Source organism: Frigoribacterium sp. VKM Ac-1396 (assembly GCF_015350895.1).
In the GTDB taxonomy this organism is placed as follows: Bacteria; Actinomycetota; Actinomycetes; order Actinomycetales; family Microbacteriaceae; genus Frigoribacterium.
In genome coordinates this window covers 1,186,719-1,240,952 of the sequence record NZ_JADKSD010000001.1, presented here as the reverse complement: position 1 = coordinate 1,240,952, position 54,234 = coordinate 1,186,719, and the positions used below count along the sequence as shown (strand labels likewise).

At 72.8% G+C, this 54,234-nt stretch carries 58 protein-coding genes, 1 pseudogene and 1 riboswitch (2 of these 60 running past the window's edge); of the genes and pseudogenes, 32 read left to right on the top strand and 27 right to left on the bottom strand.

Annotated features, from left to right (window positions below; translation table 11 throughout):
• The 10 genes from ITJ55_RS05755 to ITJ55_RS05710 all read right to left on the bottom strand — a co-directional run.
• Positions 1-1,082, bottom strand: partial view of a M18 family aminopeptidase gene (locus ITJ55_RS05755; RefSeq protein WP_194594446.1) — the 5' portion only. It extends 205 nt beyond the left edge of the window; the window shows 1,082 of its 1,287 coding nt (coding positions 1-1,082); it begins with the start codon at positions 1,080-1,082; its stop codon lies off the left edge, out of view.
• Positions 1,083-1,188: 106 nt separating this feature from the next.
• Positions 1,189-1,563, bottom strand: coding sequence for a hypothetical protein (locus ITJ55_RS05750; RefSeq protein ID WP_194594445.1), 375 nt, complete (start codon positions 1,561-1,563; stop codon positions 1,189-1,191).
• Positions 1,564-1,690: 127 nt separating this feature from the next.
• A complete protein-coding gene (locus ITJ55_RS16460) occupies positions 1,691-2,626 on the bottom strand; it encodes a DNA-3-methyladenine glycosylase (protein WP_370544032.1) in 936 nt (311 codons plus the stop codon).
• Complete coding sequence (locus ITJ55_RS05740) at positions 2,623-3,282, bottom strand: DNA-3-methyladenine glycosylase I (protein ID WP_194594763.1); 660 nt, start codon at positions 3,280-3,282, stop codon at positions 2,623-2,625. The genes ITJ55_RS16460 and ITJ55_RS05740 overlap by 4 nt, the downstream gene beginning before the upstream one ends.
• A 71-nt stretch (positions 3,283-3,353) precedes the next feature.
• Positions 3,354-3,983: a methylated-DNA--[protein]-cysteine S-methyltransferase gene (locus ITJ55_RS05735; protein ID WP_194594444.1), complete on the bottom strand. Its 630-nt coding sequence runs from the start codon at positions 3,981-3,983 to the stop codon at positions 3,354-3,356.
• Positions 3,980-4,591, bottom strand: coding sequence for a sigma-70 family RNA polymerase sigma factor (locus ITJ55_RS05730; protein WP_194594443.1), 612 nt, complete (start codon positions 4,589-4,591; stop codon positions 3,980-3,982). Before ITJ55_RS05730 ends, ITJ55_RS05735 begins: the two co-directional genes overlap by 4 nt.
• A 1-nt stretch (position 4,592) precedes the next feature.
• Positions 4,593-5,141, bottom strand: a complete 549-nt coding sequence (locus tag ITJ55_RS05725) for a methylated-DNA--[protein]-cysteine S-methyltransferase (protein WP_194594442.1) — start codon at positions 5,139-5,141, stop codon at positions 4,593-4,595.
• A 191-nt stretch (positions 5,142-5,332) separates the two neighbouring features.
• Entirely contained in the window at positions 5,333-5,611 is a 279-nt protein-coding gene (locus tag ITJ55_RS05720) for an acylphosphatase (RefSeq protein ID WP_194594441.1), read from the bottom strand.
• A gap of 130 nt (positions 5,612-5,741) precedes the next feature.
• Positions 5,742-6,728, bottom strand: a complete 987-nt coding sequence (locus ITJ55_RS05715) for an aldo/keto reductase (protein ID WP_194594440.1) — start codon at positions 6,726-6,728, stop codon at positions 5,742-5,744.
• Between the two features lie 149 nt (positions 6,729-6,877).
• Positions 6,878-8,887 (bottom strand): hypothetical protein, encoded by a 2,010-nt coding sequence (locus tag ITJ55_RS05710; RefSeq protein ID WP_194594439.1) that lies wholly within the window; start codon positions 8,885-8,887, stop codon positions 6,878-6,880.
• Positions 8,888-9,295: 408 nt separating this feature from the next.
• On the opposite strand from ITJ55_RS05710, the gene ITJ55_RS05705 reads away from it, so the two are divergent.
• Genes ITJ55_RS05705 through ITJ55_RS05695 form a run of 3 tightly spaced genes read left to right on the top strand, consistent with a single transcriptional unit; the run spans position 9,296 to position 12,437 of the window.
• Complete coding sequence (locus tag ITJ55_RS05705) at positions 9,296-10,471, top strand: winged helix DNA-binding domain-containing protein (protein ID WP_194594438.1); 1,176 nt, start codon at positions 9,296-9,298, stop codon at positions 10,469-10,471.
• Positions 10,468-11,826: an MFS transporter gene (locus ITJ55_RS05700; RefSeq protein ID WP_194594437.1), complete on the top strand. Its 1,359-nt coding sequence runs from the start codon at positions 10,468-10,470 to the stop codon at positions 11,824-11,826. Before ITJ55_RS05705 ends, ITJ55_RS05700 begins: the two co-directional genes overlap by 4 nt.
• A gap of 35 nt (positions 11,827-11,861) precedes the next feature.
• Entirely contained in the window at positions 11,862-12,437 is a 576-nt protein-coding gene (locus tag ITJ55_RS05695; protein ID WP_194594436.1) for a thermonuclease family protein, read from the top strand.
• Here ITJ55_RS05695 and ITJ55_RS05690 read toward each other — a convergent pair.
• Complete coding sequence (locus ITJ55_RS05690) at positions 12,362-14,557, bottom strand: MMPL family transporter (RefSeq protein WP_194594435.1); 2,196 nt, start codon at positions 14,555-14,557, stop codon at positions 12,362-12,364. The genes ITJ55_RS05695 and ITJ55_RS05690 overlap by 76 nt on opposite strands.
• 88 nt (positions 14,558-14,645) lie before the next feature.
• Between ITJ55_RS05690 and ITJ55_RS05685 the strand changes: the two genes are divergently transcribed.
• The 6 genes and pseudogenes from ITJ55_RS05685 to ribH all read left to right on the top strand — a co-directional run bounded on the left by ITJ55_RS05685 (position 14,646) and on the right by ribH (position 19,975).
• On the top strand, positions 14,646-15,161 hold the full coding sequence (locus tag ITJ55_RS05685) for a MarR family winged helix-turn-helix transcriptional regulator (protein WP_194594434.1): 516 nt from the start codon (positions 14,646-14,648) through the stop codon (positions 15,159-15,161).
• Positions 15,162-15,248: 87 nt separating this feature from the next.
• On the top strand, positions 15,249-16,673 hold the full coding sequence (locus ITJ55_RS05680) for an L-serine ammonia-lyase (RefSeq protein ID WP_194594433.1): 1,425 nt from the start codon (positions 15,249-15,251) through the stop codon (positions 16,671-16,673).
• 77 nt (positions 16,674-16,750) lie between these two features.
• Entirely contained in the window at positions 16,751-17,443 is a 693-nt protein-coding gene (locus ITJ55_RS05675) for a pentapeptide repeat-containing protein (RefSeq protein ID WP_194594432.1), read from the top strand.
• 244 nt (positions 17,444-17,687) lie between these two features.
• Positions 17,688-17,824: riboswitch (FMN riboswitch) on the top strand.
• A 182-nt stretch (positions 17,825-18,006) separates the two neighbouring features.
• Positions 18,007-18,732: a riboflavin synthase gene (locus ITJ55_RS05670; protein ID WP_194594431.1), complete on the top strand. Its 726-nt coding sequence runs from the start codon at positions 18,007-18,009 to the stop codon at positions 18,730-18,732.
• Positions 18,733-18,782: 50 nt separating this feature from the next.
• Positions 18,783-19,388, top strand: a pseudogene (ribB, locus tag ITJ55_RS05665) (3,4-dihydroxy-2-butanone-4-phosphate synthase); the annotation flags it as partial.
• 86 nt (positions 19,389-19,474) lie between these two features.
• Positions 19,475-19,975 carry a 6,7-dimethyl-8-ribityllumazine synthase gene (ribH, locus tag ITJ55_RS05660; protein ID WP_194594430.1) on the top strand — a complete coding sequence of 167 codons (501 nt, stop codon included), beginning with the start codon at positions 19,475-19,477 and terminating at the stop codon, positions 19,973-19,975.
• 112 nt (positions 19,976-20,087) lie between these two features.
• On the opposite strand, the gene ITJ55_RS05655 is transcribed toward ribH, so the two are convergent.
• From ITJ55_RS05655 to ald, 3 genes are all read right to left on the bottom strand, one after another.
• The gene (locus tag ITJ55_RS05655; RefSeq protein WP_194594429.1) at positions 20,088-20,885 is read right to left on the bottom strand and encodes a dienelactone hydrolase family protein; all 798 of its coding nucleotides are present in this window, start codon (positions 20,883-20,885) and stop codon (positions 20,088-20,090) included.
• 43 nt (positions 20,886-20,928) lie between these two features.
• Positions 20,929-21,492, bottom strand: a complete 564-nt coding sequence (locus ITJ55_RS05650; protein ID WP_194594428.1) for a TetR family transcriptional regulator — start codon at positions 21,490-21,492, stop codon at positions 20,929-20,931.
• Between the two features lie 108 nt (positions 21,493-21,600).
• A complete protein-coding gene (gene ald / locus ITJ55_RS05645) occupies positions 21,601-22,710 on the bottom strand; it encodes an alanine dehydrogenase (RefSeq protein WP_194594427.1) in 1,110 nt (369 codons plus the stop codon).
• 167 nt (positions 22,711-22,877) lie between these two features.
• On the opposite strand from ald, the gene ITJ55_RS05640 reads away from it, so the two are divergent.
• Positions 22,878-23,348, top strand: a complete 471-nt coding sequence (locus tag ITJ55_RS05640; RefSeq protein WP_194594426.1) for an Lrp/AsnC family transcriptional regulator — start codon at positions 22,878-22,880, stop codon at positions 23,346-23,348.
• 31 nt (positions 23,349-23,379) lie between these two features.
• Here ITJ55_RS05640 and ITJ55_RS05635 read toward each other — a convergent pair whose 3' ends face one another.
• Positions 23,380-23,823: a GNAT family N-acetyltransferase gene (locus ITJ55_RS05635; RefSeq protein WP_194594425.1), complete on the bottom strand. Its 444-nt coding sequence runs from the start codon at positions 23,821-23,823 to the stop codon at positions 23,380-23,382.
• 67 nt (positions 23,824-23,890) lie between these two features.
• Positions 23,891-24,676, bottom strand: a complete 786-nt coding sequence (locus ITJ55_RS05630; protein WP_194594424.1) for an NAD(P)-dependent oxidoreductase — start codon at positions 24,674-24,676, stop codon at positions 23,891-23,893.
• 276 nt (positions 24,677-24,952) lie between these two features.
• On the opposite strand from ITJ55_RS05630, the gene ITJ55_RS05625 reads away from it, so the two are divergent.
• Positions 24,953-25,402 (top strand): DoxX family protein, encoded by a 450-nt coding sequence (locus tag ITJ55_RS05625; protein ID WP_194594423.1) that lies wholly within the window; start codon positions 24,953-24,955, stop codon positions 25,400-25,402.
• A 131-nt stretch (positions 25,403-25,533) separates the two neighbouring features.
• Positions 25,534-26,466 carry a carbohydrate kinase family protein gene (locus ITJ55_RS05620; protein ID WP_194594422.1) on the top strand — a complete coding sequence of 311 codons (933 nt, stop codon included), beginning with the start codon at positions 25,534-25,536 and terminating at the stop codon, positions 26,464-26,466.
• Positions 26,467-26,580: 114 nt separating this feature from the next.
• On the opposite strand, the gene ITJ55_RS05615 is transcribed toward ITJ55_RS05620, so the two are convergent.
• The 5 genes from ITJ55_RS05615 to upp all read right to left on the bottom strand — a co-directional run bounded on the left by ITJ55_RS05615 (position 26,581) and on the right by upp (position 32,234).
• A complete protein-coding gene (locus ITJ55_RS05615; RefSeq protein WP_194594421.1) occupies positions 26,581-28,011 on the bottom strand; it encodes a serine hydrolase domain-containing protein in 1,431 nt (476 codons plus the stop codon).
• A 146-nt stretch (positions 28,012-28,157) separates the two neighbouring features.
• Positions 28,158-29,531: a deoxyribodipyrimidine photo-lyase gene (locus tag ITJ55_RS05610; protein ID WP_194594420.1), complete on the bottom strand. Its 1,374-nt coding sequence runs from the start codon at positions 29,529-29,531 to the stop codon at positions 28,158-28,160.
• A complete protein-coding gene (locus ITJ55_RS05605) occupies positions 29,528-29,965 on the bottom strand; it encodes a MarR family winged helix-turn-helix transcriptional regulator (protein WP_228497569.1) in 438 nt (145 codons plus the stop codon). Before ITJ55_RS05605 ends, ITJ55_RS05610 begins: the two co-directional genes overlap by 4 nt.
• A gap of 359 nt (positions 29,966-30,324) precedes the next feature.
• Complete coding sequence (locus ITJ55_RS05600) at positions 30,325-31,101, bottom strand: winged helix-turn-helix domain-containing protein (RefSeq protein WP_194594419.1); 777 nt, start codon at positions 31,099-31,101, stop codon at positions 30,325-30,327.
• Between the two features lie 500 nt (positions 31,102-31,601).
• Positions 31,602-32,234 (bottom strand): uracil phosphoribosyltransferase, encoded by a 633-nt coding sequence (gene upp, locus ITJ55_RS05595; protein ID WP_056257890.1) that lies wholly within the window; start codon positions 32,232-32,234, stop codon positions 31,602-31,604.
• A gap of 93 nt (positions 32,235-32,327) precedes the next feature.
• On the opposite strand from upp, the gene ITJ55_RS05590 reads away from it, so the two are divergent.
• Entirely contained in the window at positions 32,328-32,759 is a 432-nt protein-coding gene (locus ITJ55_RS05590; RefSeq protein WP_194594761.1) for a nucleoside deaminase, read from the top strand.
• A 53-nt stretch (positions 32,760-32,812) separates the two neighbouring features.
• Here the strand turns inward: ITJ55_RS05590 and ITJ55_RS05585 are convergent, their stop codons facing one another.
• A complete protein-coding gene (locus ITJ55_RS05585; RefSeq protein ID WP_194594418.1) occupies positions 32,813-33,775 on the bottom strand; it encodes a cation diffusion facilitator family transporter in 963 nt (320 codons plus the stop codon).
• Positions 33,776-33,821: 46 nt separating this feature from the next.
• Here ITJ55_RS05585 and proC point away from each other — a divergent pair, with 46 nt between their 5' ends.
• Entirely contained in the window at positions 33,822-34,673 is an 852-nt protein-coding gene (proC, locus tag ITJ55_RS05580; protein WP_194594417.1) for a pyrroline-5-carboxylate reductase, read from the top strand.
• 40 nt (positions 34,674-34,713) lie between these two features.
• Here proC and ITJ55_RS05575 read toward each other — a convergent pair whose 3' ends face one another.
• Together ITJ55_RS05575 and ITJ55_RS05570 are read right to left on the bottom strand one after the other, a co-directional pair.
• The gene (locus tag ITJ55_RS05575) at positions 34,714-35,385 is read right to left on the bottom strand and encodes a TrkA family potassium uptake protein (RefSeq protein WP_056257882.1); all 672 of its coding nucleotides are present in this window, start codon (positions 35,383-35,385) and stop codon (positions 34,714-34,716) included.
• A complete protein-coding gene (locus ITJ55_RS05570; protein ID WP_194594416.1) occupies positions 35,378-36,835 on the bottom strand; it encodes a TrkH family potassium uptake protein in 1,458 nt (485 codons plus the stop codon). Before ITJ55_RS05570 ends, ITJ55_RS05575 begins: the two co-directional genes overlap by 8 nt.
• A gap of 54 nt (positions 36,836-36,889) precedes the next feature.
• Here ITJ55_RS05570 and ITJ55_RS05565 point away from each other — a divergent pair, with 54 nt between their 5' ends.
• The 6 genes from ITJ55_RS05565 (at position 36,890) to ITJ55_RS05540 (ending at position 39,578) form a co-directional block, all read left to right on the top strand.
• Positions 36,890-37,426 carry a helix-turn-helix transcriptional regulator gene (locus tag ITJ55_RS05565; RefSeq protein ID WP_194594415.1) on the top strand — a complete coding sequence of 179 codons (537 nt, stop codon included), beginning with the start codon at positions 36,890-36,892 and terminating at the stop codon, positions 37,424-37,426.
• 114 nt (positions 37,427-37,540) lie between these two features.
• On the top strand, positions 37,541-37,735 hold the full coding sequence (locus ITJ55_RS05560; RefSeq protein WP_056257878.1) for a helix-turn-helix domain-containing protein: 195 nt from the start codon (positions 37,541-37,543) through the stop codon (positions 37,733-37,735).
• A gap of 106 nt (positions 37,736-37,841) precedes the next feature.
• The gene (locus tag ITJ55_RS05555; RefSeq protein ID WP_003792170.1) at positions 37,842-37,940 is read left to right on the top strand and encodes a 30S ribosomal protein bS22; all 99 of its coding nucleotides are present in this window, start codon (positions 37,842-37,844) and stop codon (positions 37,938-37,940) included.
• A gap of 90 nt (positions 37,941-38,030) precedes the next feature.
• Positions 38,031-38,297, top strand: a complete 267-nt coding sequence (locus ITJ55_RS05550; protein ID WP_194594414.1) for a glutaredoxin family protein — start codon at positions 38,031-38,033, stop codon at positions 38,295-38,297.
• Between the two features lie 88 nt (positions 38,298-38,385).
• The gene (locus tag ITJ55_RS05545) at positions 38,386-39,153 is read left to right on the top strand and encodes a hypothetical protein (protein ID WP_194594413.1); all 768 of its coding nucleotides are present in this window, start codon (positions 38,386-38,388) and stop codon (positions 39,151-39,153) included.
• 77 nt (positions 39,154-39,230) lie between these two features.
• Positions 39,231-39,578: a hypothetical protein gene (locus ITJ55_RS05540; protein WP_194594412.1), complete on the top strand. Its 348-nt coding sequence runs from the start codon at positions 39,231-39,233 to the stop codon at positions 39,576-39,578.
• Between the two features lie 65 nt (positions 39,579-39,643).
• Here ITJ55_RS05540 and aspS read toward each other — a convergent pair whose 3' ends face one another.
• On the bottom strand, positions 39,644-40,978 hold the full coding sequence (gene aspS, locus ITJ55_RS05535) for an aspartate--tRNA(Asn) ligase (RefSeq protein ID WP_194594411.1): 1,335 nt from the start codon (positions 40,976-40,978) through the stop codon (positions 39,644-39,646).
• Positions 40,979-41,097: 119 nt separating this feature from the next.
• Here aspS and ITJ55_RS05530 point away from each other — a divergent pair, with 119 nt between their 5' ends.
• The 5 genes from ITJ55_RS05530 to ccsB are packed head-to-tail and all read left to right on the top strand — an operon-like array spanning position 41,098 to position 45,968.
• On the top strand, positions 41,098-41,745 hold the full coding sequence (locus ITJ55_RS05530; protein WP_194594410.1) for a histidine phosphatase family protein: 648 nt from the start codon (positions 41,098-41,100) through the stop codon (positions 41,743-41,745).
• The gene (locus ITJ55_RS05525) at positions 41,742-42,368 is read left to right on the top strand and encodes a TlpA disulfide reductase family protein (protein WP_370544031.1); all 627 of its coding nucleotides are present in this window, start codon (positions 41,742-41,744) and stop codon (positions 42,366-42,368) included. Before ITJ55_RS05530 ends, ITJ55_RS05525 begins: the two co-directional genes overlap by 4 nt.
• On the top strand, positions 42,369-43,133 hold the full coding sequence (locus ITJ55_RS05520; protein WP_194594409.1) for a cytochrome c biogenesis protein CcdA: 765 nt from the start codon (positions 42,369-42,371) through the stop codon (positions 43,131-43,133).
• Entirely contained in the window at positions 43,117-44,955 is a 1,839-nt protein-coding gene (locus ITJ55_RS05515; RefSeq protein ID WP_194594408.1) for a cytochrome c biogenesis protein ResB, read from the top strand. The genes ITJ55_RS05520 and ITJ55_RS05515 overlap by 17 nt, the downstream gene beginning before the upstream one ends.
• Before the next feature lie 2 nt (positions 44,956-44,957).
• Positions 44,958-45,968, top strand: coding sequence for a c-type cytochrome biogenesis protein CcsB (ccsB, locus tag ITJ55_RS05510; RefSeq protein WP_369814033.1), 1,011 nt, complete (start codon positions 44,958-44,960; stop codon positions 45,966-45,968).
• 72 nt (positions 45,969-46,040) lie between these two features.
• Here the strand turns inward: ccsB and ITJ55_RS05505 are convergent, their stop codons facing one another.
• Positions 46,041-47,066 (bottom strand): o-succinylbenzoate synthase, encoded by a 1,026-nt coding sequence (locus tag ITJ55_RS05505; protein WP_194594407.1) that lies wholly within the window; start codon positions 47,064-47,066, stop codon positions 46,041-46,043.
• A 42-nt stretch (positions 47,067-47,108) separates the two neighbouring features.
• On the opposite strand from ITJ55_RS05505, the gene ITJ55_RS05500 reads away from it, so the two are divergent.
• The 4 genes from ITJ55_RS05500 to ITJ55_RS05485 all read left to right on the top strand — a co-directional run bounded on the left by ITJ55_RS05500 (position 47,109) and on the right by ITJ55_RS05485 (position 50,754).
• Positions 47,109-47,549, top strand: a complete 441-nt coding sequence (locus tag ITJ55_RS05500) for a hypothetical protein (RefSeq protein WP_194594406.1) — start codon at positions 47,109-47,111, stop codon at positions 47,547-47,549.
• 62 nt (positions 47,550-47,611) lie between these two features.
• Positions 47,612-48,520, top strand: a complete 909-nt coding sequence (locus tag ITJ55_RS05495; protein ID WP_194594405.1) for a 1,4-dihydroxy-2-naphthoyl-CoA synthase — start codon at positions 47,612-47,614, stop codon at positions 48,518-48,520.
• A 76-nt stretch (positions 48,521-48,596) separates the two neighbouring features.
• On the top strand, positions 48,597-49,769 hold the full coding sequence (locus ITJ55_RS05490; protein WP_194594404.1) for an AMP-binding protein: 1,173 nt from the start codon (positions 48,597-48,599) through the stop codon (positions 49,767-49,769).
• 28 nt (positions 49,770-49,797) lie between these two features.
• Entirely contained in the window at positions 49,798-50,754 is a 957-nt protein-coding gene (locus tag ITJ55_RS05485) for a 1,4-dihydroxy-2-naphthoate polyprenyltransferase (protein WP_370544030.1), read from the top strand.
• A 33-nt stretch (positions 50,755-50,787) separates the two neighbouring features.
• Here the strand turns inward: ITJ55_RS05485 and ITJ55_RS05480 are convergent, their stop codons facing one another.
• On the bottom strand, positions 50,788-51,081 hold the full coding sequence (locus ITJ55_RS05480) for a DUF4229 domain-containing protein (protein ID WP_194594403.1): 294 nt from the start codon (positions 51,079-51,081) through the stop codon (positions 50,788-50,790).
• Between the two features lie 177 nt (positions 51,082-51,258).
• Between ITJ55_RS05480 and ITJ55_RS05475 the strand changes: the two genes are divergently transcribed.
• The 3 genes in view from ITJ55_RS05475 to ITJ55_RS05465 are tightly spaced (at most 53 nt apart) and all read left to right on the top strand, a layout consistent with a single transcriptional unit that may run on beyond the window.
• Positions 51,259-51,618, top strand: coding sequence for a PLD nuclease N-terminal domain-containing protein (locus ITJ55_RS05475; protein WP_194594402.1), 360 nt, complete (start codon positions 51,259-51,261; stop codon positions 51,616-51,618).
• Positions 51,619-53,394: a 2-succinyl-5-enolpyruvyl-6-hydroxy-3-cyclohexene-1-carboxylic-acid synthase gene (gene menD / locus ITJ55_RS05470; protein ID WP_194594401.1), complete on the top strand. Its 1,776-nt coding sequence runs from the start codon at positions 51,619-51,621 to the stop codon at positions 53,392-53,394. It abuts the gene before it with no gap.
• A gap of 53 nt (positions 53,395-53,447) precedes the next feature.
• A protein-coding gene (locus tag ITJ55_RS05465) for a PPK2 family polyphosphate kinase (protein WP_194594400.1) crosses the window boundary here: on the top strand, positions 53,448-54,234 show its 5' portion. Its footprint extends 65 nt past the window's final position; only the first 787 of its 852 coding nucleotides appear in the window; it begins with the start codon at positions 53,448-53,450; the stop codon falls past the right edge of the window.

The window sequence follows — 54,234 nt, the reverse complement described above, 5'->3', positions numbered from 1 at the left end:
CCGGCCTGCTCGCACGCCCGGGACCACTCGGCCGCCCCGAGCCCGTCGGTGGCGTAACGCTGGTTCGCGTTGATCTTGAGCAGCGGCCCGCGGTTCACGACCGGCTGGTTGACCGGGTCGTGCCGGTCGGGGTAGTTCGGGTGCACGGCGTGCCCGGCGTCTGCGCTCAGGCACCACGAGCCGGCGAGGGCGCGGCGGTGGTCGGTGGTCGTCGCGCCGAGGCCGGCCGAGACCCTCGCCAGCACGTCCTCGAGCAGCGGCCCTGCGGCACCCGACGGCGTGGCCGAACCCACTTCTTCGTGGTCGAACGCCGCGAACACGGCGACGTGGTCGAGCTCGACGCCCGACGTCGCGGTCTCGACCAGTGCGACGAGACCCGCGTGGGTCGACGACAGGTTGTCCATGCGGCCGGCGGCGAACAGCTCGCCCGAGAGCCCCAGGACCGCAGGAGGTGCGGTGTCGGCCACGACCACGTCGTACCCGGTCACGTCGGCTCCCGTCAGCCCGGCCAGGCCGGCGAGGTGGTCGAGGACGTCGGCCTCGTCGAGCGGCCCCGCCCCGACCACGGGGTTCAGGTGTCGCTGGGGGTCGAGCTTCAGGCCCTCGGCGTTGACCCCGCGGTCGAGGTGGACGGCCAGCTGCGGGAAGCGCAGCAGCGGCCCCGTCCGCACCAGGTGCGTCTCGCCGCTGCGGGTGACCAGCCGACCGGCGAACTCGAGGTCGCGGTCGAGCCACGAGTTGAACAGCGGCCCGCCGTAGACCTCGACGCCGGCCTGCAGCCACCCGCGGGTGCCGGTGGTCGGCTTGGGCTTCAGCTTGAAGCCGGGGGAGTCGGTGTGCGCCCCGACCACGCGGAACGGCGTCGTGGCCGTCGCGGTGGCCGGTTCGATCCAGGCGATGACCGCACCGTCGCGCACGACGTAACGTCGACCCGGGCCGGTGGGCCACTCCGCGGTCTCGTCGAGGGCGGTGAATCCGGCGTCGTCGAGCCGGCGGGCGGCCTCGGCTGCGGCGTGGAAGGACGAGGGCGAGGCCTGGATGAACCGGGCGAAGTCGTCGAGGTGGGGGCGCGTGTCAGTCATCCCCACCAGCATGCACCACCCCGTCGCCGCCCAGACCCCACGAAGCCGCCGAGACCCCGGCGCGCGCACAGGGGTCTCGGCGATTTCCAGGGGTCTCACACCGGGGTCAGCGGCCGCCGCTGCCGCCGCGGTTCGCGCCGATGTCGCCACGGTGGGCGTTCGCCTCGGGGTCGGCCGAGTGCGGGTCCTCGTCGTCGAGCGCGAGCGCGGCGTCCTGCTCGCCCGAGACGCCCCCGGGGCTGACAGCGACGTAGCCGTCCTCGCCCGAGTGGCTGCCGCCGAGCGGCTGCGTGACGTCGCCGTCGGGCGTCGCGTCGTCCGCGCCGGCGGGCTCGCCCTGGGTGTCGGTCGGGCCCGACGGGTGGGCGGCCCGGTGCGTCTCGATCGCGGCGGCCTCGACGGCCGCCTGGTCGAGCGCGTCGCCGTGGCCGAGTTCGTCGGCCGGATCGTGCGGGTCGGGATTCGTGCGGGCCTCGCTCATCGTGAGTCCTCTCGTGGTGGGCCTCCGAGGTTAGGCGCAGCGCGCCTCCTCGTCCGGTCGGGGGCGACGGCTCGGGCGGCACCCGTCGAGCAGGCAGCCCGAGTCACGACGGGCGGTGCGGCGCACGTCACGGCGCGGTCGGCAGCACCGCGGCCCAGAGGTGGAACAGGGCGTAGGCGCGCCACGGCGACCAGGCCGCGCCGGCGACCTCGGCCTGCTTCGTCGTGAGGCCGCCCATCACGCGGCGCAGCACGAGGTCGCCCGCGGGCCAGGCGTCGCGGTCGCCGAGGGCGCGGACGGCGAGGTACTCCACGGTCCACGGGCCGATGCCCGGCACGGCGAGCAGGCGTCGGCGCGCGTCGGCGTGGTCGACGTCGGGCGCGATCACGAGGCCTCCGGCGACGACCTCGGCCAGGGCGTGGATCGTGCGCGCCCGGCTGTTCGTCACCCCGACGGCCGCCCGCAGCTCGTCGACGTCGGCGGCCGCCAGCCGGTCGGCCCGGGGGAACCTCGTGAGGCCCGTCCCCGCGATCGGCTCGCCGTAGGCCGCGACGAGCCGGCCGGTGAAGGTGCGGGCCGCGGCGAGCGAGACCTGCTGCCCCAGCACGGTCATGACGGACGTCTCGAACCCGTCGGGGTTGCCCGTCACGCGGATGCCCGGCCGCGCCGCGACGAGCGGACCGAGTACCGGGTCGTCGGCGAAGCCCCGCTCGACGTCGTCGAGGTCGGCGTCGAGGTCGAGCCAGTCGCGGACGACCCGTGACGCCTCGTCGGCCGTCGCCTCCGTCGGCAGCACGCCGTCGGGCCCGGTCACCGTCACGTCGACCCTGGTCGACGCGAACGACAGGTCGAGCCGGTAGGAGGCGCGCGCGGTCCCCGAGCCCAGCTCGACCAGTCGCGCGTGCGTCGCCGCACCGATGTCGGTGGCTTCGGTCCCCGGCACGCTGTGCGCGGCCAGCAACCCCACGGCGTGCGCGTGGTCCCAGGCGCCGACGGGTTCGACCGTGAACCGCGAGGCCGGCGTGCCGCGCGGCGGCACCGCCTCGGGCGAGTCCGTCGTCACGACCCGGCCGCCCGGCCGCCGCCGGCCACCCGGCCACCGCCGTCCGCAGCACCGCCGCCCGCCACGGGTCGACCGTCGTCACCCCACACCCCGGACGACCCGCGACGGTGGCTGTCGACGAGGTGCGTGTCGACGACCCCGGCGGCCTCCATCAGCGCGTGCATGGTGGTCGGCCCCACGAAGGTGAACCCCTTCGCCTTGAGGGCCTTCGACAGGGCGATCGACTCGAGCGAGGTCGTCGGCACCTCGGCCATCGTGCGCGGCCGGGGGGTCTCGGCCGGCCGGAACGACCAGACGAGGTCGACGAGACCGCCGTCCGCCCGCAGGTCGAGCGTCGCCCGGGCGTTGCGGATCGTCGCGTCGACCTTGAGCCGGTTGCGCACGATGCCCGCGTCGGCCATCAGCCGGGCCCGGTCGTCGTCGTCGAAACGCGAGACGACCTCGGGGTCGAAGTCGGCGAACGCGGCCCGGAAGGCAGGGCGCTTGCGCAGGATCGTCGCCCACGACAGCCCCGACTGGAACGCCTCGAGGCTCAACCGCTCGAACAGGCCCCGCTCGTCGCGGACCGGCAGGCCCCACTCGGTGTCGTAGTAGTCGCGCAGCAGCGGGTCGGTCGACGCCCAGACCGGGCGGGCCAACCCGTCGTCGCCGACCACGACGCCCGCGCCCGCGAGGCCGGTGCCGGTGCCCGGCTTGGTGCCGGCGTCACCCCCCGACGCGACGTCGCTCACGCGCGTGCCTCGAGCTCGATCAGGATCTGCTTCGCCGCCATGCCCCCACGGTAGTTGCCCGCCGTCCCGTCGCTCCGCACCACCCGGTGGCAGGGCACGACGACCGGCAGCGGGTTGGTCGCGCACGCCGTGCCCACCGCCCGCACCGCCCTCGGGCTGCCCGACGCGAGGGCGACGGCCGCGTAGCTCGCCGTCGAGCCGTAGCCGATGTCGGGCAGGTGCTCGAGCACGGTCCGCTGGAACCCCTTCGACAGCCGCCGGTCGAGCGGCAGGTCGAACGATCGGCGCTCGCCGCGGAAGTACTCGTCGAGCTCTCGTGCCGCGGCGTCGAGCCGGGACGGTGCCTCGACGAGGCGCGGGCTGACGGTCGCGGCGAGACGGTCGAGCACCGACTCGTGGCCCTCGAGCTCGAAGGCCACCCGCAGCACCCCGACGTCGGTCGCGCAGACGAGCAGTCGCCCCACCGGCGAGTCGAGGGTCCGGTAGGCGACGTCCACCGCCCCGGCGTCGAGCGCGGCCGCCGCGAAGCGGGCGTGCAGGGCGGCGAGGTGGCCGTCGGCCGGGTCGAGGCCGACCAGCAGGTCGCGCGTCGCGTCGGCGTCGGCGTCGGCGGGGGTGGCGGTCATCGGACGCCCTTCGGCTCGGAGGTCGGGGTCGGGGTCGGGGTGGAGGTGCGGGTCGCGCCACGGCCCCGACCTGCGGCCGGCGACGCCGCGGCCGGCGGTGCCGCGGCCGATGGACGGACGGCCGGTGGGCGGACGGTCGGGCCGCGCAGCAGGCGTCGCAGGGCGGCGATCCCGTCCGCGGAGGCCCGACGCGCCGCGTCCGCGCTGATGCCGGTCACCTCGGCGACCTCGCGGTGCGAGAGCCCGACGAGGTGGTGGTAGACCACGGCGCGTCGCTGCCCCGGCGGCAGGCCGCGGAGCGCCGCGTCGAGTTCGTCGGTGCGTGCGATCGCCTCGTCGTGAGGAGGCGCGGGCGGCGGTTCGGGCACCGTCTCGACCGGTCTCGGGTGCCGCTCCCGCGCCCGCAACACGTCGATCGCCTTGCGGTGCGCGACGGTCACCAGCCACGCCTCGACGTTCGTCGACGGGGGCAACGACGCGTAGGCGACGAGAGCCGCGACGAAGGTCTCGCTCCAGGCGTCGTCGGCGTCGTGCTCGTCGAGGACCGCCCGGCAGACGCGCCACACGGTGCGACCGTGCCGGGCCACCACGCGCTCGAAGGGTTCCACGTCAGAACAGCCGGCCGGTCTCGGGGCCCGACGGCTGGGCGGCCTCGAGCCCGAGCAAGAACCGCTTGCGGTCGAGGCCACCCGCGTAGCCGACGAGGGCCCCGCCCGACCCGACCACGCGGTGACAGGGCACGACGATGCTCAGCGGGTTCAGCCCGTTGGCGGCGCCGACCGCTCGGGCCAGCCCCACGCCGCCCAGCAAGGTGGCGAGCTGCCCGTAGCTGCGGGTCTCGCCGTAGGGGATGTCCCGCAGCAGCGCCCACACGCGGTGCGGGAAGTCGTTGCCACGAGGGGCCAGCGGCAGGTCGAAGGTGCGGCGTGCGCCGACGAAGTACTCGCCCAGCTGGCGGCGGACCTCGGCGAAGTCGCTCAGCCCGACGCCGTCGTACGAGACCGGCCCGAAACCCGACGGGTCGGGCAGGTGGCGGTGCTCGTCGAAGTAGACGCCGACGAGCCCCGTCTCGCCGCCCACGACGGTCAGCGAGCCGACGGTGTCGACGGTGGTGTGGACGCTCACGGTGCCCTCCTGGCTCTCGGCGATGGTACTCATCCCGTAGACGTCACCGGGCAGGCGGATGTGAGGTGACCGACCGAACCGGTCCGGATGATCCGACCCGGCCTCCGAACGGTTACCCTTGAACGCCCGGTCCGGGCACTCCACACTGTCGGGTGTGTGCGAGCGTCCGGGCCGGGTCTCGTCCGTCCCCGGTGTCGACGACCGCCGCGCGCGGCGTCACGGCCTCAGCGACGCGTCTCGAACGCGCTCTCGCCCACCGGCTCGATCTCGCTCACGTCGACGCGGTGGACCCGTGCCCCGCGGGGCCCCTCGCGCAGCCACTCGAGCAGCAGCGCCACGCGGTCGGGTCGCCCCTCGACCTCGACCTCGACGGTCCCGTCGGGCCGGTTGCGGACGAACCCGCCGACCTCGAGCCGGTCGGCCTCGCCCTCGGTCGAGAAACGGAAACCCACGCCCTGCACCGAGCCGTGCACGAGGGCCTGGCGTCTGATCACGTCGTCCATCGCTCGACCGTACCCGCGCCTCCTCGGCCTGGCCCCCCACCCGTTCCGAGATCGCCCCGAACCGCCGAGTGGACGGGACACCACGACCTGCCGCGGTGTCCCGTCCACTCGACGGTGTGGTGCCGGCGGCCTACTTGTCGACCGTCGACATGTCGGCGTAGCGGGCGCCCTGCGGTGCCGCCACGTCGTCGAGCTGGTGCATCTGCTCGGCGTCGAGCACGACGTCGTCGGCGGCGACGTTCTCGTCGAGGTAGGCACGCCGCTTGGTACCGGGGATCGGGACGATGCCCTCGCCCTTCGCGAGCAGCCAGGCGAGCGCGACCTGCCCGGGCGTGGCGCCGACGGCCCGGGCGACCTCGTCGACCTGCTGCACGATGCGGACGTTGGCCTGCAGGTTGTCACCCGAGAACCTCGGCGCGAAGCGACGGAAGTCGTCCTCGGCGAGCTCGTCGACCGAGCGGATGGTGCCGGTGAGGAACCCCCGGCCGAGCGGCGAGTACGGCACGAAGCCGATGCCGAGCTCACGGACCGTGGGCAGGATCTCGGCCTCGGGTTCGCGGCTCCAGAGCGACCACTCGGTCTGCAGGGCGGTGATCGGGTGCGTGGCGTGCGCGCGGCGGATGGTCTCGGGAGCGGCCTCGGACAGCCCGAGGTACCGCACCTTGCCGGCGGTGACGAGTTCGCCCATCGCGCCGACGGTCTCCTCGATCGGCACCTGGGGGTCGACCCGGTGCTGGTAGTAGACGTCGATGTGGTCGATGCCGAGGCGCTTCAGCGAGCCGTCCACCGAGCGGCGCACGTACTCGGGTCGGCCGTCGACGGCACGCTCCGCGCGCGCCTCGGGGTCGGTGACGTTGCCGAACTTCGTGGCGACGACGGCCTGGTCGCGACGCCCCTTGAGGGCGCGGCCGAGCAACTGCTCGTTCGTGTGCGGGCCGTACATGTCGGCGGTGTCGAGCAGGGTGACGCCGACGTCGAGCGCGCGGTGGATGACGCGCACCGACTCGTCGTCGTCGGTGCTGTTGCCGGTGTAGAAGGCGGACATGCCCATGAGGCCGAGGCCGAGACGGCCGACGGCGAGTCCGCCGTCGACCTGGCCGAGTGTGGTGTTCTTCATGGCCCGAGCCAACTCCCTCGCACCGGTCGACGACCCAGGCCCGACGACCCGTGGCGCGAGGGCGCCCGGACCGCAGGAGGCGCGGTGCCCGTCGAACGGACACCGCGCCTCCTCTGCCTCGTGGGGTCAGGCCCCGGGGGCCGCCGCGGTCAGCGGCGCCCCGCCCGGCGACGGGTGACGGCCGAGCCGGTGACGAGCGCGAGGCCGAGGGCCAGGGCGGCCGCCGCGACGCCGAGCGGCAGGCCCGGCTCGCTGCCCGTGTAGGCGAGCGGTCGGCCCGAGCCGCCGGTGCCCGTGCCGCCCGTGCCCTGGCCGCCAGCTGCCGGCACGACGGGAGCCGGCGTGACGGTCGGGTCGGGGGTCGGCTCGGGGTCGGGTACCGGAGTCACCACGGGAGGCGCGGCGAGGGTGATGGTGGGGACGGTCCCGTCGGCGAACGGAGCCGTGAACGTGCCCACCACCTCGCCGTCGAGGACGACCCCGTAGCCGGTCCCGGGGACGAGGCCCTCGGCACGGTAGACGCCGGCCGCGTCGGTCACCGGGGTGGCGACGGGCTCCGGCTCGGTGGCATCGGCCTCGATCACCTGCAACTGCAGTCCCGCGGCGGACGTGCCGTCGGAGTTCACGACGGTGCCCTCGACCGACACGGTCGCAGGGGCCGCGATCTCGATCGGAGGGATGATGCCGCTCGTGGCGGGGGCGGTGATGGTGACGGCCGAGTCGACGTCCTCGTTCAGGACGACGTCGTACTCCTCACCGGGGACGAGACCGCCGGCGGTGAAGCCACCGGTCGCGTCGGTCTCGACGCTGGCGACGGGCGTGGTCTCGCCGACCGGCACGATGTCCACGATCGAGCCCTCGGTCGGGGCGGAACCGTCGGGCTCGACGATGTTCGTGGTGATCTCGACGGTCGCCGGCAGGACGATGTCGGCTCCCGTGGTGGTGGTGATGGGGCCTCGGGCGATGCCGGTCACCTCGTCGACCACGCTGTAGTCGACGGCCGGGTCGAGGCCCTCGAAGGTGACGGAGCCGTCGGCACCGGTCGTCCCGCTCGCGACGGGGTCGAGCTGGCCGGGGACGACGATGCTCACGGGGCGGTCGGCGACCGGCGTGCCGTCGGCCTCCTGGACCGTGACGGTCAAGGGAGCGGTCGCGGCCGGGGCCGGGGCGCCCGTGAAGGCGAAGTCCAGGCCCGGCGAGTCGTCGTCGGTGATCGTGAAGGGCACGGCGGGCAGGGCGGTCGCCCCGTCCGGCGGGGTCACGCTGACCTCGTACGGGGTGCCCGAGACGAGGCCGGCGACCGACCAGCTGCCGTCGGGCCCGACCGTGGTGGTCGTCCCGACGGTCTCTCCGGTGGCCGGGTCGACGACCGTCACGACGGCACCCGGGTAGGCCGCGTCGTCGTTGGTCACGACACCGCTCGCCGTGAACGTCTTGGTCACGAACCAGGTCTGGTACACCGGGAACCCGGCCCGCTGCTGGTACGTGAAGGTGAGCGTCGTCAGCGGCACGGTGGGGCTGAACCACGCGGCGGCGCCTTCGGTGTCGGCTGCAGCCGCGTTGCCGGTCAGCACGCCCGTCGTGGCGTTCCACGAGGGCACGTCGCGCAGGCCGGCCGCGTCGCACGACGGGCCGCCGGCGGTGCGGCAGTAGTTGTAGGTGCTCTGGAACCCGAGGGTGTCGGCCGGCACGGCCGCACCGTCGGCGCCGGTGGCCGACACGGTGACCTGGTCGGCGTCGACGTCGCCCAGCACGAACGACCAGTCGCTCGCGGGGGTGGCGCGGTCGAAGGTGTACGTCGTCACCGACGCGGCGGCAGCCGTGGGGGAGTCCTGCGTGGGGCGGAGGTTGAGGTACGGGCGTCCTCGGCTCGAGTCGTACTCGGCGCCGACGGGCGTGCCCGTGCCCTGCCAGGTGCTCGACCCGCTGGGGATCGTCGCCTGGCGCGAGGTCGAGGTGAACGTCGCCTGGGGGAAGTCCCCCGGCAGCGTCATCGTGCCGGTGTAGGCCCGAGCCGTCCCGTCGACGGTGAAGTCGGCCCAGCCGACCGTTCCCGGACCGGCGGCGGAGGCGCTCGTCGCGCCTCCGAGTGCCAGGGCACCGGCCATGACGACCGTCACCCCCGTCGCCGCCCACGCCCTGATGCGCCTGTCGACCATGTCGTCGTCCCTCTGGGCCCACCCCTGACGCGGGCCACGGCTCCGAGGTTATGTCAGCTGTGGGCTTCCTGTCACTCCCGGTCCGTCACACGACGAAGGGGCGCCGCCTCGCGACCGGTCGGACCGGCGTCGAGGGCGGCGCCCCTTCGGGGACGTCGTGCGTCAGCGCTTCTTGACGTTCGAGACGATGTCTTCCGAGTGGCTGCCCGTCGCTCCCTTGGCCTTCTTGTCGGCGCGCTTCTCCTTCAAGGAGCGCACAGCCACCTTCGCGGTGCCTTTTTTCGCTGATTTCTCTGCCATGGTGGTGCCTCCGTCGCGGACCGCGATGATCCGGTCCGCCCGAGGCTACGGTGCGGTGGGCCCGGTGTCTGTAGCGGCACCGATCTTCACGGCTCCTACACTGCGGGCATGTCCGGTCACGGCTCGTCCACCCCCGACGTGCCCCACGACGCGTCCGCCGACCCCGCCGCGTCGGCCGCCCTCGCGCGGGCCCGGGCGGCGGCGCAACGCCTCGGCGCCCCCGGGCACGCGACCGTCGCCGAGGCGGCCGCCGCGATGCTCGGCACGCAGGCGCAGGACTTCGCGGGCGGCCTGTTCGCCCTCGGCCTCCGGACCCCGGGCTCCCGTGAAGCGGACGTGCGTGCGGCCCTCGAGCGCCGCGAGGTGGTCCGCACCTGGCCCGCCCGGGGCACGCTGATGTTCGTGGCCGCCCACGACGTCCGCTGGGTGACCGCGTTGCTCGCGCCCCGCTCGCTGCAGGCCTCGCAGGGGCTCTGGCGACGCGTCTGCCTCGAGCCCGCCGACTTCGGGGCGGCACGGGAGGCGATGCTCGCCGCGCTCACCGGGCGGGCGCCGGCGTCACGACCCGACCTGCTCCGGGCGATCTCGGAGGCCGGCGTCGGCACGGCGGGCGAACGGGGCTCGCACCTGCTGCGGTGGCTCGCCGGCACGGGCGTGATCGTCTTCGGCGCCCCGCGCGGCACCGAGCAGACCTTCGCCCTGCTCGACGAGTGGGTGCCGGACGCCCGTCGCATCGACGACAGGGACGAGGCCCTCGCCGAGTACGCCCACCGGTACCTCGCGCATCGTGGGCCGGCCACCGCGCGCGACCTGGCCTGGTGGGGCGGCCTCACCCTCGCCGAGGCCCGACGGGCGGTCGACCTCGCGGCCGACGTCGAGCGGACCACCGTCGGCGGCGTCGAGCACCTGACCTGGGGCGACGCGGGGGCGGTGCCGTCCGCGCGCGACGAGCCGCGCCTCCTGCCCCCGTTCGACGAGCTGCTGCTCGGCTACGGCGACCGGTCCGCCTCGCTCCGGGCGTCCGACGTCGCCCGCCTGGTGCCCGCGTCGAACGGGCTGTTCCTGCCGGCGGTCGTCGTCGACGGCCGCGTCGTCGGCACCTGGCGTCGCACCCTGACGCGTCACACGGTCGCGGTCGAGCTCGACGCCTGGGTACCGTGGGGCGTCCGCACACGCCGACGCCTCGAGCGACGAGTGGCGGAGTACGCCGACTTCGTCGGCCGCGACCTCGCCCCCACCTCCCGCCCGACCCCGACGACACGCCGAGACGACAGGCCCCGATGACCCCCGCGCCCACCTCGACCCCGGTCGCCCCGACGCGCAGCGAGCGCCTCGACGAGCTGCCGTTCACCTCGAAGCACCGCCGTCTGCTCGCCGGCTCGGGCATCGGCTGGGCGCTCGACGCCCTCGACGTCGGGCTGCTCTCGTTCGTCATCGCCCAGCTGGCGACCGTGTGGAGCGACCAGGCCGGCCAGCTCGCCTGGGTCGCTTCGGCGGGCTTCGCGGGCATGGCGATCGGCGCGGCGCTCGGCGGTTCGCTGGCGGACCGGATGGGTCGCAAGACCGTCTTCGCCCTGACCCTGCTGCTCTACGGACTCGCCACCGGGCTGTCGGCGCTGTCGTGGTCAGTGGGCGTGCTGCTCGTGCTGCGGTTCGTGGTCGGCCTCGGGCTCGGGTCCGAGCTGCCGGTGGCGTCGACCCTGGTCAGCGAGTTCTCGCCGAGGCGCATCCGCGGGCGGGTCGTCGTGCTGCTCGAGGCGTTCTGGGCCGTCGGCTCGATCGCGGCCGCGCTCGTCGGCTACCTCGTGATCCCGACGAGCGACGACGGCTGGCGCTGGGCCCTGCTGATTGGTGCGGCACCGGCGCTCTACGCCGTCTTCGTGCGGCTCAAGATGCCCGAGTCCGTGCGGTTCCTCGAGTCCCGGGGGCGCCACGACGAGGCCGAGCGCACCGTCCGCGCCTTCGAGGAGGCCGCCGGCGTCGCCGCCCCGACCGCCCCGGCCGAGGAGGCGCGGGTCGTCGAGAAGCCGGCCCGCGCCTCCGTCGGTCGGTTGTTCGGTGCCGGCATGACGCGTCGCACGGTCGCGATCTGGGTCGTCTGGTTCATGACCAACTTCTCGTACTACGGCGCCTTCGTCTGGTTGCCGTCGCTGCTCGTGGCCGCCGGGTTCCCGCTCGTGCGGTCGTTCGAGTACGTCCTGATCATCACGCTGGCACAGCTGCCGGGCTACGCGGCCTCGGCCTGGCTGATCGAGCGGTGGGGCCGCCGGGGCACGCTCGCGACGTTCTTGCTCGGGTCGGCCGTCGCGGCCGTGGCTTTCGGCTTCGGTGCCGTCAGCGGCAGCGTCGCGCAGATCCTCGTCGCCGGCATGGCCCTGTCGTTCTTCAACCTCGGCGCGTGGGGCGCGCTCTACGCCGTGACGCCCGAGCTCTACCCGACGGCGTTGCGGGGCACGGGGGCGGGCTGGGCCGCGGGGGTGGGTCGCATCGCCTCGATCGCGGCCCCGCTGTCGGTGCCGCCGCTGATCACCCTCGGCGGCCCGCCCACCCTGTTCGTCGTGTTCGGCGCGGTCTTCGTCGTGGGGGCCGTCGCGGCGACCCTGCTGCCCGAGCTCCGCGGCACGCGGCTCGCCGAGTGAGCGCGCGTCGACCCGGGCGGCCGACCAGCCGCCGCATGACGCCGCGACGACTGGCCTGGCTCGTCGTGGTGCTGGTGGCGGGGGCCGTCCTGGTGGCGTTCCCGCGCCTCCTCGGTGGCGAGGCGGGCGGCGGCGCCGGTGACGCAGGCGCAGGAGGCGCGGGTGCGGCCCCCGTGCCCACGAGCGTCCCGGCCGGCAGCGTCGAGGCCGTGGTCGACCGCGTGGTCGACGGCGACACCGTGGTCGTCACGGTGGCGGGGCAGCGCGAGCGCATCCGCCTGATCGGCGTCGACACCCCCGAGACGGTGAAGCCCGACGCCCCGGTCGACTGCTTCGGCCCCGAGGCGAGTTCGTTCACGACGTCCGCCCTGCCCGAGGGGGCGACCGTCTGGCTCGAGGCCGACGCCTCGCAGGGGGACGCCGACCGCTACGACCGACTGCTGCGCTACGTCTGGTCGCCCGACGGCACGATGCTGAACGAGCGGCTCGTCGCCGGTGGGTACGGGCGCGAGGACACCTACGACGACGCCTACCGCTACCGCGACCGGTTCGTCGCGGCCGAGGCGTCGGCCGAGGCCTCGCGCACCGGGCTCTGGGGCGCCTGCGGCTGACGGGACGGCCGGCGACCCGGCCACCAGAACGCGTCCCCGGTGAGGAACACCAGAGCGGGCACGAGCACGGTCCGGACCACGAGGGTGTCGAGCAACACGCCGATGCAGACGATCACGCCGACCTGCGTCAGCGCCACGACCGGCAGCACGCCGAGCACGGCGAAGACGGCCGCGAGCAGCACCCCCGCGCTCGTGATGACGGCGCCCGTCGACGAGAGGGCCCGCACCATGCCCTCACGGGTGCCGTGGACGAGGCCCTCCTCGCGGGCCCGCGTGGTGAGGAAGATGTTGTAGTCCACCCCGAGCGCGACCAGGAACAAGAAGGCGTACAGCGTCACCGCCGTGTCGACCGCCGGGAACCCCAGCACGTTCTGGAACAGCCAGGTCGACGCCCCGAGGCTCGCGAAGAACGTCGCGAGCACCGAGGCGATCAGCAGCACGGGGGCCACCAGCGACCGCAGCAGCAGGGCCAGGATCGCGAAGACGATCGCGAGGATGATCGGCGCGATCAGGTCGACGTCGGCCTGCGCCGCGACCTTGGTGTCGTAGGCCGTGGCGTCGCTGCCGCCGACGAGTGCGTCGGCGAGTCGCCCACCGGCGTCGGCGTACCCGGTGCGCAGGCGCTCGATCGTCGCGAACGCGGCGTCGCTCTCGGGCTCGGCGGACAGCTGCAGGTCGACGCGGGTCAGCCCGCCGGCGGTCTCACCGGCCGTGGCCGTGTCGACGCCCTCGGTGCCGGACGCCAGGGCGGTCGCCTCGTCGGCGACGGCCGAGGGAGCGAGCACGGTCGTCCTGCTGGTCAGGCCCGCCGAGAACGACTCGTCGATCACCCGCTGCGCGACGACCGAGTCGGGGTCGCCGAGCAGCTGGTCGGTCTGCGAGAGGCCGACGGCGTACCCGCTCAGGCCGAGGCACAGCACCCCGACGCCCGCGACGGCCGACACGGCCACGATCGCCGGACGACGTCGGACGCCGCGCCCGAGGCGGTCCCAGAACCCGCGCCGCGGTGCCGCGTGGTGGGGCGCGCCTCCTGCGGTGGCGTGGGGCGTCCGGTCCGCGTCGGCCGCGTCGCCCGCGTCGGCCGCCTCGGACGAGGAGGCGCGGGGCACGAAAGGCCAGAACAGCCCGCGACCGCAGACCACGAGTGCCGCCGGCAGCGCGACCAGGGCGAAGACGATCGCGACGACGACGCCCACGGCGCAGGCCAGCCCGAGGGCGCGGTTGCCCGAGAGGGAGGCCAGCAGCAGGGTCAGGAGGCTGAGCGCTACCGTGCCGCCGCTGGCCGCGATGGCCGGGCCTGCGCTCGTCATGGCCGTGCGCATGGCTCGGTGGCGGTCGGGCTGACGCAGCAGTTCTTCGCGGTACCGGGCCACGAGCAGCAGGGCGTAGTTGGTGCCGGCGCCGAACACGAGCACCGAGAGGATGCCCGAGATCGAGGCGTCGAGCGAGATGCCGAGGGGCTCAGCCACCGCGGCGGCGACGCGACCGGCCAGGGCGTCGGCCGCGCCGACCACAACGAGCGGCACGATCCAGAGCACCGGGCTGCGGTAGGTGACGATCAACAGCACGGCCACGACGACGACGGTCACGAGCAACAGTCGGACGTCCGCCCCGGCGAACGAGTTCGCGACGTCGTCCTGGAACCCGACCGGGCCGGTGAGCAGGGCGTCGAGCCCCGAGGGCAGGTCGGCCGAGGCGGCGTCACGGAGGGCCGTGGCGGTGCCCGCGACGTCGTCGTCGGTCGTCGCGGCGTCGAGCGGGACGGCGACGAGCGCCGCCGTGCCGTCGTCGCTGACCTGAGGCGTGACGGCCCGGGGCGTGGTGGACAGCTCGGCCAGGGCGGCGGCCCGCCCGTCGACGGCGGAGAGGTCGGCGGCGTCGAGGCGCTCGCCGCCGTGGGTGAAGACCACGATGCCGACGGTCGTGTCGGCACTCGGGAACTGCCTGAGCAACTCGGTCACCTCGGCCGACTGGCTCGTGTCGGGGACGCCCGACGGCGGCGCGGCGTCGCCCTCGCTCGTCGGCAGGACGGCGAAGAGCAGGGTGACGGCCACGGCCGTGGCCGCGAGCACGGCCCAGGCGGTGCGGTGGCCGCTGACGATGCGGGCGAGGGTGCGCATGGTGATCCTTCAGTTGCTGAATGTCTTAGGAGCTAAGAGTATTGCAGATCACCGGGGCATCCACCAGAATCGTGGGGCAGGAGGTCCCATGCCCACCCCGACAGACCCGGCTCCCACGGCCGCGACCGCTCGTCCCGCCCGCTCTCCGCAGGCCGACGAGATCGTCACCCACATGCAGCGCCTGACCACCGAGTCGCAGAAGGTCGCCCAGGCCTTCGCCGCGCAGCACGGCCTCGGCCACATCGACCTCGAGGCGTTGCTGCACGTCATGCAGGCCGAACGCGACGGCGACCCCGTGACGGCCGGGGGGCTCGGCGAGTTGCTCGGCGTCACCTCGGGCGCGGCCACCGGCGTGATCGACCGGCTCGAGAAGGTCGGCCACGTTCAACGCGGCCGCGACGACGCCGACCGGCGTCGGGTGCTCGTGCGGTACTCGGACCGCGCCCGCGAGGTCGCGGGGGCCTTCTTCGGACCGCTCGGGGTGATGAGCGACCGCGTCATGTCCGGGTTCGACGAGGGCGAGCTCGAGACCGTCCGGCGGTTCCTCGAGGGGATGTCGGGCGCGATGGCCGAGCGGGCACGCGAGGTGGGGCGTCCCGACTGAGGCGACCCGCGCCTCCTCGGCGTCCCCGGCCCCTGACCGTCGGCGGCAGCGGGTACCGTGGTCGCGTACCCGGAAGGCAGGTGGCACGTGACCGACCACGTCTCGGCTCTCGATCTCTTCTCGATCGGCATCGGGCCGTCGAGCTCGCACACGGTCGGCCCCATGCGGGCCGCCCGCGAGTTCCTGCTCGGCGTCGAGGCCGGGGGTCACCTGGCCGACGTCACCCGCGTCGAGGCCGTGCTCTACGGCTCGCTCGCCGCCACGGGCCTCGGCCACGGCACCCCCTCGGCCGTGCTCGCCGGGCTCGCGGGCATGCAGCCCGAGACGTGCGACCCGCAGGTCGTCTCGGGCATGCAGCAGGCGGTCGAGCTGGGGGGCGGCCTGCGGCTGCTCGGTCGTCACCAGATCGCCTTCGCCCCGAACGACCTGCGCATGGCGCCGCTCACCCGCATGCCACGCCACCCCAACGCGATGAGCGTCGAGGCCTACGACGCCGCGGGCGACAGCCTGGCCCGCGAGGTCTACTTCTCGGTCGGCGGCGGCTTCGTCGTGCGCGACGGCGACGACGAGCAGGCCGTGCCCACCGCCGAGGCGCCCTTCGCCTTCACCGACGCCGACGACCTGCTGCGCCTCTGCGACGCCGAGGGCGTATCGATCGCCGAGCTCGCCTGGCGCAACGAGGTCGCGCTGCACGGCGAGGCCGCCGCCGCGGCGGGCCTCGACGACCGCTGGTCCGCGATGCGCGCCTGCGTCGACGCCGGGCTCGAGGCCACCGGCGTCCTGCCGGGCTGGATGAAGGTGCCCCGTCGCGCCCGGCAGTTCGCCACCATGCTGCGTCAGCAAGACGAGCGGGCGACCGCCTTCGCGCTCGGTGGCTCCGCGATCGACCGGGGCCGCGCCTCCTCGCTGCTGGCCTCCGACCTGCCCGCTCAGTGGCTGCAGGCCTACGCCATGGCCGTGAACGAAGAGAACGCCGGCGGCGGACGCGTCGTCACGGCGCCGACCAACGGCGCCGCGGGCATCATCCCGGCCGTGGCCTACTACGCGATGAGGTTCCACGGGGCGACCGACGACGAGCTCGCCCGCACCTACCTGCTGACCGCCTCGGCGATCGGGTCGCTCTACAAGCGCAACGCCTCGATTTCGGGGGCCGAGGCCGGCTGCCAGGGCGAGGTCGGGTCGGCCGCGTCGATGGCCGCGGGCGCCCTGACGGCCCTTCTCGGCGGCACGCCCCGCCAGGTCGAGAACGCCGCCGAGATCGCCATGGAGCACCACCTCGGCCTCACCTGCGACCCCGTCGGGGGCTTCGTGCAGGTGCCGTGCATCGAGCGCAACGCCATCGCGGCGGGCACGGCGGTCGCCGCGACCCGCATGGCCCTGCTGGGCGACGGCAGCCACGTCGTCAGCCTCGACACCGTCATCGAGACGATGCGCCAGACCGGACGCGACATGAAGGACAGCTACAAAGAGACCAGCCGCGCCGGCCTCGCGGTCAACGTCATCGAGTGCTGACGGCGGACGGCGGACGGCTGACGGCGGGCGGCCGAGGCGGCGCGGGTCGTGTCGCACCCCGCCGCTAGCCTCGACGCATGACCCCGCCGCGCCGCCCCTCGTCGTCCCGCCCCGCGACCCCGGGCGGCACCGACGCCCCGCGGCTCGACCCGGTCGATCCGCAGGGCCTCGTCGACCTCGGCACCGACCTGCTCGGGCCGCGCGACAGTCGAGAGCTCGAGCGGTACGTCGACGCCGACCTCACCGACCGCGACCTCGAGGGGGCCGAGTTCACCGAGTGCGTCTTCGAGTCGCCCCGGCTCGGGTCGGCCCGCCTGCGCGGCGCCCGGTTGGTCGAGTCGGTGCTGACCGACTCGTTCGCGCCCGAGCTCGCCGCGTCGCGCAGCACCTGGCGCGACGTGCGGGTCGAGCGGCCGCGGTGGGGATCGGCCGAGCTGTTCGACGCCGAACTGCGGTCGGTGCACCTGGTCGGCGGCAAGATCGACTTCCTCAACCTGCGCGGGGCCCGCCTGACCGACGTCGTGATCGAGGGGTGCACCATCGGCGAGCTCGACCTCGGCGGGGTGCAGGCCCTGCGGGTCGCGCTCGTCGACTGCCGCATCGGCACGCTCGACGTGACCCGCGCCTCCTTGTCGCACACCGACCTGCGCACGAGCGACTTCTCGCGCATCGACGGCTTCGAAGGCCTGCGGGGCGCGACGATCGACGAGCTGCAGCTCGCGACCTTCGCCCCGACGATGGCCGCACATCTGGGGCTCGTCGTCGGCTGAGCCGTGCCGTGCCGGCGGGTGGGAACCGCAGCACGGGGTGGGCCTTGCGCCACGACGTGGGCACCGCGCCACGACGTGGGCACCGCGCCACGACGTGGGCACCGCGCTACGACGTGGGCACAGCGCCACGTCATCTCCTGGCGGCGTGCCCATCTCGTGGCGTCGTCCACGTCGCGTCGCGCTACGCCGTCGCCGAACACGACGGCGGCGGCCCGGGCGGCGGTGCTATCGTCGCCGACAGAGCAACGCGCTCCGGGGTCAGTGAAAATCTGAGCCGGCGGTCACAGTCCGCGACCCGTGTCGTCACCGAGAGGTGAGGGCCCGGTTGAACCGGTGGAACTCCGGTACCGACGGTCATAGTCCGGATGAGAGGTGCGCGGGCCCGGTCGTCCGTCCGCGGACCCCGGGCCGATGCCGACCCTCGCGTCGCGCACCCCCGGAGAGCCCTCGGCAGAGCCAGGCAGACCGGAGGACGACATGACCACGCAGGCAGCGAGCACGCGCCGCACACGAGCCGTGGGGGCGCGACGCCCGCACGGCACGACGGCCACGGCGGTGCGCTGATGTTCACCGGACTCGTCGAAGAACTCGGACGCGTCGAGCGCGTCGACGACCAAGGCGACAGCGTCCGCCTGACCGTCCGTGGCCCGGCCGTCCTGGCCGACGCCGCGCATGGCGACTCGATCTCGGTCAGCGGCGTCTGCCTGACCGTCGTCGCGCAGCAGGGTGACACCTTCACGGCCGACGTGATGCGTCAGACCCTCGCCATGAGCACCGTCGGCTCGTTCGGGGCGGGCACCGCGGTCAACCTCGAGCGCGCCGCGCGCGTCGGCGACCGCCTCGGTGGCCACATCGTCCAGGGTCACGTCGACGGCACGGCCGCCGTCGTCGAGATCGAACAGGGCGACGCCTGGCGCCGCGTGCGCTTCGACCTGGCCGACGACCTCGCACCCCTGCTGGTCGACAAGGGGTCGGTCACCCTCGACGGCGTGAGCCTGACGGTCAGCGCGATCAGCGAACCCGGCGCCGTGCCGGGATGGTTCGAGGTCAGCCTGATCCCCGAGACCCTCGCCGTGACCACCCTCGGCGGCAAGGCCGTCGGCGACCGCGTCAACGTCGAGACCGACGTGCTCGCCCGGCACGTGCGACGCATGCTGCGGCTCGACGCCCTGGGCACGACCGGCACGTCGGACATCGGCGCGGCGGACGTCGGCACGTCGGACGTCGGCCCGGTGGACGCGGCGGGCACCGCCGGCGCGGTGGACGCCGTCGCGACGGGGCGCTCGTGACCGTGTCGACGCCGGCCGAGGAGGCGCGGGTCGACTCGCGCCCCGCGCCGATCGAGCTCGCCCTCGAGCACCTGCGACGGGGCCGACCGGTCGTGGTGGTCGACGACGAGTCCCGCGAGAACGAGGGCGACGTCGTGCTCTCGGCCGAGCTCGCCTCGCCCGAGTGGCTCGCCTGGACGGTGCGGGTGTCGTCGGGCTTCGTCTGCGCGCCGATGACCGACGAGATCGCCGACCGGCTCGACCTGCCCCCCATGGTCGCCCACAACGAGGACGCCCGCGGCACGGCTTACACGGTCAGCGTCGACGCGGCGGCCGGCGTGACGACGGGCATCAGCGCGTCCGACCGGGCGACGACCCTGCGGACCCTCGCGTCGGCGACCAGCGTCCGTGACGACCTGCACCGCCCGGGGCACGTCCTGCCGCTGCGGGCCCGAGCCGGCGGCGTGCGCGAGCGCGACGGACACACCGAGGCGTCCGTCGACCTGATGAAGGCCGCGGGCCTCCGACCGGTCGCGGTCATCAGCGAGATCGTGGGCGACGACGGCGAGATGATGCGCCTGCCGGCCCTGCTCGACTTCGGTGCCCGCGAGGGAGTGCCCGTCGTCACGATCGCGGACCTCGTCAGCTGGCTGGGCGACCGCGACCTCGACGCGCCGGCGACGGAACCCCACGACGACACGACCCACGACGACACCACCCACGGCACCCCCAGCACCCCCAGCACCCCCGAAGGAGACCCCGCATGAGCGGAGCAGGCGCACCCACCGAACTCGACGTCGACGGCACGGGAGTCCGCGTGACCATCGTCGCCGGCACCTGGCACGAGACCATCAGCGACGGCCTGCTGGCCGGTGCGTTGTCGACCGTCGAGCGCCTCGGGGCCACGGCCACCGTCGTCCGGGTGCCCGGCAGCTTCGAGCTGCCCGTCGTCGCCAAGGCCGCCCTCGAGGCCGGGGCCGACGCCGTGGTGGCGCTCGGCGTGATCATCCGAGGCGGGACGCCGCACTTCGAGTACGTCTCGGACGCGGCCACGTCGGGCCTGCTCAGGGTCACCCTCGACACCGGCAAGCCGGTCGGCTTCGGCGTGCTCACCCTCGACGACGAACAGCAGGGCCTCGACCGGGCCGGGCTTCCCGGCTCGAAGGAGGACAAGGGGGCCGAGGCCGCCCACGCGGCGATCGTCACGGCAGTCCGGTTGCGCGACCTCGCACGGGCGGGCACCGCCCGCATCGCCGGCTTCTGACCGCCTGCGGGGCCGGGGCGACGTGCGTCCCGGCACCGCGCCTCCTCGGCCGCGCCTCCTCGACCGGTCGACCCGCGCCTCCCGCCGGGCACACCGGGGCCGGCGCGAGCGGCTAGGCGAAGACCTCGTCGAGGAACGCCTCGAGCTGTTGCCACGAGCGGCGGTCGGCCCGGGCGTCGTACTGCGCGCCGTGGTCGGGTGCGTCGGTCCCGGGCACCGCGAAGGCGTGCATGACGCCGCTGTAGCTCAGCACCTGCCAGTCGGGTGCCTCGGCGGAACGCATCTCGTCCTCGAAGGCGACGACCGCCTCGTCGGGGACGACCGGGTCGGCCGCGCCCGTCATGACGAGCAGCGGGGCCGTGACGGCACCCTTCTCGGCGGGCATGCCGGTGCCCAGTCCGCCGTGGAACGACACGACGCCGGCGACGTCGGCACCCGCGCGTGCCAGCTCGAGCGCCCCCGAGCCGCCGAAGCAGTAGCCCATCACGACGATCCGCGAGGGGTCGACGCCGGGTTCGGCGCGCAGTCGCTCGAGGTTCGCGAGCAACCGCGAGCGGAACAGGGGCACGTCGCCGTAGTACTTGCCCGCCTCACCGGCGGCCTCCTGCGGCGAGGGGCGCACGCCCTGCCCGTAGACGTCGCCGGCGAGGGCGACGTAGCCGAGCCGTGCGAGCATCTGCGCGCGCACCTCGACGTGGTCGATGACGCCCATCCAGTCGTGCAGCACGAGCACGCCGGGCACGAGGTCGGACGAGGAGGCGCGGGCCGGCTTGGCCAGGAACCCCTCGAGATCGACGTCGGTCGCCGCGTAGACCTCGTCCGACGTCGTGACGCCGCCCGGGTCGGGCACGCTGTCGAGGACGCGCTGCAGGTCGGGGGAGAGCGGGGGTCTGGGTTCGGTCGTGGTCACACCGGGACGCTACTCCCGGCGGGACGGACGACGCCTGCCGGCCTCAGCCCGGGTCGACGATGCGGGCGACGGCCTGCCGCACGACGTCGCACCGACGCTGCTGCGGTCCGGTGTGCAGGTTCGTCGCCTCGGGGGTGACGAACCAGGCCAGGACCACGCCGAAGACCATCGTCAGCAGCTCGTCCGCGTCCCAGCCCGACGAGATGTCGCCCGCGTCCTGGGCGGCCCTCACCGAGTCGCGGCGCGCCTCGAGCTGGCCGTGGTCGAGCACGCCGGGGCTCGGCAGGGCGACGCCCTCGATCTGACCCCAGAGCAGCAGGCGGGCGTCGTCGGGGTTCGAGGCCAGGTGGTCGTAGAGGGCGCTGGCCCACCCCGGCAGGTCGTGGGCGTCGAACGGCACGACGGCGATCCAGCGCCCGATGCTCTCGCCGAGGGCCGCGTCGAAGAGGTCGCGCTTGGTCGAGAAGTGGGCGTAGAGACGCTCTTTGCTCGCCTCGGCGTCGCGGGCGATGGTGTCGACCCGGGCGCCGGCCAGGCCCCGGGCCGCGAACTCTGCACGGGCCGCTTCGAGCAGTCGTTCCCGCGGCGGGGTGGGTCGTCGTGCCATGCCCAGAGCATAGGGGCAGGTGCCCACCGGACCACCTGGTTCGGGTCGAGGACTTCGCTTACCGGACGGTGCGGTTCGCTCGTCGTCCGGTCAGGGGGCCCGGCCTGCTCAGAGAGCCCGCGCGTCGGCGACCTCGACGCCCGCCGCGGCTGCGACGCCGGCGTTCGTGACGCGACCCGCGACGGCGTTCACGCCTCGCTCGAGCGACGCGTCCGCGGCGATCGCGTCACGCCACCCGCGATCCGCCAGGGCGAGGGCGTACGGCATGGTCGCGTTCGTCAGGGCCCTGGTCGACGTCTGCGGCACCGCGCCGGGCATGTTCGCGACGCAGTAGTAGACGCTGTCGTGGACGGCGAAGGTCGGGTCGTCGTGCGTGGTCGGGTGCGAGCCCTCGAAGCAACCGCCCTGGTCGATGGCGATGTCGACGAGCACCGACCCGGGGCGCATCGACGCGACCATCTCGTCGGTGACGAGCTTGGGCGCCTGGGCCCCGGGGATCAGCACCGACCCGACGACGAGGTCGGCATCCGCGACCTGGGCACCGATCTCGTACGCCGTCGAGGCCCTCGTCTGGACGCGTCCGCCGAACTGGACCTCGAGGGCACGGAGGCGCGGCAGCGACACGTCGACGACCGTCACGTCGGCGCCGAGGCCGAGGGCGTTCGCGGCCGCGTGCTCACCGGCGACCCCGCCGCCGATCACGACGACCTTCGCCTTGGGCGTACCGGGCACGCCACCGAGCAGCACCCCCGTGCCGCCGACGGGCTTCATGAGGTGGTAGGCGCCGACCATGGTCGACAGGCGGCCCGCGACCTCGCTCATCGGCGAGAGCAGCGGCAGGCTGCGGTCGTCCCGTTGCACCGTCTCGTAGGCGATCGCCGTGGTGCCCGAGGCGAGCACCGCTTCGGTGCACTCGGGCGAGGCCGCGAGGTGGAGGTAGGTGAAGAGGGTCTGGTCGGCCCGCATCAGCGGGTACTCGGCCGCGATGGGCTCTTTGACCTTCATCAGCAGATCGGACTCGCCCCAGACCGTCGCGGCGTCGTCGACGAGGGTCGCACCGGCGACGGCGAAGGCCTCGTCCGAGAAGCCCGAGCCGAGGCCCGCCCCCGACTGCACGAGCACGTCGTGCCCCCGTCGCGAGAACTCGTGCACCCCGGCGGGCGTCACCGCGACGCGGTTCTCGTTGTTCTTGATCTCGGTGGGGATGCCGACGCGCATGGTTCGTCCTCTCGACGGTGGTCTCGACGACGGCGGCCGGTGCACGCCTCTGTTCGCCGAACTGACGTCAGTGTGCTGTTTCGCGTCGACGCGTGCCAAGCATTCGGCACGATATTCTGTGCGGACGGCATCGCGCCGCACGATCGACGGTGACGGCAGGAGAACAGATGGCTGCGACGAACGACGTTCGGCTCGACGAGGTCGACCGACAGCTGGTGCGCCTGCTGGTCGCCGACAGCCGCACCCCGAACGCCACGCTGGCGGCCCGGGTGGGCATCGCTCCGTCGACCTGTCTCGCGCGCCTCCGGTCCCTCGTCGAGCGCGGCGTCATCGCCGGTTTCGGTGCCGAGATCGACCTGTCGGCGCTCGGCCTCGACCTGCAGGCCCTGATCAGCGTGACGATCCTGGCGTCGGCCCGTCAGCGGATCGCCGCCTTCTCGGCCGAGATCCGGGCCCTGCCCCAGGTGGTGCAGCTGTTCTTCCTCGGGGGGTCGGAGGACTTCATCATCCACCTGGCCGTGCGCGACACGAACGACGTCCGGGAGTTCGTGCTCGACCACCTGTCGGCGCACCCCGCGGTCGCCTCGACCCGCACCAGCCTCGTCTTCGAGCACCACCACCCCGGGCCGACGGTCTGACCGGTCGCCGAACGGGCGGCCGGGCTCGACGTCAGCGCGTGGCGGCGAGCGTCATCGGCAGGTGCGGGATGCCGTCCTCGACGAACTCGTCGCCGTCGACCACGAAGCCGAAGCGGGCGTACCAGCCCGACAGGTGGGCCTGGGCGTCGAGGCGCACGAGCCGGCCCTCGCACGAGGCGACGGCCGCGCGCATCAGGTCGGCGGCGAGGCCGCGTCCGCGCGCGGCCGCGGCGGTCGCCACCCGACCGATGCGTCGGTCGTCACCGTCGTGCAGCACGCGCAGCGTCGCCGTGACCCGACCGTCGTCGTCGCGGGACCAGAGGAGGCGCGTGGTCGGTTCGAGGTCGCGCCCGTCGAGCTCGGGGTACGGGCAGTCCTGCTCGACCACGAAGACGTCGACCCGGAGGCGCAGGATCTCGTACAGGACGACGGGATCGACGGCGGCGACGGACGACGAGTGCAGGGTGGTGGTCACGGAGCCACGGTACCGGCCCCGCCGACGCGGCCTGCACCGGCGGCGCGCCCGCTCGGACGCGTGGTCGTCACGAGGCCTCACCGAGCGGCAGGGTCGTGAACACGCCGCCCACGGGAGCGTCGGGGGGCTGCACCTGGCCGGCGAACCGCTCGGCGAACGCCTCGGCGTCGTCTTCGGGGTGGTAGCCGACGGCCTCACCCGCGGCGAGCGAGACGACGCGACGGGTGTTGCGGCTGACGCCCCAGACGACGTGGTGCCCTGCCGGGGCGCTCGTCAGGGTCGCCAGCATCAGGCGGGCCGCGTCGGCCGGCGACAACCAGGTGCCGAGGCTGCGGACGTCGTGGGGCTCGACCTCGCAGGTCATGATGCGGGCCGACACGACGGTCGAGCCGAAGCGGTCGGCGTACAGGCTGCCGACGGCCTCGAGCAGCACCTTGCTGACGCCGTAGAACGAGTCCGGGCGGGGAGCCGGCACGTCGTGGTCGGCGGCACTCGTGCCGGGTTCGAACCCGACGGCGTGCACCGAGCTGGCCGCGAAGACGCGGGTCACGCCGGCACGACGGGCCGCCTCGTGCACGACGTACGCGCTCTCGACGTTGAGGTCGCGGATCTCGTGCCAGGTGCGCTCGCTGGCGTGGGAGGCGAGGTGGACGACGAGGTCGGCCCCCTCGAACGCCACCGTGAGCGACTCGAGGTCGGTCACGCCGACGTGCTCGAAGGTCTCGTGCTCTCGGAGGTCGTCGCGGGGTGCCACCACGTCGAGCAGCCTCAGGTGGTGGCCGGCCTCGAGCAAGAGGGGACGGACCCAGGTCGCGATGCGCCCCGAGCCCCCCGTGATCGCGATGGTCGCCATGTGTGCCGCCTCTCGTCGTCGGCCCGTCCGCCGGGCACCCCGTGCCCTCATCTTGCCGGTACCCGCCGACACCGACGCCCGGGGCACGTCGCGAGTCCACCGAAGGGCCCTCGGGGCTCGTCCCCACGTCCCCCGGATGCCCCACCCGAGCCTGGCAGGGCTCTGGCGATGCCCTGGCAGGGCACTCCACGGTCGGGGTCGGTGACGCGTCACCTCGTACCGTGACCCGAGGCCCGACGATGTGCCCCGACCCTGCTCCCGATCGAAAGGCACCCCGTGTCGTCAGCCTCCTCGTCCCTCGGAATCCTCTTGTTGCGCGTCGTCCTGGGGGTGGTGTTCGTCGTGCACGGGTGGCAGAAGCTCGCGGTCGACGGCCTCGCCGCGACGCAGGGCGCCTTCGGCGGCATGGGCATCCCGTTCGCCGAGGTCGCCGCCCCGGTCGCGGCCGTCACCGAGCTCGCCGCTGGGGTCGCCCTCGTCGTCGGCTTCGCCACCCGGGTCGCCGCGGCCCTCCTGGCGGTCACGGCGGTCGTCGCCCTGGTCGCCGTCCACCTGCCGAACGGGTTCCTCTCGACGACGGGCGGCATCGAGTACGTGCTCGTCCTCGCCGTGGCCTCGGTCGCGATCGTACTGACCGGCCCCGGCCGCCTCGCCCTCGACGCGGTGGTCGTGCGCGGTCGACGCGCTCGGCGTGAGACCCCGGCCTCCGAGCCCGTCCCCGCCTGACGGCGCGCCCCTGACGGCGGGCCCCTGACGGCGCCCGCCCGGGCGGGACGGGTGATCGTGACGTGCCCGCGAGGGTGATTTGCGCCTCCTCGTCCCGCCCGGGCGCGTGATCCGTGATCGGCTGGTCGGCGATGCCCCCCGCCCACGACCGTCTCCGCACGCCCGACGAACGACCCCGCCCCGGTTCTCCCGTCGTCGTGTTCGGCGACGTGCTCGACGACATCATCGTCATGCCGCGGACGGCCGACCCGGCGGGGACCGAGACCGCCGCGACGATTCGACACCGTGCGGGGGGCTCGGCCGCCAACACGGCCGCGTGGCTCGGTTCGTTGGGCGTCGACGTGTCGTTCGCCGGCCGGGTGGGCACGGCCGACCTCCAACGGCACGCGCAGTTGCTCGCCAACGCCGGGGTCTCGGCCCGGCTGGCCTACGACGCGCACGACCCGACCGGCACGGTCGTGATCACGGTCGACGGGGCGTCTCGCACCATGTTCACCGACCGGGGCGCCGGCGCCTCGTTCGGTCCCGACGACGTGCCCGACGATCTCGTGTCGAGGGCCGGCCTCGTGCACTTCACCGGGTACACGGTCGCCCAGTCGCGCAGCCCGGTCGCCCTCCGCCGGCTGCTGGGGCGGGCCCGCGAGGTCGGTGCGCTCGTCTCGGTCGCACCGGGCAGTGCCTCGGTGGTCCGCCGGTTCGGGCCACCGGCGTTCCTCGCCGCCGTCGAGGGGGCCGACCTGTTCTTCCCGTCCCGCGAGACCGCCCTCGAGCTCACGGGCTTCGAGCAGCCGTCCGAGTCGGCCGAGGCGCTGGCCCGTCGGTTCGGCGTGGTCGCCGTCGTCGCCGACGACGGGGGAGCGACCGTGGCGACGCAGGGGCTGCCGCCCGTCACGGTCGACGGCGTGGCCACGCGGTGGGTCGACTCGGTCGGTCTGGTCGACGCGTTCTCGGCGGGGTTCATCGCCGCATGGGCGACCTCGCGCAGCCTCGGCGTCGCCGGTCGCAGCGGGGCCCGGGCGGCGGCCAGGGCGGCGGGCGTCGCGGGCGGCAGGCCGCCCTCGTGACCTGGCCGATCCGGTCGAGTCGGTCGGTCCGTTCGAGCCGTCGGCCGGGGCGACCCGAACGACCCGCCCGACCCGCCCGACCCGCCCGATCCGGCGGTCCGCCTCGACGCCTCGCTAGCGCGAGCTCTCGCTCGTGACCGTCACGGTCTGCACGCGGGGCGGACGTTCGGGCGTGAGCCGGATCTCGAAGCGCACGGCGCCGCGGGCGCCGCGTCGACGCCAGACGAGGTGAGACGGCGCCGTCGACTCGTCGGCCGGCAGGGGATCGCCGTCGGCCGAGTCGTCCCAGCCGCCCACGGACTCGACGAGAGCGGCCCAGGAGGCGCGTCGACGGTCGAGCGGGAGGTCCAGCTCGACGTTCTCGCTGAACAGCCCGTCGGGGACGGCCCCGCCGCGGACGACGGCCTCGACCGCGTCGCGGGCGGCCGTCGTCTCGGGCCAGGGTCGCACGACGACCCGGGACTCGGCCCGGTCGGCCATGATGCCGTCGAGGGCGAGGCCGATCGGCTCCGAGACCTTCGAGTAGGTCGCGTTCTCGAAGCCGATCGCGCCCAGGCCGGTCGCGGCCTGCCACCGCATGTGGGCCGAGAAGCCGGGGTAGCCGCCGCTGTGCGACACCACCGGGCCGTGGTCGGGGTAGTGCTCGACGAACAGGCCGAACCCGTACCCGCCCGGGTGCCCGGCTCGGGCGGGCACGAACCGCTGCACCTGCTGCATCTCGCGTCGGGAGGCGCGCGACAGGATGCCGTCGAGGTCGCCGCGGCCCTCGGGGTCGAAGGCCGAGCCGAGCCAGCGGGCCCAGCGGGTCAGGTCGGTGACCGTGCTGAAGAGCCCGCCGATGGGCGAGAAGGCGCCGGGCCCCGAGAACGGCAGGGCGTCGCCCCCGTCGGAGGCGCGGCGATGGCCGGTCGCGACGCCGCCGGCCGCCGGCACGGTCGCCTCGAACCCCGTGGCCGACAGGCCGAGGGGCGCGAGGATCGTCGACTCGACGACCTCGCGGTACGGGCGGCCGGCGACGGCGGCGATCGCCCGGCCGACCAGGGCGAAACCGAGGTTCGAGTAGGCGAACGTCGTGCCGGGCACGCTGTCGAAGGCGAGCCCGGCCCGCAGCAGCGCGTCGAGTTCGTGGTCGGTGAGGGATTCCTGTCGGTCGCCCCACGGGTCGTCGGTCGGGAAGCCGGCCGACATGGTGAGCAGCATGCGCAGCGTCGGCACCGGGGAGTCGGCCGTGGGCAGCACCACCTCGGCGAACGCCGGCAAGAAGTCGGTGATCGGAGCGTCGAGCGAGACGAGCCCGGCGTCGCGCTGGGCGAGCAGGGCCGTGGCCGTGAAGCTCTTGGTGCACGAGGCGATCCGGTAGGCGGTGTCGACGCCGGGCGCCCTGCCCGGGGCGATCTCGCCGGACGACCCGTCGTGCGTCAGACCCGAGCGGTCGAAGGTCGCCCAGACCGCGCTCGGCCCGCGACGCTCGGGTCGGCGGGCCGCGAACACGGCGTCGATGCCCGTCGGGGACGCGGAGCCGGTGGGGTCGGGGGTCGTCGTCACGTATGTGATCCTCTCGGAGGGGCGGAACGGGCTGGTCGGAACGGGCTGGTCGGAACGGGCCGGGCGGAACGGGCCGGGCGGAACGGGCCGACCGCAGCGGCGCGGGCCGAAGCGGTGCGGGGTGGGTCAGACCGGGCGGCGGCCGGTCAGTCCGACCGCGTGCTGCGCCGCATCGCCTCGTAGGCGTCGAGGGCGGCACGTCGCGAGGCCTTGAGGTCGACCATGGGCTCGGGGTACGAGTCGTCGTCGACCTCGGGCACCCACCGGCGCACGTAGTCGCGGTGCTTGTCGAACTTGTCGGCCTGCAGCACGGGGTTGAACACCCGGAAGTACGGTGCGGCGTCGGCCCCCGAGCCCGCGGTCCACTGCCAGTTGGCGGGGTTGTTGGCCTCGTCGGCGTCGACCAGGGTGTCCCAGAACCACTGCTCGCCGACGCGCCAGTCGGCCAAGAGGTTCTTGACGAGGAAGCTCGCCGTGACCATGCGGACGCGGTTGTGCATGTAGCCCGTCGTCCAGAGCTCGCGCATGCCGGCGTCGACCAGGGGGATGCCCGTCGTGCCCTGCTGCCAGGCCTCGAGTTCGCCCTGCTCGAGCTCGTGCCACGGGAACTCGTCGAACTCGGGACGGTAGTTCTTCGTGGCCAGGTGCGGGTTCGCGAACAGGACCGTGTGGTTGAACTCGCGCCAGACCAATTCGCGCAAGAACCCCGAGGCCTGTTCGCGGGCGTCGGGTGCGAGGTCGCCGCGCATGCGGTGCCACACCTGGAAGGGGCTGACCTCGCCGAAGCGGAGGTGCGGCGACAGGTGACTCGTCGCCTCTTGGGCCGGCTCGTCGCGCAGGCCGTAGTCGGCCAGGTGCCCCGTGGCGAAGCGTTCGAGGGTGTCTAGGGCGGAGGCCTCGCCCGGGGTCCAGGCCTCGCGGAGCCCACCGGCCCAGTCGGGCGTCGTGGGCAACAGCTGCCACGAGTCGAGGTCGTCGCCGTCGGGCCCGGAACGGGGAGCGTGCAGTTCGTCGGGGGCGGCCAGGGGGTGCCGCGGCTCGGGCCGGTCGAGGCAGGCCCGCCAGAACGGCGTGAAGACCTTGAACGGCTGACCCTGGCCGGTCTGGATCGTCCAGGGCTCGAACATCAGGTTGGCCTGGAAGCTGCGCACGTCGAGGCCGCGCTCACGCAACGACGACTTGAGGTCGGCGTCGGCGTCGCGCGCGGCGAGCCCGTAGCGGCGGTTCCAGAAGACGGCACCGGCACCGATCTCGTCGACGAGGCGGGGCAGTTCGCGGGCCTGGGGGCCCCGGCGGAGGGTCAGTCGGCCGCCGATCTCGCGCAGCGACGCGTCGAGGGCCGACAGGCTGTGGTGCAGCCACCACCGCGACGCCGCGCCCAGCGGGCGGATGCCGTCGGTCTCGTCGTCGAGCAGGTAGAGCACGACGACGGGTTCGCCGCGTTCGACGGCGGCGGTCAGGGCGGGGTTGTCGGCCAGGCGGAGGTCGTCGCGCAGCCAGACGATCGACGGTGACGTCATGCGCTCGCCTCGATCGGGGTGCCGAGGCGCAGCTTCGTGCACAGGTCGGCCAGGGACGCCAGTTCGTCGTCGTCGAGGGCGCCGCCCACGCGCCGCCGGATGGCCGCGGCGTGGCTGACGGCCGTCCGGCGGTAGAGGTCGTACCCCTCGTCGGTCATGGCCACGATGATGCCGCGCCCGTCACCGGGGTCCGAGGCCTTCTCGACGATGCCCTTCGAGGCGAGCCGGTCGACGAGGCGACTGATGCTCGGCTGCGTGAGGAGCAGGTGGCGCGTCAGGTCGCGGATGCGCGCGCGCCGGTCGGGCTGGTTCGACAGGTTGAACAGCACGTCGTACTCGTTGAACGAGATCTCGTTCGTCGGGAAGCAGTCGGTCAGTTCGCGCATGACGCTGACCTGGGCCCGGAACAGCGCCTCCCAGGCACCCACTGCCATCGATGTCTCCGTCATGTCGCACCTCACGTTCGTCGAGGACGAGTCTACGAAAGCCCACCGACGTCGGGCCGACACCGGCGGGACCGAGCCGTGGCCGGGTCGTCCCCGGGGAGGACGACAGAGGGCCGGTCGCCCGATGGCGACCGGCCCTCTTCCCTTGCACCAAGAGTGTCCTGCAATCACATTCCGCCTCGGCCGCCACAGCAAACGACGTCGGCGAGACACAATCTATAACGGATCGGTAACGGTGGTCCAGCGTTGATTCCGAGCAGTTCCTGAGAACTCCGGCAGAGCGACCCGTGCCGACGTCGAGGTCGACGCCCTGCGGCGTCCGGGGGCCGACGTCGGGTGCAGGCGGATCAGAACACGTCGGGCGACGGGGTCGACGCGTGCCGGATCGAGACGTCCGCGTGACGGTCGAACCGGTAGCCGACGCCGCGCACGGTGCGGACGATGTCCTCGAAAGCGCCGAGCTTCGACCGCAGGCGGCGGACGTGCACGTCGATGGTGCGCTCGTTGGGCACCTCGTCGTCGCCGTCGGCCCACAGGCTCGAGATCAGCTCGGCCCGCTCGATGGTGCGGCCCTCGCGCAACACGAGGTACTGCAGCAGTTCGAACTCCTTGTAGGTGAGGGGTGCGACGTCTCCGTCGAGCAGCAGGCGCTTGCGAGAGATGTCGACGACCACGCCGCCGCGGGCGCCGGGCTCGTCGTCCTCGGTGACCTGGCGGCGCTTCGCGAGCGCCGCAGGGTCTTGCAGGGCGAGCCGGACGACCTCGACGTCGCGTCCGCCGGCACCCTCGGGCGCCAGGGCGACGGCGGCGTGGGTCTCGGCCGCCGGGGCGATGCGGGCGACGAGCTCCTTGATCTGCGAGACCACGTCGCCGAGCGACGTGCCGTCGGCTGCGGCCTTGAGCTCGTCGAGTCCGACGTAGAGGACGAAGCCGCGGGCTTCGGTGCCCTCGGGCACGGCGCGGGGTCGAGGTGCCGCGGGGGCGTCGACCGCCGACGCGGTGGGCGGGACGACGGGGGCGGCGGAGCGGGCCGGGGCGACCTCGCGGAGGGGGGTCGGTGCGGCGGGACGAGCGGGCGAGACGGTGCGGGTGGCGGTGACGGGGCGGTCGAGGATGAGGGACATGACAGGCGGGGTCCTTGCGTGACGGCGGCTGCCGCTCGGGCCGACGGGTCGCCGGGATGCCGAGGGACTGCTCGATGTGTGTCGGTGCTCGATCCCGCCGGCGATGGTGCCGTACGTCACGAGCAGTCGGTGCGATGCACCGTTCGGGATGCGCGTCGGGGGTGGCGACGCGAGGCATCCTGGAGTCGGTGGCTCAGCGACCGGGTGGGGCCGCGAGCTCAGCTGGCGGTGTCAGCAGCTTCGACTCGGCGAGGTGTGTGGCCGGATCAGGCACACATTCGACACGTGACAGCGTGCATCGGCATCATCGTGCCGGTGCTCCCGAGGGCCTCACGAGAGGTCGGGGTGAGCACGCTGTTAGTCATGGGGTCGATCTTGTTACACGCCGCGTCCCCGTGTCAAGCGAGGCGCGCCGACGGGCACCGTGACCGGCGCCGGGACGACGAACCGCGCCTCCTGACGTCCAGGAGGCGCGGTGCGGGTCGTGAGCGAGGGTCGCGTCAGGCGAGCCCGTAGAGGCGGTCGCCCGCGTCGCCGAGGCCGGGCACGATGTAGCCCTGCTCGTTGAGCTTCTCGTCGACGGCGCCGAGCACGACGTGCACGTCGCGGCCCTGCATGGCCTTCTCGACCGCGGCCAGACCCTCGGGGGCGGCCAGGATGCAGACCGCCGTGACGTCGACGGCGCCGCGGTCGAGCAGGTAGTCGATGGCCGCGATGAGCGACCCGCCCGTGGCGAGCATGGGGTCGAGCACGAAGCACTGGCGGTTCGAGAGGTCGTCGGGCAGGCGCTCGGCGTAGGTCGTCGGCTGCAGGGTCTCTTCGTCGCGCACCATGCCGAGGAACCCCACCTCGGCCGTGGGGACCAGCTTGGTCATGCCCTCGAGCATGCCGAGCCCCGCCCGCAGGATCGGCACGACCAACGGCCGCGGCTGGCTGATCTCGAGACCGGTGGCGGGGCCGACCGGCGTCTCGATGTCGACGGGGCTGGTGCGCACGTCGCGCGTGGCCTCGTAGGCCAGCAGGGTGACGAGCTCTTCGGTCAGCGCCCGGAACGTGGGGGAGGGCGTGCTCTTGTCACGGAGCACGGTCAGCTTGTGGGTGATGAGGGGGTGGTCCGCTACGTGCACTCGCATAGGCTCAACGGTAGCGGAGTCGACCGGTTCCGTGAGCCGCCCCGACCCCGCCGAGGCCCCGTGATCGCCGTCCCGCCCGAGTTCGACGACTGGATGTCGCTCGCCCTCGTCGAGGCCGACGCCTGTCGGGTCTCGGCCGACGTGCCGGTGGGTGCCGTCGTGGTCGACGCCGACGGGGTCGTGATCGCCACCGGGCGGAACGAGCGCGAGCTGCGACAGGACCCGACGGCCCACGCCGAGGTGATCGCCCTGCGGGCCGCCGCCCGGCACACGGGCGACTGGCACCTCACCGGCACGACCCTCGTGGTCACGCTCGAACCGTGCCCGATGTGTGCCGGCGCCCTGCTCGCCGCACGCGTGCCGCGGCTCGTCTACGGTGCCTGGGACGACAAGGCAGGAGGCGCGGGCAGCGTCTACGACATCGCCCGCGACCGCAGGCTGCCGCACCGCGCCGAGGTCTACGCCGGGGTGCGCGAGGCCGAGTGCCGGGCGCAGCTCGACGCGTTCTTCGCCGAGCGGCGCTGATCCCAGGCACCGAGCCGAGCGGCGCCGGTCGGTGCCCCGCGCCTCCCGGGGTCTCAGTCGGCGGCGCGGATGACGATCGCGTCGGTGGGCGGGTCGACCTGGCCGGGCTTCACCCAGACGTCGGGTTCGACGTAGATGACGCGGGCGATGGGCACGGCCTCGCGGATGCGCGCCTCGACCGCGTTGATGGCGCTCGCCACGTCGGCGAGCACGGTCCGGCCGGGCATCGCGACCTTCACGCCGACGAGCAGTTCGTCGGGCCCGAGGTAGAGCGTCTTCATGTGGATGATCGACTCGACCTCGGAGCCGCCCGTGACGGCGTCGCGGATCTTCTGCACGTCGCCGGCCGAGGCGCCCTCGCCGACGAGCAGGCTCTTGGTCTCGATGCCGAGGATCACGGCCACCGCGACGAGCAGCAGGCCGATGGCGATGGTGCCGATCGCGTCGTAGAGGCCGTCGCCGGTGATCCAGGTCAGGACGACGCCGATCATGGCGAACGTCAGGCCGAGCAACGCCGCGGCGTCCTCGAGCAGCACGACGGGCAGCTCGGGGGCCTTCGCCCGACGGATGAACGACGCCCAGCTCTGCTGGCCCTTGCTCGGGCGGGCCTCGCGGATCGCGGTGCGCAGCGAGAACCCCTCGAGGGCGAGCGAGATCGCGAGCACGAGCACGGGCAGCCACGGCACGTCGAGCGGGTGCGGCTCGCGCAGCTTCTCGACGCCCTCGTAGAGCGAGAAGACCCCGCCGACGCTGAACAGGATGATCGACACGACGAACGCGTAGACGTACCGCTCGCGCCCGTGGCCGAAGGGGTGCTCGGCGTCGGCCGCCTTCTTCGCCTGGCGGCCGCCGAGCAGCAGCAGCAGCTGGTTGCCCGAGTCGGCCAGCGAGTGCACGCCCTCGGCGAGCATCGACGACGAGCCCGAGAACGCCCAGGCGACGAACTTGGTCACCGCGATGCCCAGGTTCGCGCTGAGTGCGGCGATGATCGCCTTGTTGCCGCCGTGAGTGCTCATCGGTTCGATCCCCTCGTGTGGTCCAGGTCGATCCTAGGATGGCCGGATGGTCACCACCCTCCCCACCACAGCGATTCTCGGAGCCGGCTCGATGGGCGGCGCGATCCTGCAGGGCCTGCTGCGCCCCGAGGTCGAGGTCGACGGCGGCGTGCGGGTGACCAACCGCACCGAGGTGAAGGCGCGGGCCCTGCGGCACGGCACCGTCACCTCGCTCGCGACCGAGACCGACCCGAGTGCCAACGCCTCGGCCGTCGTCGGCGCCCGGCTGGTGCTGATCGGCGTCAAGCCCCACATGGTGGTCGACCTGCTGCGCGAGATCGGCCCGGTGCTCGACGCGGGCGCCGTCGTGGTCAGCCTCGCCGCGGGCGTCACGACCGCCACCATGGAGGCCGCCCTGCCCGAGTCCGTCTCGGTGCTGCGCTCGATGCCGAACACCCCGTCGCACGTCGGGCTGGGCGTCACCGGCCTCAGCGCCGGGTCACGGTCGACCGACGCCGACCTGGCGCTCGCCCGGTCGCTCTTCGCCGTCGTCGGCGACGTCGTGGTCGTCCCCGAGTCGCAGATCGACGCGCTCAGCACGATCTCGGGCTCGGGGCCCGCCTACGTCTTCTACCTGATCGAGCAACTGCAGGAGGCGGCGGTCGCGTTGGGCTTCACCCGTGCGCAGGCCGCCACCATGGTCCAGGGCACGTTCCGCGGGGCGAGCGAGCTGCTCGCGGCGAGCGACGTCCTGCCGGCCGACACCGCACCGACCGAACTGCGCCGCCGAGTCACGAGCCCCGGCGGCACGACCGAACGTGCCGTCGCCGAGCTCGAGCAGGGCGGCCTCGTCGATCTCTTCGAGCGGGCCACCCAGGCCGCCCTCGCCCGCAACCGCGAGATCGCCGAGGGCCGCTGAGCCGCATCCTGCCCGAACGCACCCGGCAGCGCGGCCGCGCTCAGCCCTCGAGGGCGGCGAAACGCTCGATCGCGCGGCTGTCGCCCGACACGATGATCAGGTCGTGGTTGCTGATGACCGTCTCGGGCGTGGCCTCGACGAACGCGCCTCCGGGGCTCTTCACTCCGACGATCGTGATGCCGTACTTCGTGCGGATGTTCGACGCGGCCAGGGAGGCGCCGCGGACGGGCTTCGGCGGGTACATCTTGACGATGGCGAAGGCGTCGTCGAACTCGATGTAGTCGAGCATCCGGCCCGAGACGAGGTGCGCGACGCGCTCGCCGGCCTCGCGCTCGGGGTAGATGACGTGGTTCGCGCCGATGCGGGCGAGGATCTTGCCGTGCGACTGGCTGATCGCCTTCGCCCAGATCTGGGGCACCTTCAGGTCGACCAGGTTGGCGGTGATGAGCACGCTCGCCTCGATCGACGAGCCCACGGCCACGACGGCGATCGAGAAGTCCTGGGCGCCGATCTGCTTGAGTGCGTCGATGCTGCGGGCGTCCGCCTGCACGGCGTGCGTCACGCGGTCGGCCCACTTCTGGACGAGGCCGGCGTCGGTGTCGACGGCGAGGACGTCGCGGTCCTGCCGCTCGAGCTGCCCGGCGGTCGCGGCGCCGAACCGGCCGAGGCCGATGACGAGCACCGGGGCGTCGTGCTTGATCTTGTCAACCAACGATCGGTCGCTCCTCGGCTCTCGTGAACAACTGGCGTCGCTGGCTGGCGGCCAGGGCGACGGAGAGTGTCACTGTACCAACGCGGCCCATCCACATCGTGACCGCCAGGATGTACTTCGCCGAGTCGGGGAGGCGCTCGGTCAGGCCCGTGCTGAGGCCCGAGGTGGCGAAGGCCGAGATGGACTCGAACAGCACGTGGTCGAGGGGCTCCTTGGTGATGTGCATGATCAGGATGCTCGACACGGCGACGATCGTGGCGCCCCAGAGGACGACGCTGACGGCCAGGCGCAGGACGTCGCTGGGGATGCGGCGGCCGAAGGCCTCCATCGACCGCTGACCGCGCGCCTCGGCGAACGCCGCCAGGAAGAGCACCGCGAGCGTCGTCACCTTGATGCCACCGGCGGTCGACGCCGAGCCGCCGCCGATGAACATGAGCATGTCGGTGACGAGCAGCGACGACCCGTTCAGATCGGAGATCTGGATGGTCGAGAAGCCGCCCGAGCGCGTCATCATGCTGAGGAAGAGCGACTGGAACACCGTCGGGCCGGCCTCGATGCCGCCGAACGTCTTCGGGTTGTCGAACTCGAGGACGATGTAGAGCACCATGCCGAACACGATCAGGATCGCCGTCGTCAGCAGGGTCAGCTTGACGTGGACCGACCAGCGGCGGGGGTTGCGGGGGTTCCGGGCCAGGGCGTAGATCACCGGGAACCCGATGCTGCCGAGGAAGACCCCGATCATGATCAGGCTGAGGAACCAGTAGTCGTTCTCGAACGCGGCCAGGCCCTCGGCGTTGGGCGTGAAGCCGGTGTTCGTGAAGGCCATCGCCGAGTAGTAGAAGCTGTCGAGCACGGAGTCGCCGACGGGGATGCCGTCGATCAGCATGCGGGGGATCATCAGCAGGGCGATGGCCAGCTGGATGACGAACGAGCTGAGCGCCACCGTCGTCAGCAGCCCGCCGATCTCACCGAGTCGGACGGCCTGCCCCTCGGGCACGGGGCCCGCGTGCACCCGCAGGGGGTTCTGGTCGCCTGCGGCCATGAGACGGGCGCGCAGGCCGAGCTTGCGCGAGACGACGAGGCCCATGATCGAGGCCAGGGTGAGCACCCCGATCGCGCCGATCTGCACGCCGACGAAGATGACGACGTGGCCGAACAGGGACCAGTGGGTCGCCATGTCGACGGTCGCGAGACCGGTCACGCAGATGACCGAGACGGCCGTGAAGACGGAGTCGGCCAGGGGAGTGATGGTCCGGTCGGCGGACGAGATCGGCAACGAGAACAGCAGGGTGAAGACGACGATCAGGCCGGTGAAGATCAGGATGGCGAAGCGCGCGGGCGACTTGCGACCGATGTCGTCGATCGCGTCGCTGAGTCTGCGCCAGGGCGAGCGGCCGGGGTCCGAGGGGCGGCGTCGACCGGCGACGGGGGCGCGAGTCACGCCGGTCATGCTATCCCGGCCGACGCCGAGGCCGCGTGCGCCCCGGGTCACTACGCTGGTCGCATGCCGGACATCTTCGCCGTGATCGCCGACGCCACCCGCCGAGACCTCCTCAAGGTGTTGCTCGACGCCTCGATGTCGACCGACTCCGTCAACGCCGACATCAGCGTGGGCGAGATGGTCACGTCGCTCGGCATCAGCCAGCCCACGGTCTCGAAGCACCTCCGCGTGCTCCGCGAGGCCGGCCTGGTCAGCGTCCGGGAAGAGGGTCAGCACCGGTACTACTCGGTCGAGCCGGGGCCGCTCGAAGCGGTCGAGGACTGGCTCATCCCGTTCGTCAGTGCCGACTCGCTGGTCTCGGACGCGTTGACCAGCACGCCGTTCGCGGCCTGGGCCGGGGCCACCGTGCCCGCGCCGCTGCGGCGGGCGGCCGAGAACCTGCCCGACGCCGAAGACGTCGGCAGCACGCTGGGCCGCTACGTGGCCGGGGCCCAGCACCGCGCCTCCTCGGCCCTGCACGACGCGCAGAACGCGCTCGGTGCCCTCGACGAGCGCGTCATCGACCCGGTGCGCAAGCGTCTGGGGCGCACCGGACCCTAGGGTCGGCCGTTCCTTTACACCGAGTCACACGCGCCCCTAGAGTTGCCCTCAGGCACACGGGAAACACTCGTCTGCTCCACAGCCCCGGCACGGGGCCCGAGTCGAGGCAGGGTCATGTCGCAGGATCTCTCCGATGTGCGGTTCCTCACGGTCGCCGAGGTGGCCGACATGATGCGCGTGTCGAAGATGACGGTCTACCGCATGGTGCACTCGGGCGAGCTGCCGGCGATCCGCTTCGGGCGCTCGTTCCGCGTGCCCGAGTCCGCCGTCGCGGCCGTGCTGCGGACCGGCGTCGCCGACGTCGGCTGAGCCACTTCGACTTTCTCGGGCCGTCCTAGTAGACTGACCCGAGGCATTTTTCCGCGGTTCTGTTTCGGACCCGGTCGGTCCAATCCAGAAATCAGTGAGGTCCTCTATGGGTTCTGTCATCAAGAAGCGTCGCAAGCGCATGGCGAAGAAGAAGCACCGCAAGCTGCTTCGCAAGACTCGTCACCAGCGTCGCAACAAGAAGTAGTCGCTGTACGCGAAGGCCCCCGCCGACCACCGGTCGCCGGGGGCCTTCGTCGTGCCCGCGGCAGCCGCGGCCGTCGCTACCCTTGTGGGCATGGCCGAACCGCGAATCACCCTGTTGACCAAGCCGGGCTGCCACCTCTGCGACGACGCCCGGTCCGCCCTGCACGAGGTGCTGGCCGAGCCCGAGTTCGCCGCTGCCGAGCTGGCCGTCGACGAGAAGAACATCCTCGACGACGCCGCGCTCACCGCCGAGTACGCCGAAGAGATCCCCGTCGTCCTGCTCGACGGCCGGGTGCACACCATCTGGCGCGTCGAGCCCGAGCGCCTGCGGACGGCGCTCCGCGCTTCGTTCCCTTGATTCACAAGCCCAATATTTCGTCTTCCAATTAACAGTTTCAGATGGCACGCTCTTTCTGAGTGCAAAGATGCACAGATTGGAAGAGAACATGATCTGGAAGAACAGGACGACCTGGCCGTCGATTGCTGTAGTGCTCATGCTGGTGATGATGTTGATCGCCGGAACAGGCAGTGGGGCATTTGCTGCTGATCAGCCCGACGACGCGGAGGCCGTCATGTCCGTTGAGAGCGAGGGGCACGTGGTTTCTTTCGTGTCGGGCGGAAACCCGCGAGGGTTGTCGTCTCCGCCCCGAACGCGTCAAGGTGGGAGCAACGCGGAGGCAGGCGCGGACGGGCAGTACATCCGTGTTCTGAGCGAGCAAGAGCTAGTCGACTTTGGTTTCAAGGTCCTGATCGACGGGCGTCCGGCTCGTCTCGAACTCGACGAACGGGGAGGCGTGCGGATCTTGGACGACAACGGATCTGCCATCAACTCGCTCGCGCCACCCGTGGCCATCGACGCGGAGGGACAGGATCTTCGTTCGTCTTACGAGATAGTCGGCAACACTGTCCGGCAGCGCTTGGACGATGTGCCAACGACGTTCCCCGTGACGATCATGGCGCGACTCGAGTGCAATTTTCAGTTCTGTACCGTGATGTACAGCCGTAACGAGACGCGGCAGCTGACCAATTCAGGTCTTGTGGCAGCACTGATCGCCGCAGCGTGTGGGCCTGTCGGATGGGCCTGCGGAATCGCGACGGCGGCGATGGTGCAGACTGCGAATTCGGCGGTGGCCCAGGGGCGGTGCGTGGGTATCAGGCGCACGACGTTGCCAAGCCTGGTCACTTGGCCCGTCATCGAGAATTGCCGACAATGAATCAACGAGAAACTGACCGTGTTGTTCCTCGTCGGTCAGTGACAGTCAGCTATGCCCCTCCGACTCGTGGAGGGCTGTTGCTCGCCATCGTCATGATGGCCGGGGGGCTTGAGTTGCACGCCACGGGCGTGCTGGGGCGGTTCGATCAAACGGTGGTGCTACTCGTGTTCTTGGTGCTGGTCGGCGGCTTGCCGCGAGTAGTCGCCAGTGGCAGCGGGTGGTGGCGGACGCGAGCGAAGGAAGTCCCGGCGGCGGTCGTTTTCGGTCTGGGCCTTCTCGTCACGATCACAGCCGTCTCCTTGAGCGAACGGACGTCGTCGCCCGTGCCGACCGTCGCGGCTCTGATGGTGCTGGGTCTCTTCGCCCTTGTCGCTTGTTCGAGGGCCGTCGCCGTCGGTCCCATTCAGCGCACAAAGCAGGGCTGACGAAAGGGGGGCGGTCCGGTCTCATTCGAGACCGGACCGCCCATCAACCGATTCGTGCGGCGCGCCTACGGCTGGAGGCGCGTGGGGCCGCGGAAGAGGAAGGTCACCTCGCGCAGGTTGGCCTGGTGCAGCATGAGCATCAGCACCCGGGCGAGGCCCATGCCGAAGCCACCGTGCGACGGGGCGCCGTAGCGGAAGAAGTCGAGGTAGCCCCCGAGCTCTTCGGGCTTCAGGCCCTTCTCACGGATCTGCTGCTCGAGCACGTCGATGCGGTGCTCGCGCTGGGCGCCGGTCGAGATTTCGGTGCCGTTGAAGATCAGGTCGTAGCTCTTCGTCAGCTGCGGGTCGGCGTCGTGACGCATGTGGTAGAACGGCCGGATCGAGATGTCGTAGTCGGTCAAGAAGACGAACTCGTGGCCGAACTCCTCGCGCACGTACTCCGAGATGCGACGCTCGCCCTCGGGGTCCATGTCGGCGTCGGCGCGGGGCACCTCGTAGCCGCGCTCGGCGACGATGCGCTTGGCCTCGGCCAGCGGGATGCGCGGGAAGGGCGTCGACGGGACGGTCACCTCGACGTCGAAGAGCGCCTGGATCTCGTCGCCGTGCTTCTCCTTCACGGCAGAGAAGGCCGCCACCAGCAGCTCTTCGTGCATGCGCATGACGTCCTCGTGGCTGTCGACGTAGCTGATCTCGGCGTCGACGCTCGTGAACTCGGTCGCGTGACGCGAGGTGAACGACGGGTCGGCACGGAACACCGGCGCGATCTCGAAGATCTTGCCGAAGCCGGCCGTCTGGGCCATCTGCTTGAAGAACTGCGGGCTCTGCGCGAGGTAGGCGGCGCCCTCGAAGTAGTCGACCTTGAACAGCTCGGCGTTCGACTCGCTCGCCGTCGCCATCAGCTTGGGGGTGTGGATCTCGACGAAGTCGCGCTCGATCCACCAGGTGCGCAGGGCGTGCTCGAACGTCGTCTGCACACGGAAGATCAGCGAGTTGCGCGGCACGCGCAGGTCGAGGAAGCGGTAGTCGAGGCGCTTGTCGATGCCGCTGTCGGCGGCGATCGGGGTCTCGGGGTCGGCCAGCGAGTCGATGACCAGGGTCTCGACCTTGACCTCGATGCCCCCGAGCTTGACGCGCTCGTCGTGCTTGAGTTCGCCGGTGACGGTGACGAAGCTGCCCTGCGAGAGGGACGAGATGGCGTCGGCGACGTCGTCGGTCTCGCCCGCCGCCTCGAGCACGTCGGCGGCGGTGCGGGGGCGGACCAGCTGCAGCGCGCCGGTCTCGTCGCGCAGGACGACGAACTGCACCTTCTTCTGGTCACGCACCGTCTCGACCCAGCCGGTCACGGTCACGGGTCCGTCGGGCGACGCGGACAGGTCTTTGATGAGGGTGCGTTCGATCACGAGGCCCGAGTTTACAGTCACCGCCTCCTCCGCCCCGCGCGGGGTCGTGCGCGGCGCCGCCGAGCTTGGCGGTTTCCGTGTGGGAGGTGTGGAGGCGGGCCCGACCTAGACTCGACTGCATGCCCGCGCAGCAGATCCACCTCGTCCGGCACGGTGAGGTGCAGAACCCCGAGCACGTGCTCTACGGCCGCCTCGACGGGTTCGGTCTCAGCGACCTCGGCCACCGCATGGCGGCGGCGTCGGCCGAGGCCTTCCGTGAGCAGGGCGTCCCCGTCCGGGCCCTCTTCGCCTCTCCGCTGCAACGCACCCGCGAGAGCGCGGCACCATGGGCGTCGGCGTTCGGCCTCGAGACCCAGGTCGACGAGCGCCTGATCGAGCCGACGAACAAGTACGAGGGGCGTCGGTCGGACTTCAGCGTCGCGAAGCAGCTGAAGGTGCCCGCCGAGTGGCCGTGGATCGTCAACCCGCTGAAGCCCAGTTGGGGCGAGGCCTACGTCAGCATCGCCGCCCGCATGCTGTCGGCCGTCGACGAGGCCTGGTCGAGCGTCGGCGACGGCGACGTCGTCCTCGTCAGCCACCAGCTGCCGATCTGGATGGTCCACCGCAGCGTCACCGGCGCGCGGCTGTTCCACGACCCGCGCCGCCGCCGGTGCACGCTGTCGAGCATCACCACGCTCGAGCGCCGCGAGGGGGGCTTCGTCGAGGTCGGCTACCAGGAACCCGCTGCACACTTGAACCAGTCCGCCGTCGACCTGGGAGCAGTGTGAGCCAGACCATCCGCCCGATCCGAGCCCGATCCGTCGCCCGAGGCCTGGCCCTGGCCGCCGTCGTCGCCCTCGTGGCCACGGGGTGCTCGAGCACGGCCGACGACCTCGCACAGCAGTACGGCAACGGCACGACCGAGAACTACATCTCGGGCAACGGCACCGTCACCGAGATCGCCCCCGACGACCGCACCGACCCGGTCGAGTTCACCGCCGAGACCGACGCCGGCGAGACCGTGTCGCGGTCAGACCACGACGGCGAGGTCGTCGTCCTCAACTTCTGGTACGCCGCGTGCCCGCCCTGCCGCCTCGAGGCACCCGAGCTCGAGAAGCTGAACCAGGCCTACGCCGGCAAGGGCGTGGAGTTCCTCGGCGTCAACGTCCGCGACCAGGCCGACACCTCGCTCGCCTTCGCCCGCACCTTCGACGTCACCTACCCGTCCGTCGTCGACGCCAACGACGGTGCCGTGCAGCTGGCGCTGGCCGGCACCATCGCGCCCAACGCCGTGCCGACGACGATCGTCCTCGACGAGCAGGGGCGCATCGCGGCCCGCATCCTCGGCGGTCTCGACGGCCCGGGCATCCTCGACACCCTGATCTCCGACACCCTCGCCGAGACGTCCTAGGTGTACCAGGGCAATCCCTTCTTCGACGCGGTCGTGGGCGGACAGCTCGCGGTCGGCCTGCCCGTCGCCCTCTTGGCGGGCCTCATCTCGTTCCTGTCGCCCTGCGTGCTGCCGCTCGTCCCCGGCTACCTCGGCTACGTCGGCGGCCTGACGACGGGGGCGACCGAGATCGGCGCCAGGCGGCGGGATCGTCGACGCCTGGTGCTCGGGGTCGTCCTGTTCATCCTCGGCTTCTCGGTCGTCTTCGTGGGCACGTCGCTCGCCTTCGCCTCGGCGGGGTTCTGGCTGATCCAGTGGCGCGAGGTCGTCACGCGGGTCATGGGCGTCGTGGTGATCCTGCTCGGCCTCGTCTTCATCGGGCAGTTCACGTTCCTGCAGCGAACCCTGAAGCCCGGCTTCCTGCCGAAGACGGGCCTGGCCGGGGCGCCGCTGCTCGGCATCGTCTTCGGCATCGGCTGGACGCCGTGCATCGGCCCGACCCTCGCGGCCGTGCAGGTGCTGGCGCTCGGCTCGGGTTCGGCCTGGCAGGGCGTCCTGCTGGGTGCGTTCTACTGCATCGGCCTCGGGGTGCCGTTCCTGCTCGTCGCGCTCGGCTTCGGCTGGGCCTCCCGCTCCATCTCGTTCGTCAAGCGGCACATCCGCGTCGTCAACATCGTCGGAGGGTCACTGCTCGTGCTCATCGGTCTGCTCATGGTCACGGGCCTCTGGTCCAGCCTCATGTCGCACGTCGGGGCGGTGATCGCGAGCTATGGCACGATCGTCTGACCGCGACGGGGTCGACGCGACCCGCGCCTCCTCGTCCACCGCGACCGACGCCGACCTGGGCGACGTCGACACGACCGACGTCGGCGGCGACCCGCTGCGTCCGAGCGACCACATCGACTCGGTCCGGCCCGCGTCGGACGAGGGGTCGGGCATCACGCAGCCCCGACTCGGCCCGGTCGGGTACCTCCGCTTCTTCTGGCGTCAGCTGACCAGCATGAAGACGGCGCTGTTCCTGCTCATGCTGCTGGCCGTCGCGGCCATCCCCGGGTCGCTCGTGCCCCAGCGCACCTCCGACCCCAACGGCGTCGTGCAGTACCGCACCGACCACCCCGACCTGTTCCCGGTGCTCGACAAGCTCGGGGTCTTCGACACCTACTCGTCGCCGTGGTTCTCGGCCGTCTACCTGCTGCTGTTCATCTCGCTGATCGGCTGCATCATCCCGCGCACGCGGCACCACTTCGAGGCGCTGCGGGCGCGTCCGCCGAAGACCCCGGCGCGCCTGTCACGCCTGGCCGGCTACCGGTCGATCACTCTCGAGACCGCGCGAGGCGCGACGGACGCAGGAGGCGCGGGTGACGCCTCGATCACGGCCGCCCGTGCCGTCGAGGCGGCCCGTGCGCAGCTGAGGCGCTCCGGCTACCGCACCCAGGTCTTCGGCGACTCGGTCAGCGCCGAGCGCGGGTACCTGCGCGAGACCGGCAACCTGGTGTTCCACTCGGCTCTGGTCGGCGTGCTGCTCACCGTCGGCGTCGGCGGCGGCTTCGGGTACTCGGGTCAACGCGTCGTCGTCGAGGGCCAGACCTTCTCGAACGTGCTCGGTTCGTACGACTCGTTCAACCCGGGGCGCTGGTTCGACGAGTCGCAGCTGTCGCCCTTCTCGATCGCGCTCGACAAGTTCTCGACCCGGTACGCGCCCGACACCGACGGTGCCGCCGGCATGGCCACCGACTTCACGGCCGACGTCACCGCCACGGCGCGGGGCGGCGACGCCGAGAAGACGCAGATCAAGGTCAACTCGCCGCTCTCGATCGGCGGCTCGAACGTCTACCTGCTGGGCAACGGCTACGCGGTCGACGTGACCGTCCGCGACGGCGAGGGCAACGTCGCCTTCCGCGACACCGTGCCCTTCCTGCCGCAAGACACCAACCTCACGTCGCTGGGCGTCATCAAGGTGCCCGACGCCCTGCCCGAGCAGCTCGGCATGATCGGATTCTTCTACCCCTCGGCCGTCGACCTCGGCACGGGCGCGCTGTCGTCCGACGACCCCGACACGACGAACCCCGTGCTCAGCCTCAACGTCTACTCGGGCGACCTCGGCCTCGACCAGGGCGTGCCGACCTCGGTCTACACGCTGACCACCGACGGGCTGACCCCCCTGGCCGGCACCGACGACGACGCGCAAGAGAAAGCGATCCAGCTCACGCCGGGCGAGACCGCGACGATCCCCGACGGCCTGGGCACCATCACGTTCGACGGCGTCAAGCGCTTCGCCTCGTTCGACATCCACCACGACCCCTCGCAGGTCTGGGTGCTGCTCTTCGCCGGGCTGTCGTTCGCGGGCCTGCTGACGGCGCTCTTCGTGCCCCGCCGTCGGGTCTGGGTCAAGGCGACCGAGACCGACGGGGGAGTCCGACTCGAGTACGCCGGCCTCGCCCGCGGCGAGGACCCGACCCTCGGCCGGGCGGTCGGCGAGATCGCGAAGGCGCACCTCGGCGGCCTCGGCGTCCCGACCGACGTCGCCCGCGAGGTCGCGGACGACCCGGCCCGTCACGACGTCGAGAAACCCGGCCCCGGTGCGGGCGACCGCGGACGTAAGATCTGATCGTGACCGCCGACCTCGCCTACTACTCGCTCGTCGCCGTGTACTCGGCGATGGCCATCTACACGATCTCGTTCGTGGCCTTCGCCCTCGACCTGGCGAAGCGGTCCGGTGACGCCCAGCAGGCCGCGGCCCGGGCCGCCAAGGCCGAGGCCGTCGCCACCGCGACCGTCTCGCGCTCGGCCGCCGGGGGCAGCACGGTCGTCCTCGACCGCCCGACCGGCGGCTCCGGCCCGTCGACCGCCGCGGTGACGGGTGCCCCCGCCAAGGCCTCGAGCTTCGAACGCGTCGCCATCGCCATGATGCTGCTCGGGTTCGTCGTGCACGTCGCCTCGGTCGTCCTGCGCGGACTCGCCGCCGGCCGGGTGCCGTGGGCCAACATGTTCGAGTTCTCACTGACCGGGACGGCCATCATCGTCGGGGTCTACCTGGCCGTGCAGTTCGTGGTCAACCTGAGGTTCCTCGGCGCCTACGTCATGGGCCTCAACCTCGTGCTCCTGGCGATCGGCACCGTGAACTACTACGTGGCCGTCTCGCCCCTGCCCCCGGCACTGCAGTCGGCGTGGCTGGTCATCCACGTCTTCGTGGCCATCCTCGGCACGGCGTTCTTCGCCATCGCCGCCGGGCTGTCGGCCGCCCAGCTCGTCCAGACGAAGCGCGAGCAGGCGAAGCTCGCCGGCCTGCGCTTCATGGACACCCTGCCCGGGGCCGAGCGCCTCGAAGACCTCGCGTACCGCATCGCACTGGTCGGCTTCGTCCTCTGGACCTTCACCCTCATCGCCGGCGCCATCTGGGCCGAGCGGGCCTGGGGTCGTTACTGGGGCTGGGACACCAAAGAGGTCTGGACCTTCATCATCTGGGTGCTCTACGCCGGGTACATCCACGCTCGGGCGACCCGCGGCTGGCGCGGCGCGCGGTCGTCGTGGCTGTCGATCATCGGCTTCGCCGCGGTCATGTTCAACTTCTCGGTCGTCAACGTCTTCTTCAAGGGTCTGCACGCCTACTCGGGGCTGTGATCGATCGACGCACCGGTCTCTCGTCATGACGCCGCGGCAACCGGTGACCCGGCGTCATCCGGCGACCCGGCGTCAGCCGGCGAGCACGGCGTAGGAGGCGCGCAGCCGCCCCAGCCACGCCTCGCGTCGCTCGTCGTCCACGGCGTGCCGGCGCAGCAGGTCGACGTCGACGTCGACCCGGCGCACCTCGACGGCGCCGTCGACCGGCAGCAGCGGCTCGCGGGTCACGTCGGCGCCGAGCAGCGCGGCCGTCCCGAGGCCGCAGTCGTGGCGGAGGTCGGGCACGGCGGCGGCGAGGTGTGCGCCCATGCTGAGCCCCACCGACGTGTCGATGGCGCTCGAGACGACCACCGGCAGTCCTGCGGCGGCGACGATCGCCAGGGCGGCCGTGATGCCGCCGAGCGGCTGGGCCTTGATCACGAGCAGGTCCGCGGCGCCGGCGCGGGCGACGGCCAGCGGGTCGGCGGCCTTCCGGACGCTCTCGTCCGCGGCGACCGGGACGCCGAGGCCGGCGACGCGACGTCGCAGCTCGGCGAGCTCGGGCACCGTGGCGCAGGGCTGTTCCGCGTACTCCAGGCCGAACGGGGCCAGGCCGACCAGCGCCTCCTCGGCCTCTCGGACGCTCCAGCCGCCGTTGGCGTCGACGCGCACGCGGCCCTCGGGCCCGACCCACTCGCGCGCCGCGGCGACGCGGGCGACGTCGTCGGCGAGCGTCTGGCCACGCTCGGCCACCTTGACCTTCACGGTGCGGCATCCCCGGTACCGCGAGAGCACCTCGGGCACGCGCTCGGCGGCGACGGCGGGCAGGGTCGCGTTGACGGCCACCCGGTGGGTGCCGACCGGGGGCAGCTTGGCCCAGCCGAAGTCGATCGTGGCCGCGAGCCAGGCGGCGGCCTCGGCGGGACCGTACTCGACGAAAGGGCTGAACTCCGTCCAGCCCAACGGCCCCTCGACCAGCAGGGCCTCGCGGTCGTCGAGCCCGCGGAAGCGCGTGCGGAGGGGCAGGCGCACCACGTGGGCCCCGTCGAGCAGCTCGGCCAGGGGAGGCAGGGCGGGCGGCGTGGGTGCGGCGAGCGGGGAGCGGTCGGCGGTCGGCATCCGCTCAGTGTCGCACCGGCGGCCCCGGTAGGGTCGTGCGTCATGGTCGACCGCGAACCCGTGCCCGCCCGAGAACCCGTGGGCCCCGACGACGACGTCGCCGACGCGTCCGTCACCGACGCCACCGGTGCCGCCCGCCGCGACGCACCCGACGGTCTGGAGGTGTTCGACGGGCCCGGTCACGACGAGTCGTCGTCGCCGCCCCGCAGCCGACGCCTGGGCGTCGTGACCTTCGTGCTCGCGGTCGCGCTGCTCGCCCTCGACGGCCTCGCGCTGGGCCTGCTCGCGGCCGACGTCGTCGGGCCCGCGGCCGTCCTCGCGCTCGTCACGCTGTTGGCCTCGATCGTCGTCGGGGTCGTGGCGTTGATCGCCGTCGCCATGCGCCGGGGGCGCTGGTGGGGCGTGGCCGCGGTGTTGCTGAGCGTGCTGGCCAACCCGTTCGTGCTCGTCTGGCTGGTGGGGCAGTTCGTCTCGACGGTCTGAATCGTCTCGACGGTCTGATCCGTCTCGAAGGTCCGGGCGGTGCCCGTCGGTAGGCTGGCGGCATGGCTTCCGAGGTGTCCGACCTGTTCGATCCGACCGAGTGGCGAGGGGTCGACGGCTTCGACGCCCTGACCGACGTCACGTACCACCACAGCGTCGACGGCCGGGTCGCCCGGGTGGCCTTCGACCGGCCCGAGGTGCGCAACGCCTTCCGGCCGCACACGGTCGACGAGCTGTACCGCGTGCTCGACGACGCCCGCATGAACAGTCGCATCGGGGTGGTCCTGCTGACCGGCAACGGCCCCAGTGCGAAAGACGGGGGGTGGGCCTTCTGCAGCGGCGGCGACCAGCGCATCCGCGGTCGTGACGGCTACAAGGCCGAGGGCGACCGGGCGAACGTGCCCGACCCGGCGTCGGCGGGTCGCCTGCACGTCCTCGAGGTGCAGCGGTTGATCCGGTTCATGCCCAAGGTCGTCATCGCCGTCGTGCCCGGGTGGGCGGCCGGCGGAGGGCACTCACTGCACGTCGTCTGCGACCTCACGATCGCCAGCCGCGAGCACGGTCGCTTCAAGCAGACCGACGCCGACGTCGGTTCGTTCGACGCCGGGTACGGCAGCGCGTACTTCGCCAAGCAGATCGGTCAGAAGTTCGCGCGCGAGGTGTTCTTCCTCGCCGAGGAGTACAGCGCGGACCGCGCCTACGAGATGGGCGCCGTCAACCGCGTCGTGCCCCACGCCGACCTCGAGCGCGAGGCTCTCGCCATGGCGCGCACCGTCCTGACGAAGTCGCCGACGGCGATCCGCATGCTCAAGTTCGCGTTCAACGCCACCGACGACGGCATCGTCGGCCAGCAGGTGTTCGCCGGCGAGGCGACCCGTCTGGCGTACGGCACCGACGAGGCCGTCGAGGGGCGCGACTCGTTCCTCGAGAAGCGAGCGCCCGACTGGTCGCCGTACCCCTGGCAGTACTGATGTCGTCGTCCGCGACCTCGTCGAGGTCGCACCCCGCGGCGGGGCGGCCCCGACCGGCCCGCAGGAGGCGCGACGCATGACCCGCCCCCTGGTCGCCGTCGACGCCCGCGACGCCGGTGCCGTTCTCGACGCGCTCCGGGTCGCGCTCGAGGGTGGTCCCGCCGTCGCGCCCCGCACCGACGACGGCGTGCCCGCCGACCTGCCGCCCGTGGTGCCGCAGGCCGTGTCGCTCGTCGTCGAGACCAGCGGGTCGAGCGGTCGCCCGAAGCGCGTGGCCCTGTCGTCCGACGCGGTGCTCGCGGGGGCCGCCGCCGCGGACGGCGCCCTGGCCGGCCCGGGCCGGTGGGTGCTGGCCCTGCCGGCGCACTACGTCGCCGGCCTCAACGTGCTGGTGCGCTCCATCACCGCGGGCACCCAGCCGGTGCTGCTCGCCCCCGGGCACTTCGACGTCCGGGCGTTCGTCGAGGCCGCCGCCGGTCTCGAGCACCCCGTGCGGTACTCGTCCCTCGTGCCCGCGCAGCTCTCGGTCGCGCTCGACGCGGCCGAGACCGACGCGGGCGTCGCCGACGTGCTGCGCCGGTTCGACGCCCTGTTGGTCGGCGGGCAGGCCACGCCCGGCGTCCTCGTCGAGCGGGCGCGTCGGCTCGGGGTGACGCTCGTGCGCACCTACGGGTCGAGCGAGACGAGCGGGGGGTGCGTCTACGACGGGGTGCCGGTCGGGCGCACGCGCGTCGAGGTCGTCGACGGGCAGGTCGAGCTGAGCGGACCATCGCTCGCCGAGGGGTACCTCGACGATCCCGAGCGGACCGAGGCCGCCTTCACCACCCGTGACGGCCACCGGTGGTACCGCACCGGTGACGCCGGCACGGTCTCGTCCGACGGCGTGCTCACCGTGACCGGGCGACTGGACGACGTGATCGTCTCGGGCGGCGAGAAGGTCTCGCTGGGCGTGGTCGAGCGGGTCGTGCGCGAGCAGCCGGGCTTCGGCGACGCCGTCGTCGTCCGTGCGGCGCACGCCCGGTGGGGCGAGGTGCCCGTCGTGGTGACCGCCACCGCGCCTCCTGCGTCGTCCCTCGGGCCGTCGGCGGTCGACGAGTTGTCGGGGCTGCGCACGGCCGTGGCCACCGTGGCGGGTCGCGCCGCGGCACCCGACCGCATCGTGCGCGTCGAGACGCTGCCCTCGCTGGCCAGCGGCAAACCGGACCGCGTCGGGCTGACGCGGATCGTGGCCGGTCTCGCGGCAAGCTGATAGCCCGCTGCGAACTAGACTCGGGGTCGTGGCGAAGACGAAGACCTCGACCCCCCAGCGCAAGGGCCGCCCCGGCGGCCGACCCGGCGGACGGCCCGGAAAGCAGCCGGTGCGTCGGGTGACCCCCCGCGACTGGATCGGCGGCGCCCGCCTGCGCACCCTGCCGCTCGGCATCGCGCCGGTCGCCCTCGGCACCGGCGTCGCCCGGGCGAACGGCGGGTGGGACCTCACCCTCGCGCTGCTCTGTCTCGCGGTCGCGGTGTTCTTGCAGATCGGCGTCAACTACTCGAACGACTACTCCGACGGCATCCGGGGCACCGACGACTTCCGCGTCGGGCCGTCGCGCCTGACGGGCTCGGGCAGCGTCCGACCGACGACCGTGTTGCGGGTGGCCCTGGCGTTCTTCGCGCTCGCGGCCGTGGCCGGTGTCGTCATCGTCGTCATCACCCAGATCTGGTGGCTGCTCGCGGTCGGCGCCGCGGCCGTCGTCGCGGCCTGGTTCTACACCGGCGGCAAGCGGCCCTACGGTTACAACGCCCTCGGCGAGCTGTTCGTCTTCGTGTTCTTCGGACTGGTCGCCACCGTGGGCACGACGTTCGTCCAGCTGCGCGAGTTCCCGTTCGACGCCTGGGTCGCGGGCATCGCGGCCGGCCTGTTCGCCTGCGCCGTGCTGATGATCAACAACGTGCGCGACATCCCGCAAGACACCGCGGCGGGCAAGCGCACCCTCGCGGTCGTCGTGGGCGACCCGGTGGCCCGCGCGCTCTACGCGCTCTTCCTGCTGCTGCCGTTCTTCATCCTGGTGTACTTCGCGTTCCTCTACCTGCACGCGCCGTACGTCTACTTCGCCCTGATCGTGGCGGTTCCGGCGGCGGTCATCGGCGTCACGGGCAAGACGCCCCGCGAGCTGATCCTGGCCCTGCAGCTGTCGTCGCTGTCGGCCCTGGTGTGGGCGCTGGCGCTGTCGGCCGCGCTCTTCTTCTAGCGGCAGCCGCCCCGAACACGCGACCCGAGCGCCTCAGACCTGGTCGTCGGGTCGTCGTTCGTGCCCCGCGTCGGCCTCGTCGTCGGCGAGGGCCTCGTCTTCTGCGGCCGAGTCGTCGTCGAGGCGGGCCGGACGCGACCTGCGCTCGGCGAGGTCGATCGCGACGCGGCGGCGCAACGGCGCGAAGAAGAGGTACGAGACGCAGAACCCGACCACCGCGGCGATCAGCGTCGCCCACAGCGGATCGAACCGCAGCACGAGCAGGACGCCCAGCACGACCGCGAACAGGCCGAGGCGGACGATCGAGTACTTGAGCCAGGGTTTCACGACGTGGAGTCTACGGTCCGTCGGGTGTGCGTCCGTCGCGCGGTGTGCACCCGGCACGGGCCGGGTGGGCCCCACCCGGGAGGTGCGGTGCGGCGCCGCCCCGCGCGGCACGTCACAGCTCGGCAACGGCCGCGCCACCATCAGGCGTTGCACCGGATCGAGACCTAGGATCAGCTCATGGTCAGGCTCTTCATCGTGGGCATCGTCGCCGCGGCAGCGTTCGTCATCTTCGCGCTCATCGACTGCCTGTTCGCGGACGCCTCGCGGTTCCGCGCGTTGAACAAGCCCCTCTGGGCCCTCATCATCGTCCTCCTGCCCGTCATCGGGGCGGTGCTCTGGTTCGTCCTCGGGCGGGCCCGCAAGAACGGTCGTCCGGCGGCGCCACGCACCATCGCGCCCGACGACGATCCCGAGTTCTCGGGGTCGACCTGGCGCACGACGAGCGACCTCGACCGCGAGACCACCGACGAGCGCATCCGTCGGCTCGAGCAAGAACTGCTCGACCTCGACAACGACGACAAGACCGGCAAGCAGTAAGTGACCAGCCCCTCCACCGAGTACGCCCTGTCGCTGCTCGGGGCCCTGGTCGACGCGGGAGTCCGTGACGTCGTCCTGAGCCCCGGGTCGCGCAGTCAGGCCCTGGCCCTGGCGGCGGCCGAGTTCGAGGGTGCCGGGCGGCTGACGTTGCACGTCCGCATCGACGAGCGCTCCGGGGGCTTCCTCGCCCTCGGCCTGTCGGCCGAGACCGGCGTGCCCACCGTCGTCGTCACCACGTCGGGCACCGCCGTGGCGAACCTCCACCCCGCCGTCCTCGAGGCCCACCACTCGGGCGTGCCCATGATCGTGCTCAGTGCCGACCGTCCGGTCGAGATGCGGGGCATCGGGTCGAACCAGACCACCGTCCAGCCGGGGCTCTTCGCCGCGGCCGTCGGCTGGGTGCGCGACGTCGAGGCACCCCGCCGCGGGCCGGTCGACCACGACGCCGTCCGGGCCCTGGCCCGCGACGCCGTGGCCGAGACCCTGGGCGGCGACTCACACGGCGCCCTCGCCCGGTCGCGGGGGCCGGTCCAGGTCAACGTGGCGTTCCGAGAACCCCTCTCGTCGGGCGAGCAGGCGCTGCCCCCCGCCCGGCCCGAGGCCGTCCGGCCGCCGCCCGCGACGGCGCCGACCCCCTTCGAGATCGACGTCGAGCCCGCGACCCTGGTCGTCGCCGGCCACGCCGCCGGCCCCGAGGCCGAGGCGCTGGCGAGGGCCTTCGGTGCGCCGCTCGTGGCCGAGGCGTCCAGCGGGGCACGCTTCGGCCCGCACCTCGTGTCGTCCTACCGCGCCCTGCTCGACGACGCCGACTTCGGCGGTCGGGTCCGCCGCGTGGTCGTGTTCGGGCACCCGACGCTCAGCCGTCAGGTCCCCGCCCTGCTCACACGCGACGGCGTCGAGGTCGTCGTCGTCCGGGCAGCCGGGGCCGAGGCGTACGACCCGAGCCGCTCGGCCCGCGTCGTCGAGGCCGTCGAGGCGACCCGCGCCTCCTCGGGGGCGGGTTCCGCCGACGACCCGGCCCACCGGGCCTGGGTCGGGCGCTGGGTGCACACGGGCCGCCGACTGCTCGAGGCCGAGGCCGAGGCCGAGGCCGAGGGCGAGGCCGAGGTCGAGCGCGGGCTCGACGGACGGGGCGAGCCCGGCACGGACGACGACGCGGCGGGTGAACGGACCGAGGCCGCCGAGCGCGCCGAGTTCCTGCGACGCGAGGTGCAGCTGCTGCGGCGGCCGGTCACGCGCCGTGCCCTGGCCGACGCCCTCTGGCGCGTGAGCTGGCCGCACGACCGGCTCGTGCTCGGGGCGTCGCGGCTGATCCGAGAACTCGACCAGGCCGTGCCGGGCAAGAAGATCCCCGTCCACGCCAACCGGGGCCTCGCGGGCATCGACGGCACCGTCGCGACCGCCACCGGCATCGCGCTGGCCAGCCAGCGCGACGACCCTGCCGCCGGCACGACCCGCGTCCTGGTGGGCGACCTGACCCTGCTGCACGACGTGGGGTCACTGCTGCTGGGCCGGGGCGAGACGCGTCCGCGACTGCAGGTCGTCGTCGGCAACGACGGCGGCGGCACGATCTTCGACGGGCTCGAGGTGGCGGCGACGGCGTCGGCCGAGGCGATGACCCGCGTGCAGTTCACGCCGCACGACGTCGACCTGCCCTCGCTCGCCCGGGCCTACGGCTGGCAGCACGTCGAGGCGGCCACGCGAGCCGAGCTCGACCAGGCGCTCGTGGCCCGGTACGAGGGGCCGGTGCTGATCGAGGTGCCGCTCGCTCGCTGACCGTCCGCCCCACGACGGGGCGCGGCAGCGCGACCGGTCGTAGGGTCGTGGGCATGGCCAAGACGTGGACGACCCCGCCCTCCCAGTCCCTCCGAGCCGACGAGGGCTTCGTCCTCGCCGACGTCGACACCTCGTCGACACCCGGCTTCGCGGGTGACAAGTCGTACTCGCAGCAGGTGCTCGAGTCGGGGCGCGAGACGCTCGGCGAGCTGCAAGAGAAGCTGTTCGCCCAGAGCCGCAGTGGCGGCAGCACGGGCAACGTCCTGCTCGTCCTCCAGGCGATGGACACCGCGGGCAAGGGCGGCATCGTGCGTCACGTCGTCGGGGCCGTCGACCCGCAGGGCGTGGCCCACCACGCGTTCAAGGCGCCGACCCCCGAAGAACTCGCCCACGACTTCCTGTGGCGGGTGCGGCGCGAGCTGCCCGGTCCGGGCATGATCGGCGTCTTCGACCGGTCGCACTACGAGGACGTCCTGATCGGCAAGGTGCGACGCCTCGCCCCGCCCGAAGAGATCGAGCAGCGGTACCTTGACATCGTCGCCTTCGAGGACGAGCTCGTCGCGAACGGCACCACGCTGGTCAAGGTCATGCTGCACATCTCGTCGGACGAGCAGAAGGAGCGCCTCGGCGAACGTCTCGAGCGCCCCGAGAAGCACTGGAAGTACAACCCCGGCGACCTCGAGGAGCGCCTCGTCTGGGACGACTACCAGGGCGCCTACGAGACGGCGATCCGTCGCACCTCGACCGAGACCGCCCCGTGGTTCGTCGTCCCGGCCGACCGCAAGTGGTACGCCCGGGTGGCCGTCCAGAAGCTGCTGGTCGACGCCCTCGCGTCGCGCG

Bases quoted from the DNA above. Each gene is read 5' to 3' on its own strand.
- ITJ55_RS05750 (WP_194594445.1), bottom strand. From the start codon at position 1,563: ATGAGCGAGGCCCGCACGAATCCCGACCCGCACGATCCGGCCGACGAA.
- ITJ55_RS05735 (WP_194594444.1), bottom strand. From the start codon at position 3,983: ATGACCGCCACCCCCGCCGACGCCGACGCCGACGCGACGCGCGACCTG.
- ITJ55_RS05725 (WP_194594442.1), bottom strand. From the start codon at position 5,141: ATGAGTACCATCGCCGAGAGCCAGGAGGGCACCGTGAGCGTCCACACC.
- ITJ55_RS05720 (WP_194594441.1), bottom strand. From the start codon at position 5,611: ATGGACGACGTGATCAGACGCCAGGCCCTCGTGCACGGCTCGGTGCAG.
- ITJ55_RS05715 (WP_194594440.1), bottom strand. From the start codon at position 6,728: ATGAAGAACACCACACTCGGCCAGGTCGACGGCGGACTCGCCGTCGGC.
- ITJ55_RS05710 (WP_194594439.1), bottom strand. From the start codon at position 8,887: ATGGTCGACAGGCGCATCAGGGCGTGGGCGGCGACGGGGGTGACGGTC.
- ITJ55_RS05705 (WP_194594438.1), top strand. From the start codon at position 9,296: ATGTCCGGTCACGGCTCGTCCACCCCCGACGTGCCCCACGACGCGTCC.
- ITJ55_RS05700 (WP_194594437.1), top strand. From the start codon at position 10,468: ATGACCCCCGCGCCCACCTCGACCCCGGTCGCCCCGACGCGCAGCGAG.
- ITJ55_RS05695 (WP_194594436.1), top strand. From the start codon at position 11,862: ATGACGCCGCGACGACTGGCCTGGCTCGTCGTGGTGCTGGTGGCGGGG.
- ITJ55_RS05690 (WP_194594435.1), bottom strand. From the start codon at position 14,557: ATGCGCACCCTCGCCCGCATCGTCAGCGGCCACCGCACCGCCTGGGCC.
- ITJ55_RS05685 (WP_194594434.1), top strand. From the start codon at position 14,646: ATGCCCACCCCGACAGACCCGGCTCCCACGGCCGCGACCGCTCGTCCC.
- ITJ55_RS05675 (WP_194594432.1), top strand. From the start codon at position 16,751: ATGACCCCGCCGCGCCGCCCCTCGTCGTCCCGCCCCGCGACCCCGGGC.
- ITJ55_RS05670 (WP_194594431.1), top strand. From the start codon at position 18,007: ATGTTCACCGGACTCGTCGAAGAACTCGGACGCGTCGAGCGCGTCGAC.
- ribH (WP_194594430.1), top strand. From the start codon at position 19,475: ATGAGCGGAGCAGGCGCACCCACCGAACTCGACGTCGACGGCACGGGA.
- ITJ55_RS05650 (WP_194594428.1), bottom strand. From the start codon at position 21,492: ATGGCACGACGACCCACCCCGCCGCGGGAACGACTGCTCGAAGCGGCC.
- ald (WP_194594427.1), bottom strand. From the start codon at position 22,710: ATGCGCGTCGGCATCCCCACCGAGATCAAGAACAACGAGAACCGCGTC.
- ITJ55_RS05640 (WP_194594426.1), top strand. From the start codon at position 22,878: ATGGCTGCGACGAACGACGTTCGGCTCGACGAGGTCGACCGACAGCTG.
- ITJ55_RS05630 (WP_194594424.1), bottom strand. From the start codon at position 24,676: ATGGCGACCATCGCGATCACGGGGGGCTCGGGGCGCATCGCGACCTGG.
- ITJ55_RS05620 (WP_194594422.1), top strand. From the start codon at position 25,534: ATGCCCCCCGCCCACGACCGTCTCCGCACGCCCGACGAACGACCCCGC.
- ITJ55_RS05610 (WP_194594420.1), bottom strand. From the start codon at position 29,531: ATGACGTCACCGTCGATCGTCTGGCTGCGCGACGACCTCCGCCTGGCC.
- ITJ55_RS05605 (WP_228497569.1), bottom strand. From the start codon at position 29,965: ATGGCAGTGGGTGCCTGGGAGGCGCTGTTCCGGGCCCAGGTCAGCGTC.
- ITJ55_RS05600 (WP_194594419.1), bottom strand. From the start codon at position 31,101: ATGTCCCTCATCCTCGACCGCCCCGTCACCGCCACCCGCACCGTCTCG.
- upp (WP_056257890.1), bottom strand. From the start codon at position 32,234: ATGCGAGTGCACGTAGCGGACCACCCCCTCATCACCCACAAGCTGACC.
- ITJ55_RS05590 (WP_194594761.1), top strand. From the start codon at position 32,328: ATGTCGCTCGCCCTCGTCGAGGCCGACGCCTGTCGGGTCTCGGCCGAC.
- ITJ55_RS05585 (WP_194594418.1), bottom strand. From the start codon at position 33,775: ATGAGCACTCACGGCGGCAACAAGGCGATCATCGCCGCACTCAGCGCG.
- proC (WP_194594417.1), top strand. From the start codon at position 33,822: ATGGTCACCACCCTCCCCACCACAGCGATTCTCGGAGCCGGCTCGATG.
- ITJ55_RS05570 (WP_194594416.1), bottom strand. From the start codon at position 36,835: ATGACCGGCGTGACTCGCGCCCCCGTCGCCGGTCGACGCCGCCCCTCG.
- ITJ55_RS05565 (WP_194594415.1), top strand. From the start codon at position 36,890: ATGCCGGACATCTTCGCCGTGATCGCCGACGCCACCCGCCGAGACCTC.
- ITJ55_RS05560 (WP_056257878.1), top strand. From the start codon at position 37,541: ATGTCGCAGGATCTCTCCGATGTGCGGTTCCTCACGGTCGCCGAGGTG.
- ITJ55_RS05555 (WP_003792170.1), top strand. From the start codon at position 37,842: ATGGGTTCTGTCATCAAGAAGCGTCGCAAGCGCATGGCGAAGAAGAAG.
- ITJ55_RS05550 (WP_194594414.1), top strand. From the start codon at position 38,031: ATGGCCGAACCGCGAATCACCCTGTTGACCAAGCCGGGCTGCCACCTC.
- ITJ55_RS05545 (WP_194594413.1), top strand. From the start codon at position 38,386: ATGATCTGGAAGAACAGGACGACCTGGCCGTCGATTGCTGTAGTGCTC.
- ITJ55_RS05530 (WP_194594410.1), top strand. From the start codon at position 41,098: ATGCCCGCGCAGCAGATCCACCTCGTCCGGCACGGTGAGGTGCAGAAC.
- ITJ55_RS05515 (WP_194594408.1), top strand. From the start codon at position 43,117: ATGGCACGATCGTCTGACCGCGACGGGGTCGACGCGACCCGCGCCTCC.
- ITJ55_RS05505 (WP_194594407.1), bottom strand. From the start codon at position 47,066: ATGCCGACCGCCGACCGCTCCCCGCTCGCCGCACCCACGCCGCCCGCC.
- ITJ55_RS05500 (WP_194594406.1), top strand. From the start codon at position 47,109: ATGGTCGACCGCGAACCCGTGCCCGCCCGAGAACCCGTGGGCCCCGAC.
- ITJ55_RS05495 (WP_194594405.1), top strand. From the start codon at position 47,612: ATGGCTTCCGAGGTGTCCGACCTGTTCGATCCGACCGAGTGGCGAGGG.
- ITJ55_RS05490 (WP_194594404.1), top strand. From the start codon at position 48,597: ATGACCCGCCCCCTGGTCGCCGTCGACGCCCGCGACGCCGGTGCCGTT.
- ITJ55_RS05475 (WP_194594402.1), top strand. From the start codon at position 51,259: ATGGTCAGGCTCTTCATCGTGGGCATCGTCGCCGCGGCAGCGTTCGTC.